This is a genomic window from Rhizobium sp. WSM4643 (assembly GCF_025152745.1).
Lineage (GTDB): Bacteria > Pseudomonadota > Alphaproteobacteria > Rhizobiales > Rhizobiaceae > Rhizobium > Rhizobium leguminosarum_I.
Map to the genome: position 1 here is coordinate 510,512 of NZ_CP104040.1, position 56,209 is coordinate 566,720.

Genomic DNA, 56,209 nt, shown 5'->3' on the forward strand with positions numbered 1-56,209 from the left:
GGCCGCTGGTAGACGACGGGACGAACCGTGCCGCCGCCCAGCTGGTTGATCCAGGGCGCGGTCAGATCGGGGCTGAGCACGACGGGCGGGCGGGTGGCGTAGCGGTCGTCTGCAAGGGCGGCCGTGGAGAAAAGGCCGAAGAGGGCTGCGGCAAGAACAAGCTGTTTCATCATCGGACGAACTCTCTACAAATGACCGAAAATGCGCTGGCGGGACATGTCCGCCCGGGCGGAGATGTTCCGCCCGGGAAAGACGCTGCCATCCAATCCGCCAGCGAATGGTAAAGATCGATTCATGAAAAGCCGACCGATCGGATAAACTTTTCGTCAGGGTTACCGTTCGGTTTGGAAAGACGGTTTGCAAATGGTAAGGCCGGAATCAAGACCGGAGAACGAAGCGGACCCCCGCAGAATGAAGGATCATGAGCGCGACAGGCATCATCATCGGCGAGGACGGCAGGAGCCGCTGCCACTGGCACGCCAATCTGCCCGACTATCTCAGGTATCATGACGAGGAATGGGGCCGCCCCGTCACCGACGACGTCCGCCTCTTCGAGAAGATCTGCCTCGAAGGTTTCCAGTCCGGCCTTTCCTGGCTGACCATCCTGCGCAAGCGCGAGAATTTCCGCGCCGCCTTTTCAGGTTTCGATTTCGAGAAGGTCGCCCTCTTCGGCGAAGGCGATGTCGCGCGCTGCCTTGCCGATGCCGGCATCATCCGTCATCGCGGCAAGATCGTCTCGACCATCAACAATGCCAAGCGTGCAATAGAACTCAGGGACGAATTCGGCTCGCTCGCCCATTATTTCTGGCGCTACGAACCCGACCATAACGAGCGGCCGGCAGTCGTCGATCGTGATCACATCGTCGCCAATCCGACGACGCCGACATCCGTGGTCATTTCTAAGGATCTGAAGAAACGCGGCTGGACCTTTGTCGGCCCGACCACAGTTTATGCTTTCATGCAGGCGATGGGTCTCGTCAACGATCATCTGGAAGGCTGCTTCTGCCGGCCCGAGGTCGAGGCGATGCGCACCGCCCTGGTTCGCCCATGAAAGATTACTCCGTGAGAACATTGATCGCCGCCGCCGCCCTTTTCCTCCTGACGGTCTCCGCCATGGCGCAGACGCCGCAGCTCGATCCCGGAGAGAAGCTGGAGAAGCTGCAGTTTCCGGCCGTCACCATGCAGTTGAAGGGCTGGACGAAGTTCGGCAATGGCCATGTCTATACGCTGCCGGTGCGCGCCGGCCAGCACATGAAGATCAGTTTTTCCAGCAAGAGCAAATTTGCCTTCCTGGCGATCTTCGACCTGTCGAAACCGGATGACGAGGCCTTCTTCGGCACCGACGAGGACGGCATGAGCTTCGAGACGACAGTCAAGGAAAACGCCACCTGGCTGCTGCGTCCCTATTATTCCAAGGTCTCGCCTCGACGCGGCCTCGGCGCTCCCTTCAGCATCCTGATCGAGCCGCTGGCGGCTGCCTCGCAGCAGCCGAAACCGCCGGCCGAGCCGGAGCGCCCGTCGCTATTTCCAAAGGCGCCCGCCAAGCAATGAGATAAGAGCTGCAAGCGCAGCTTATGAAAGGCGGTCGATCAGGTCGCGCAATTCGCCGAGATGGCCGATCTTGCGGAAACGTGGCGCTTCCGTCGGCTCGTCGACATGTTCCAGCACCCAGGTCAGTTCGTGTGGCACGAAGACGCCGTAGCTGCCGGCGGCAAGTGCCGGCACGATGTCGGATTTCAGCGAATTGCCGACCATCATCGCCCGTTCCGGCCCGTCGCCGACCTTGGCGAAGATGCGACGATAGGTGACGGCCGTCTTGTCGGAGACGATCTCAACGGCATCGAAGAAGTCGCCGAGCCCGGATTGAGCGAGCTTGCGCTCCTGATCGAAGAGATCGCCCTTGGTGATCATGACAAGCAGGTACTTGCCGGCAAGCGCCTCCAGCGTATCGCGCACATGCGGCAGGGTCTCGACCGGATGGTTAAGAAGATCCCGGCCGGTATCGAGGATCTTGGCGATCACGCTCGCCGGGACCTTGCCCTCGGTGATTTCGATCGCGGTCTCGATCATCGACAGCGTGAAGCCCTTGATGCCGAAGCCGTAGTGGCGAAGGTTGCGTTTCTCGGCCTCTAGCAGCCGTTCGGAAATCTTCGGTCCTTCGGCGAAATCGGCAAGAAGCCTGGTGAAATGCGCTTCCGTCAGCCGGTAATATTGTTCGTTCTGCCAGAGTGTATCGTCGGCATCGAAACCAATCGTGGTCAGTGGTCGCGTCGTCATATGCGTACCTCTAGAGCATATCGCGCAAAACTGTGCCGCGGTTTTGCGATAACGACATGCGTAAAAACAAGGACCTAAAGCGCGAGAGCGAATCTGAAAGACCGCGCCGCGCTTTAGGGCACGATGCCGAAAAGTGTGAGCGGTTTTCGGGCGACATCATGCTCTCACTTTTTAACTTAGAACAGGATTCAGATTTTAGGCCGACCCGACCTAAATCATCCTGTTCTGGAAATATCGCCGGCAATCTATCGGCCGCCTGGTCGAGACAAGGACGTTCGCCGTTACAGCGCCGCGCGTCTTTTCAGACGCGCAAAGGACGCTGTAACACTTTGAATTGCGACATGCGCGGCGTTGAAAAGCGCCGCCGCCGCACTACATGAAAATCGCCTCACCTTGCAGCCAGCCACGGCTGTGCCTGTCATATGCAGGCCAATAATCAAAAAATGAAGTTCTTGAGTTCGCAAGCCCCTCTTGCGGCAGACACAAAGGAATTTTCCACGATGCGTTACAATCAACTCGGAAATACGGGACTTTTCGTCTCGGAAATCTGCCTGGGCACGATGACCTTCGGCGAAGCCAAACAGGGCAGCACCTGGGGCGCCATCGCCGACGTCGACCAGAACGCCGCCGACCGGATCGTCGGGCGCTCGCTTGCATCAGGCGTCAATTTCATCGACACGGCCGACGTCTATTCATCCGGCGAGTCCGAAAGGCTGCTCGGCCAGGCGCTGAAGAACCTCGATGTGCCGCGCAAGGACGTCGTCATCGCTACCAAGGTCTACGGCGTCATGGGTGACAAGCCGAACGACCGCGGCGCCTCGCGTGGCCACATCATGGATTCGGTCGAGGCGAGCCTCAAGCGGCTGCAGACCGATCATATCGACCTCTATCAGATCCACGCCACTGATACAGTGACGCCGATCGAGGAGACGCTGCGCGCTCTGGACGACCTCGTTTCCCGTGGTCTCGTGCGTTATATCGGCGTCTCCAACTGGCAGGCCTGGCGCATTTCCAAGGCGCTCGGCCTGTCGGAACGCCGCGGCTTTGCCCGCTTCGAGACAGTACAGGCCTATTACTCCATCGCCGGCCGCGATCTCGAGCGCGACATCGTGCCGATGATGCAGGAGGAAAAGCTCGGCCTGATGGTCTGGTCGCCGCTCGCCGGCGGTCTGCTCTCCGGCAAGTATGGTCCCGGCGCGCCCGGCAATGGTGAAGGCCGCCGCGCCAGTTTCGATTTCCCGCCCGTCGACAAGGACAAGGCCTGGGCCTGTGTCGCCGTCATGCGCGAAGTCGCCGAAAAACACGGCGTCAGCGTCGCCACCGTGGCGCTCGCCTATATCCTCGCCAAGCCCTTCGTCACCACAGTCATCATCGGCGCCAAGCGGGTCGATCAGCTCGACCAGAACCTTGCCGCCGTCAAGCTGAAGCTCGATGAAGACGATATGAAGAGGCTCGACGAGGTGAGCGCGCTTGCTCCGGAATATCCGGGCTGGATGCTGGCGCGACAGGGTGCCGGCCGTCGCCCGGCCGATTTCGAGCCGAAGGACTGACGTTACCGGCGTTGTGCCCCTGCTGTCCGGTTTGCGCGAATGGCTGCCCCTCACTCTAACCCCCTCCCCGTAAAAACGGGGCGAGGGGACGTGCCCTGCGAGAGGTGGCGGGGGACGGAGAGGTCGCGGCATATCCCCTTCGCGCCGCGTGCAGGGAGAAGGTGCCGGCAGGCGGAAGGGGCTGGTCGAGCATGACGAAAGAGTCTGGGAACGCCTGACATTTCCGGCGTTCCCCTTTTCCGTCAACGATCGACTACTTGCCCTGGGCCTTGAGCCAGGCATTCATCTCGGCGATCTCGGCTTCCTGCGCCTTGACGACGGCTTCGGCGAGCTTGCGGATATCGGGATCTTTTCCGTATTGCAGCTCGATCTTGGCCATATCGATCGCGCCCTGATGGTGCGGGATCATGCCGCGGACGAAATCCGCATCGGCATCGCCGCTATACTCGATCATCATATCCTTGTGCATCTTGGCATTCGCCTCGCTGAAGGCGTGGCTTGCCGCATCGTGGTTGCCCATCGGCTTGCTCATGTCCATCGGCTTGTCTTCGGCAAGGACGGGAGCGGCGACGATGGTGAGCATTGCGGTGAGGGCGATGATTTTCAAAGACATGAGAGTTCCTTCCTCTGTCTGACAATAGGTCTTCCAGGCGGCCGGGCCGCCCATTCTGCATGGAAAGCGTTGTCTCAGGACAGTCGGGGAGGGGGCGGCTGCGGCACCGGCTTGTCGTCGTCCAGGGCGCGGGCAGGCGCCGGGGCGGGGTAGCCGAAAATGGGCTTTCCGCCATCCATGACCGTCACCGCCGCTGGCAGCAACAGGCAGGCGGCGCAAAGCGGCATATGCGCGGAATTGCCGCTGGCGCAGGGGTCCTTCAAGGGATCGGCCTTATCAGCCATCCAAGGCCTTTCCATGCCTGCCATCTCATGATGCATGCCGGTTTCGATGGCGGCTGCATTCATCGACGCACAGGTTGGACAGCCCGCCCATGCGGACATGGCGCTAAAGATCAGCCAGCTAAGAAACATCGTGATGAGGGCAAGCATGCGCATGCCGTTTTATAGGCGAATGCCTGATACAAGCCAAGGCGACCGGCGGTCACATCCCGGTCACCAAGCGGCCATGACCTTGTGCTCGATCCTATAATCCTTGCTCTCTTCACCCAGTGGCGCGACCGGCCATGTCCATGCGGCTTTTGCCGGCGGCGGCAAGACGCCATGCAGCAGGTCGGCCTCTTCATGCGTCTTGCCGTTGCGGTCGATGACGGCATAGGCGATGTCGGTCACCAGGCAGCTGCGGCAGGGAAGTCCCGCAAGCCCGGTCAGATGTGCCGCGATCAGCCTTTCCACCGTGTCTTCAGGCATTCGCCCGGCCTCGGCCTCATGGCGTCGTTTCACGCCGCGACCGATCTGTGACAAGAGGTTGGCGGAAACCACAAAATCGAGATAGGGCACGCGGCGCAGGAAGCCGAGCGGTTCGGGTTCGCAGCCGGCAACAAGCTCATCATATCCGGAGAGATCGCGCTCGATCAGCCGGACATTGCGATAGAATTTGGCCGACAGCCACAGGCGCACCGAGGCGAGATGAACGAGGTCGACCAGGACGACGGTGTCGAAATCTCGCGCCAACGCTTCGATCGGCACGTCGCGCAACAAGCCGGAGCCGAGGACGACGGCGGTCCGCTTCCGCCTGAGGTTGGACGTTGCCGCAAGGATCGCCTTCCGGCTCATCTCCTCATGTTCGGCCCAATCCGCCGTGCAGCGCCCGGCCCGCGACCAGAGATTGACCGAATGGCGGATGAACTTTCGATGCGGCTTGCCGGTCAGCGGCAAGGTCGCGGCATAGAGAAGCGCCTCGGTGATCATGAGCATATCCGCATTTCTGAGGGAACTCCTTCGTTCAATCGATTCTCGCAGCCACATCAAGACCCTTCGCCCTTGCCGCTCCCCGCCCAATCCGCTAGGAAACCGCCACTGTCACAGTCAGTGGAATCCCCGGAAATGAACGACAAGCAGAAGAAACCGCAAAAGCTCAAGGCCCGCCTGCCGCGCGGCTTCGTCGACCGGACGGCCGGCGATATCCGCGCCGTCAACGAGATGACGGCAAAGATCCGGGAAGTCTATGAGCATTATGGTTTCGATCCGCTCGAAACGCCGCTATTCGAATATACCGATGCGCTCGGCAAGTTCCTGCCCGACAGCGACCGGCCGAACGAGGGCGTGTTCTCGCTGCAGGACGATGACGAGCAATGGATGTCGCTGCGTTACGACCTGACGGCGCCGCTCGCCCGTCATGTCGCCGAGAATTTCAACGAGATCCAGCTGCCCTATCGCACTTATCGCGCCGGCTACGTCTTCCGCAACGAGAAGCCGGGCCCGGGCCGTTTCCGCCAGTTCATGCAGTTCGATGCCGATACCGTCGGCGCGCCTGGTGTTCAGGCCGATGCCGAAATGTGCATGATGATGGCCGATACGCTGGAAGCCCTCGGCATCAAGCGCGGCGATTATGTCATCCGCGTCAATAACCGCAAGGTTCTGGATGGTGTGCTCGAGGCGATCGGTCTCGGCGGCGACGACAAGGCCGGCCAGCGGCTGAACGTGCTGCGGGCTATCGACAAGCTCGACAAGTTCGGCCCGGAAGGCGTGGCATTGCTGCTTGGTCCCGGCCGCAAAGATGAATCCGGCGACTTCACCAAGGGCGCTGGTCTCGATAAGGAGCAGATCGACAAGGTACTGTTCTTTGTCGGCATCACGGACTATGCCGAAAGCGCTCTCCGTCTCACCGAACTGGTTGCCGGAACCGCCAGGGGTGGCGAAGGCGTCGAGGAGCTGAATTTCATCGGTGCGCTGGTGACCAGCGCCGGCTATGGCCCTGACCGCATCAAGATCGACCCCTCCGTCGTGCGCGGCCTCGAATATTATACCGGCCCGGTCTATGAGGCCGAACTGACCTTCGACGTCACCAATGAAAAGGGCGAGAAAGTCGTCTTCGGTTCGGTCGGCGGCGGCGGTCGTTATGACGGCCTCGTCTCCCGCTTCATGGGCCAGCCGGTTCCGGCGACGGGCTTTTCGATCGGCGTCTCCAGGCTGATGACGGCGCTGAAGAACCTCGGCAAGCTCGGCGCCAGCGAGGTCATCGAGCCGGTGCTGGTGACCGTCATGGACGGCGATGTCGAGGCGATGGGCCGCTACCAGAAGATGACGCAGGAACTGCGCGCCGCCGGCATTCGCGCCGAGATGTTCCAGGGCAACTGGAAGAAGTTCGGCAACCAGCTGAAATATGCCGATCGCCGCGGCTGCCCCGTCGCCATCATCCAGGGCGGCGACGAGCGCGAGACAGGCGTCGTGCAGATCAAGGATCTGATCGAAGGCAAGCGGCTCTCCGGCGAGATCGAGGACAATGCCAGCTGGCGCGAAGCGCGGGTGGCACAGGAGACGGCGCCGGAAGCCGACCTCGTCGCCAAGGTCAGGGAGATCCTTGCTGCGCAGGCCGAGGATCGGAAGAGGGCGGGCTCCGGCTTCGAAACTCCATATGATCCCGCTCAAGCCGGTGACACAGATGACGATGTTTGAGAGAAATCTCCCCTTCTCCCCTCGGGGAGAAGGTGGCCCGAAGGGTCGGATGAGGGGGCACCGCGGCAGAAGCTGTCCTTCGCTTGCCGCTCAGGACATTCGTCGTTTACACTCCTCATCCCCCTCATCTGCCCTGTCGGGCATCTTCTCCCCGCTGGGGAGAAGAGGGAAGTTCAGCCAATGCCCCTGATCAATCTCCCCGAATTCGCCAACGACCTCATCGCCGAATTCGATGCGCGCAACGCCGAGCGCATCGATACGCCTGTCATTCAGCCGGCCGAGCCTTTCCTTGATATTGCCGGCGAAGATCTGCGTCGCCGCATCTTCATGACGGAGAGCGAAACCGGCGCCAGCCTCTGCCTGCGTCCCGAATTCACTATTCCCGTCTGTCTGCGTCACATCGAGACGGCGACCGGCACGCCGAAGCGTTATGCCTATCTCGGCGAGGTTTTCCGCCAGCGTCGCGACGGCGCCAATGAATTCTATCAGGCCGGCATCGAGGATCTTGGCGATATCGACCTGTCAAACGCCGACGCCCGCGCCATCGGCGATGCCACCGGCATTCTCGCCCGCTTGCTGCCGGGCCGGCGCTTAGCCGTGACATTGGGCGACCAGGCAGTCTTCGAGGCCGTCGTCCAGGCGCTCGGCCTGCCGCTCGGCTGGCAGAAGCGCCTGATCCACGCCTTCGGCAGTATGACGCAACTGGAAGCACTGCTTGCCAGCCTCGTCAGCCCGCAATTCGTCACCGGGCTGGACGACGATATCGCCAGGCTTGTCGCATCGGGCGACGAGCAGGCGCTGGTCGCCCATCTCGAGCGGGAGATGCAGAAGACCGGCTATTCGACGAATGCCGGCCGCTCGGCTCTGGAGATCGCCCGACGGCTCAAGGAAAAGCTCATCCTGTCCGAAACGCGCCTCGACGATGCAGCCTTCCACGTGCTGGAAGAATTTCTGTCGCTCGACGTGCCGCTGGTCAATGCTTCCGCAGCCCTTTCCGGTTTCGCCGATGCTGCCGGCCTGAAACTCGGCAATGCGCTTTCCCGCTTTAATGGCCGCGTTGCAGCACTTTACAACGCCGGCGTCGATCTTTCCTGCCTCGACTACCGCGCCGCCTTCGGACGGCCGCTCGACTATTACACCGGCCTCGTCTTCGAGGTGACGGTGGAAGGCTCGACCGCGGTGCTCGCCGGCGGCGGCCGTTTCGACCGGCTCCTGACCTTCCTCGGTGCGACGGACCGCATCCCGGCCGTCGGCTTCTCCTTCTGGCTCGACCGCATCGAAACCGAAAGGGCAGCCGCATGACCATCACCATCGCGCTTCCCTCCAAGGGCCGGATGAAGGAAGACGCTTCGGCGATCTTCGAACGTGCCGGCATGACGATTTCTGCGGTCGGCAACGATCGCTCCTATCGCGGCCGCGTCGAAGGCTGGGATGATGTGGAGATCGCCTTCCTCTCGGCTTCCGAAATCTCCCGTGAAATCGGCAATGGCACCGTCGATTTCGGCGTCACCGGCGAGGATCTGATGCGGGAGGGTTTTGCCGAGGTCGACAAACGCGTCGAATTCTGTGCCCGTCTCGGCTTCGGCCATGCCGATGTCGTCGTCGCCGTGCCGGAGATCTGGTTCGATGTCGACACCATGGCCGATCTCGTCGATGTCGCCGCCGATTTCCGCGCCCGCCACGGCCGACGCCTAGCCATCGCCACCAAATACTGGCGGCTGACCCAGCAGTTCTTTTCGAGCCAGCACGGCATCCAGCTTTATCGCATCGTCGAAAGCCTGGGCGCTACCGAGGGCGCTCCCGCCGCAGGCTCGGCCGATATCATCGTCGATATCACCTCCACCGGCTCGACGCTGCGCGCCAATCACCTGAAGGTGCTCCAGGACGGTGTCATCCTGCATTCGCAGGCCTGCCTCGTGCGTGCCCGCAAGGAAAACCACGCCGGTGAACCCGCCGTGCAAGCAATCATTGAGGCAGTGCGCGCGGCCCTCTGATCCCGGCCATTCAGGCACAAGAAAACCCGCCGTCGGATGACGGCGGGTTTCGTATTTGCGGGAGGATGTCTGCTGGTATCAGGCGGCCACGTAGGCGCCGCGGCGGGCATCGAGCGAGTAGGCGCCGGCACCGACGGTGGCGAGCAGTATGTACGCGCCGGCCAGCGTGATATTCTTCATGACCATGATCTGGTTGAGAATGTTCACGAGTTCCGTGCCGCTTGCGTAGGGCAGGTGGAAGGCAATGCCCGTGAAGACACAGAAGGCGGCGAGCAGCCAACCGGCAATGCGGACCTGGAAGCCTGTGAGAACCGCAAGGCCGGCCAGCAGTTCGAAAAGGCCTGCGACATAGGCCAGCAGGGATGCTGCCGGCAGGCCGGCACCGGCGATCATGCCCGCAGTACCGGCAGGATCGGTTAGCTTCATGAAGCCGGAAACGATGAACATGAAGGAAAGCAGGATACGGGCAATCAGGATGATGACGTTGTTCGACATGGACGTTGGCTCCGTTTGAAGGACTTTGGAGATCTCGGTGCCCGGCACCGCTTCGACCTCGGATGCGTCTATGTCGCTCTTTTCTTGCGTTGTGGAAAGATAAACGAAAGGGGACAGTTCGTTCACTAATATGGAACGATCTCGAAAGTGCGTCGTGTTCGACTGAATTCATGCGACGCGTTTAGATCTTTGTTGTCATGCAGTCGTTGTCCCAAAACCGCTGCGCACTTTTGGCGACATGCATTGGCTGCCCCCCGCTTGCCTTTGCCGAGCCGGGTCTTTTATGGTCGACTGATAACATGGAGAATCCGATGGCAGATCTGTCCGCATTTCCGATCACGACGCGCTGGCCGGCGAAAAATCCCGACATCATCCAGCTCTATTCCCTGCAGACCCCGAATGGGGTGAAGGTATCCGTCGCCCTGGAAGAGCTCGGGCTAGCCTATGAGCCGCATTATATTTCCTTCGCCGCCAACGAGCAGAAGTCGCCGGAATTCGAATCTCTCAACCCGAATGGTCGCATCCCGGCAATCATCGATCCGAACGGGCCGGACGGGAAGCCGATCGGCCTTTTCGAATCCGGCGCCATTCTGCTTTATCTCGCGGAAAAAACCGGCAAGCTCATCCCTACCGATGCCGTCGGCCGATATGAAACCATCCAGTGGGTGTTTTTCCAGATGGCGGGCATCGGCCCGATGTTCGGCCAGTTTGGACATTTTTATAAATTCGCCGCCGACAAGGTCGCCAACAATTCCTACCCGGTGGAGCGTTATCGCGATGAATCCAAACGCCTGCTCGGCGTGCTCGAAGACCGCCTGAAAGGTCGCCAGTGGATCATGGGCGACCTCTATACGATCGCCGACATCACCACCTTCACCTGGGTTCGTGGCGCCGACATCTTCTATGGCGGCCGCGAGGTGCTCGAATATGCGAAATTCCCCGCCGTCTCGGATTGGCTGGAGCGCTGCATCGCTCGTCCGGCAAGTGCCAGGGGCCTCAATATACCGGCCAAGCCGGAGTAACGAACGACCCAAGAGATCGCCGATCCCGGCCCCTCATCCGGCTGCTGCCACCGGGGTCGAGCCACGGGTCTCGACCCGTCCTTCGGACCCCGGTAAACGGGGCGAAGGGACCATGCCGCAAGCTGTCCGTGTCCCGTCTACCTATCGCAGGGCACGTCCCCTCGCCCCGCGAGCGGGCTAGGGCATATACATATCTCGCAAAGCCCATCCATCGGCGACGGCTCGAAAGTATTTGAGGCCGTTGAAGAAGGTGATTGGGCCCGGCGGCTTGGCCGAGGCGTAGCCGTTCCAGCCGCCGAGCTTGGCGATGATCCAGGCGGCCCAAGCCAGCGAGGCCTTAGAGTGGGGATTGGACTGCAGCTTGGTTGTGCCCTTGAAACGGCTTTCGAGGGCGGCGAGGGTATCGATCTCGGCTGCCGTGAAGGTCAGGCTTGCCGGCTGGTGATCGCCGCCGCTGCGGGCTTGGACGAGCTGGAGGACGATTGCTGCGGCCTTGGCGGCGATGGCGACGAGCTTTTCCAGCCGTGCCGCCAGATGCAACTGGCTGTCCTCGATCTTGAAGCCTTGGTTCTTCATCACCCGAAAGAACTGCTCGATCATCCAGCGCTGCTTGTACCAGGCGACGATCTGCCAGGCATCGGCCGGGCTGCTGAGCCAATGGGTGGTCAGGAGCAGCCAGTGCAAGGGCTCGACACCGTCGGGGGCGGCCGGTTCAACGATCTCGACCCAGCTCAGCCTGACGCCATCGGGCAGGCTAGGCCTCTCGCAGGTTTTGCGGCCGCCGGATCGTCGCTTCGCCGAAGCGCAGGCACACCGTCGCCTGCCGCGCCGGACGGTCGGCGCGCTCGCGCAGATCAATCGTCTGAGTATCGCAAAACGCCACCGTTTCGACCGCGCGGCGCAGTTTGGAACCGTCGATGAGCGCATGGTCATGCATGACGCGCGACAAAAGATCGAAGCGCCGATCGGGCAGGCGCGCCCACATGATGAAGAAGTCACCCTCCCGGTCGGCGATCGCCGTGACCCGGGCCGCACGCGAAAGCACCAGTTTGGCCGCCTCTGCCGTCTCCACCCAGCGCCGCGATTCCTTTTCGTTCAACGGCCGCTCGGCATGCGGCGTAAGCTCTTCGCTACCCCGCGTCCAGACCCGGCCGCCCACCAGGCCAAGGCAGCTGCCGGTGTCGGCATCGAGCGCCAGCATCGGATGCAGCAAAAGGCCAAAGCAATTGCCTTTTTTGATCTTGCCCAATTCCCGCCGGCTGTCCGGCGTCGTCGCAAACTTGATCTCGCTGGTGTCCTGCAGCGCCAGCACGTGGCGACCCTCAACCGCAGACCGGGTCTCCTGGCTCCAGCCGGCAATGATCTCTTCCACGCTCACCGCACTGTTGTTGAGAAAACGCCCGAACCGGATCTCCTGCGAATGGTTGCCCCCGGCCAACTGGCGAAGGCAAACCGTCTCGCGCAGCACAATGCGACGGAGCAGCACCGCCCCCCTTTATCGAGACGACGATCTCCAAACCGGCCCAACGAAAAATCATGCCCTACATCCATCGGCGACGCTCCCAAATCAAAACATCGCCAAAACAATCATACGGCCCGCAGTAAAGGAATCCGACCCCCGCAAACCGAGTCAATCCGTCGCACCGACTTATGTATATGCCCTAGCGCGAGCGGGGAGAGGGTTAGGGTGAGGGGCAGCCATTCCACCCTTATCGCCGGCTTGAGATCTGCTTTGCGCCTGCCAGCTTGAAGCGCGGAAAGAGGAAGACGCCGACCATGCTGCCGCTGTATTTCTGCTCTAGCCCGTGGGACTCGCCCATGCAGAAGAGCGGCTGGCGAAAGCCGTTCGGCATGTTGATTGTCGTCGAAAAACAGAAGGAGGAGCAGCGGGTTGCCGCCTGCTCGAACAGCTCCAATATGTGGCTGCGGTCCTTGGCATCGTAGCAGCGGATCAGGCTTAGGAGTCCGCATTCCTGTGCGGCAAGGCCGTGCAGCATTGCGCTCCATTCGCCGAGACGAAGCATGCCGCTCGAAAAATCGCCCGTCCAGGCTTCGGAAACGGAAAACTGTGCCAGCATCTCGTGATTTTGATTGGCGTCATCAAACGAGCCGGGCGTTAGCGGTTCGGCTGCATTGGCTCTGGCGATGTTAAACAAGGCGTTCTCCCGTTCGGATGCGGCTCCTCGGCCGCACGCTCGGCAAACACAAAGAAGCAGGATCACGCAGCAGCGGGCATGATGCCCGCGCTTACCTTCGGCGGTTATTGCCACGGCCATCTGGCCTCCGTAACCGGAGCCCTCGAAGCCGAACGTTAACGTATCGCTTTCCGCGCTCCGGCCTCGTCTATCGCCGAGCGCGTTTGAAGTGCAGCGCGGATTTATAGGGGCTTTTGGACAAACGGCAACGGCTTTTTAAGGGGTCTTCGGATCGCCTCATTTCTTAGGATGCCTGCATCTTCGGCCTGTTTCGCGAGAATTGGCACAGGAAGATCATCTTTGAGAGTGTTGCAAACGTTTTCACTCTGCGTCAGGTCGGAAATCGTACCGCAACGCAGTGATCTCTCGCATGTCGCTAGACTGAGAAAGGCGCGGGCAACGCAAGCCTAGCGCAAGTTTCGCCCCCTGGGGTTGCAACAGAGGGCCGGATAAACGTTTCGTCGGCCATGCCAGTCAGTGTGCCGCACGTCGAATCGCTTTGGGCAAAAGAAAAGGGCGACCCGAGAGCCGCCCTTCCTATTCCGGATGCCGGAATGGTAGTCAGTGATGGCTTTCGCCTATCACATCATGTCCATTCCGCCAGTTCAGCGCGCTTGACGCGCTCAACCATCTTTAAATGATGGGCGGATTCATGAACGATGCTGTGAAAGGCCGTTGGCCTATCACATCATGTCCATTCCGCCCATGCCGCCCATGCCGCCCGGCATGCCGCCGCCAGCCGATTCTTTCTTCGGCAGTTCGGCGATCATGGCTTCGGTGGTGATCAGCAGCGATGCAACAGAAGCAGCGTTCTGCAGCGCCGTGCGAACGACCTTGAGCGGGTCGACGATACCCATGGCGATCATGTCGCCATATTCGGATGTCTGGGCGTTGTAGCCAAAGTTGTCTTCGTTCTTGTCGAGGACCTTGCCGACAACGATCGAGGCTTCGTCGCCTGCGTTTTCAGCGATCTGACGAACGAGCGACTGCAGGGCGCGGCGAACGATATTGATGCCGGCTTCCTGGTCGTCGTTTACACCCTTGACGGTGATCTTCGTGGAGGAGCGGAGCAGAGCGATACCGCCGCCGGGGACGATACCTTCCTGAACAGCAGCGCGGGTCGCGTTGAGCGCGTCGTCGATGCGGTCCTTCTTCTCCTTCACTTCGACTTCGGTCGAGCCGCCGACGCGGATGACGGCAACGCCGCCAGCGAGCTTGGCAAGACGTTCCTGCAGCTTCTCGCGATCGTAGTCGGAGGTGGTTTCTTCGATCTGCGCCTTGATCTGGGCAACACGGCCTTCGATGTCGGACTTGGCGCCCGAACCGTCGACGATCGTGGTGTTTTCCTTGGAGATCGAAACCTTCTTGGCACGGCCGAGCATGTCGAGCGTGACGGATTCGAGCTTGATGCCGAGATCTTCGGAAATGACCGTACCGCCCGTCAGGATGGCGATGTCTTCGAGCATGGCCTTGCGGCGGTCGCCGAAGCCAGGCGCCTTGACGGCAGCGATCTTGAGGCCGCCGCGCAGCTTGTTGACGACGAGCGTTGCGAGGGCTTCGCCTTCGACGTCTTCAGCGACGATGAGGAGCGGCTTGCCGGTCTGGACGACGGCTTCGAGAACCGGCAGCATCGACTGCAGGTTCGACAGCTTCTTCTCGTGGAGGAGAATGAAGACGTCTTCGAGGTCGGCGATCATCTTTTCCGGATTGGTGACGAAGTAGGGGCTGAGGTAGCCGCGGTCGAACTGCATGCCTTCGACGACTTCGAGTTCGGTTTCGGCGGTCTTGGCTTCTTCGACGGTGATGACACCTTCGTTGCCGACCTTCTGCATGGCTTCAGCAATGTCGAGACCGACCTGCTTGTCGCCATTTGCCGAAATCGTGCCGACCTGTGCAACTTCTTCCGAGGTGGAGATCTTCTTGGCCTTGGCCTGGAGATCCTTCACGACGTCGGCAACAGCAAGATCGATGCCGCGCTTCAGATCCATCGGGTTCATACCGGCTGCAACGGCCTTGTTGCCTTCGCGAACGATCGCCTGGGCAAGAACGGTAGCCGTCGTGGTGCCGTCGCCGGCGATGTCGTTGGTCTTCGAAGCAACTTCGCGGACCATCTGGGCGCCCATGTTTTCGAACTTGTCTTCGAGTTCGATTTCCTTGGCGACGGAAACGCCGTCCTTGGTGATGCGCGGCGCGCCGAAGGACTTGTCGATGATGACGTTACGACCCTTGGGGCCGAGCGTGACCTTCACTGCATCGGCGAGAATGTCGACGCCGCGCAGCATTTTTTCGCGCGCGGTGCGGCCAAACTTGATTTCTTTAGATGCCATATTAGTAACTCCTGAATTCGAGTTGTTCGGGCAAAACGCCCGTCAGCCATTTCGGGAAAGCAGGTCGGCCGATCAGCCGATGATGCCCATGATGTCGGCTTCCTTCATGATCAGAAGGTCTTCGCCGTCGATCTTGACTTCGGTGCCGGACCACTTGCCGAACAGGATGCGGTCGCCAGCCTTGACGTCGAGTGCGACGACCTTGCCGGACTCATCGCGTGCGCCGGAGCCGACGGCGACGATTTCGCCTTCCTGCGGCTTTTCCTTGGCGGTATCGGGAATGATGATGCCGCCCTTGGTCTTGGCTTCGGACTCAACGCGGCGAACAACGACGCGGTCGTGAAGGGGGCGGAAGTTGGTGCTTGCCATTGTCTAATCCCTCGATCGAATGACATTCGCGGACCGGAGTGGCCCACATGGATAGATGTTAGCACTCCCTTGCGGTGAGTGCTAGCGACGAGCATTTAGGGATGGCTCCGAAAGGAGTCAATGAGAGCAGTCACGAATTTTTGTGCCGGAATTGTGAAGAGGCTTGAGAATAGTCTGAGATTGCGGCCGAAACGCCGGCGCGGTCGAACTTTGCCGAAGTCGTCCGCCGTCGGCGAGCTGCCGCTTCGGGATAATCGTCAAACCCTTGCCGATCCGCACACTCGGATCGCCTTCCCGAGTTCTTCGCAGGAGCCGGGCAGCGAAGAAATTTCCTTGCCATCGCCTTGCGCCTTTGCAATGTCACCGGTGACTGAAGCAAATCGGGAAATCGGAATGGCCAGGCGGATAGAAAACTTCTCGGAGATATCAGGTCACTATGATGTGGTGCTCTGCGATGTCTGGGGCGTCGTTCACAACGGCGTCGATCCGTTCCCGAAGGCGGCCGCAGCCCTTGAAGCGGCGCGCGAGAACGGCGTCGCCGTCGTCCTCATCACCAATTCGCCGCGCCTTTCCTGGCAGGTGGTCGAGCAGCTGCGCCATATCGGCGTTCCCGACAGCGCCTATGACAGGATCGTCACCTCTGGCGACGTCACGCGCGGGCTGATCGCCGAAGGGCCGAAGACCGTCTTTCTGCTCGGCCCCGAGCGCGACAAAGCGCTACTCGAAGGCATTGGCGTCGAACGCCGGCCGGCGGGCGAAGCGCAATCGCTGGTCTGCACCGGCTTTTTCGACGACGAGACGGAGAAGCCGGAAGATTACACCGATATTCTTCTTGATTTCAAAGCCCGCGACGTGCCGATGATCTGCGCCAATCCCGACCTCATTGTCGAGCGCGGCCATCGCATCATCCCCTGCGCCGGCGCTATGGCCGCCTACTACCAGCAGCTCGGCGGCAGTACCCGCATCGCCGGCAAACCGCACCGGCCGATCTACGAGGCAACGCTTGCGGTGGCCCGCGAGCTTCGCGGCGATTTCCCCGTCGAGCGCGTGCTGGCGATCGGCGACGGCATGCCGACCGATGTGCGCGGCGCCTTGAATTACGGCCTCGACCTTCTCTACATCAGCGGCGGTATCCACGCCAAGGAATACACCCTCAACGGCGAAACCGACGAGGCGATCCTCAACGCCTATCTCGAACGGGAAAACGCCGCGCCGAAGTGGTGGATGCCCCGCCTTGCATGAAGACACGCCTTGCATGAAGAGAAGCCAGCCGATGACCGTCTTCCACCGCAATGAAACCCGCGAACCCCTACCCGCCCATCTGAAGGGCGGCGTCATTGCCATCGGCAATTTCGACGGCGTGCACCGCGGCCATCAGTCGGTGCTGAACCGAGCGCTCGAAATCTCCAAGGCGCGCGGCATCCCCGCTTTGGTGCTGACCTTCGAGCCGCATCCGCGCACGGTCTTCCGGCCGCAGACGCCGGTCTTTCGGCTGACGCCGGCGCCCCTGAAGGCCCGCATCCTGGAAACGCTGGGTTTCAGCGCCGTCATCGAGTATCCCTTCGATTACGAATTCTCGCAGCGCTCGGCCGATGATTTCATCCATTCGATCCTGAAGGATTGGCTCGGCGCTTCCGAAGTCGTCACCGGCTTCGATTTCCATTTTGGCCGCGGCCGCGAGGGCGGTCCCGCCTTCCTGATGAATGCCGGCAATACCTACGGCTTCGGCGTCACCCTGATCGATGCCTTCCGCGACGAAAACGCCGATGTCGTCTCTTCGAGCCATATCCGCGCGCTCCTCAATGAGGGCAATGTCAGCGAAGCCGCCGGCATGCTCGGTTACCGCTATACGGTGGAAGCCGAGGTGATCGACGGCGAAAAGCTCGGCCGCCAACTCGGTTTCCCGACGGCCAACATGCGCCTGCCGCCGGAGGTCGATCTTGCCGCCGGCATCTACGCCGTCCGCTTTCGCCGTCAGGACGGCACGCTCCACGACGCCGTCGCAAGCTACGGCCGCCGTCCGACGGTGACGGAAAACGGCGCGCCGCTGCTCGAAACCTATCTTTTCGATTTCAACGGCGATCTCTACGGCCAGCTCTGCTCCGTCTCCTTCTTCGGCTATATCAGACCTGAGCTGAAATTCGACGGCCTCGATCCGCTGGTCGCCCAGATCAAGCGCGACGAGGAAGAGGCGAGGGCACTGCTTGCGGGTGTTAAGCCGCTCGGCGCGCTTGACCGGAAATTGTGCTTTTCCTGAGTGGCCTTGAGCTATCTTCGGCTCAGGGGAAATTGACCGGGATCGTTCGTCCATGGATCGAAGATTGCTGCGCCGGAGAAGCGCGTATCCCTGACGTTTCGCGTTACCAGGTAGAGATTGTGCTCGATTGCCGTAGCGGCGAGCATCGTGTCGACAACCGACGGCGCATGTCCAGTCCTCAGTTTCACGCGCCCTGAAATGACGCCCCGGTGCCTGACGGCTGCGTCGCTCAGCGAAAGAACGCGTTGCGAAAACCTTTCCTCCAGCGCATCGCGGGAGGCCGCATAACGATAGCGGTTTTGATCGTCCTCAGGCAGGTTTTCGATGCCCTTGTCATATTCCGCCAGTGTGAGGATGCTGATGAACATCTTCTTCTCGTCTTGAGCCGCAGCCCAGGATTTGACGGAGGGTGCACCGTTCGGATTGATCAGCGCGGCAATGACGTTGGTATCAAGCAGCCAGCCGATCACAGCTCGGCATCCCGTCCGTAATCTGCCTCTCGCTCAAGGTCGAGCTCTTTGAGATCGAGGCTTTCCATGAAGGCGACGAAAGGCTTTTTCGGTTCGGCTTTGGTCAGTTGGTCGAGCTCTTCGGCGCTGATGACGACAACGCTGTCCCGGCCGCGAACGGTTACGCGCTGTGGTCCTTCGCTGTGTGCGCGGCGGACCACCTCGCTGAACCGCGCTTTCGCGTCTTCGAGCTTCCAGCTTTGCTTCGTGATTTGTTTCATGCCTCTGGCTCTCGATCTTGTCTGGTCAGATAGTCAGATATATAACGCAAGCCGCACAGAGTTTCCAGCCTTAGGCTTTCCGGAACGATGCGGCTACCGGCGATCCCAGCCACTTATGCCGATTGCGGGCCGCGAATTCTTCTCTTCCTTTTCCCGGCAAAAACGCCTATGAACCGGCGCGATGACGAAATATCGGCTGGCAATGATGATGCGAATTATCGGCCCGGCCTTCCGCGCGCGCTAAGCGGCCGGAAGGTCCGGGTTTTTGGCGCTTGGATACGAGCGCTTCCGTCACCAGCTATTTCACGCCCGTTGCGCCCCTTCCTGGGCCGCCAGAAAACGATTGTCAGACATGACCGACACAGCCGAAAAGATCGACTATTCGAAGACCCTCTATTTGCCCGAGACCGATTTCCCCATGCGCGCCGGCCTGCCGCAGAAGGAGCCGGAACTCGTCAAGCGCTGGCAGGAGATGGGTCTCTACAAGAAACTGCGTGCTTCCGCCGCCGGCCGCGAGAAATTCGTCCTTCACGACGGCCCGCCCTATGCCAACGGCAACATCCATATCGGCCACGCGCTGAACAAGATCCTCAAGGACGTCATCAACCGTTCGTTCCAGATGCGCGGCTACGACGCCAATTACGTGCCCGGCTGGGATTGCCACGGCCTGCCGATCGAATGGAAGATCGAGGAGAAGTACCGCGAGAAGGGCAAGAACAAGGACGAGGTCCCGGTCAACGAATTCCGCCGGGAATGCCGTGAATTTGCCGCCGGTTGGATCAAGGTCCAGGCGGAAGAGTTCAAGCGCCTTGGCATCGAGGGCGACTTCGACAATCCCTATACGACGATGAACTTCCACGCGGAATCGCGCATCGCCGGCGAACTCTTGAAGATCGCCGCGAGCGGCCAGCTTTATCGCGGCTCCAAGCCGATCATGTGGTCGGTCGTCGAACGCACGGCGCTGGCCGAGGCCGAGGTCGAATACCAGGATTATGAGAGCGACACGATCTGGGTGAAATTCCCGGTGGTCGAAGGTCCGGCCGCGCTCAAGGATGCGTTCGTGGTCATCTGGACGACCACGCCCTGGACGATCCCCGGCAACCGCGCGGTCTCCTTTTCGCCGCGCATCTCCTACGGCCTCTATCAAGTGACGGTCGCCGAGAACGATTTTGGCCCGCGTCCGGGCGAGAAGCTGATCTTTGCCGATAAATTGGCCGAAGAATCCTTCGCCAAGGCCAAGCTGCAGTACAAGCGCTTGAGCGATGTCTCTGCGGCCGATTTCGCAGCGATGACCTGCGCGCATCCCTTCAAGGGTCTCGACGGCGGCTATGAATTCCCCGTGCCGCTGCTCGACGGCGACCACGTCACCGATGACGCCGGCACCGGCTTCGTCCACACCGCACCCAGCCATGGCCGCGAAGACTTCGATGCCTGGATGTCGGCTGTCCGCACGCTTGAGGCGCGCGGCATCGAGACCAAGATCCCGTTCCCGGTCGACGACGGCGGCTTCTACACATCGGACGCTCCCGGATTCGAGGGCGCCCGCGTCATCGACGACAACGGCAAGAAGGGCGATGCCAACGACCGTGTCATCAGGGAACTGATCGCCCGCGGCGCGCTCTTTGCCCGCGGTCGTCTGAAGCATCAGTATCCGCATTCCTGGCGCTCGAAGAAGCCGGTCATCTTCCGCAACACGCCGCAATGGTTCGTCTATATGGACAAGACCCTTGCCGACGGCACGACGCTGCGTTCGCGCGCGCTCGGTGCGATCGACGATACGCGCTTCGTGCCGGCCGCCGGCCAGAACCGCCTGCGCGCCATGATCGAGGGCCGCCCGGACTGGGTGCTCTCGCGCCAGCGCGCCTGGGGCGTGCCGATCGCCGTCTTTGCCGACGATGAGGGCGAGGTTCTGGTCGATGAAGCCGTCAACGCCCGCATCCTCGAAGCCTTCGAACATGAGGGTGCCGACGCCTGGTTTGCCGAAGGCGCCAAGGAGCGTTTCCTCGGCAATGATCACGACCATTCCCGCTGGACCCAGGTCATGGATATCCTCGACGTCTGGTTCGACTCTGGCTCGACGCACACCTTCACGCTCGAAGACCGCCCGGATCTGAAGTGGCCGGCCGATCTTTATCTCGAAGGTTCCGACCAGCATCGCGGTTGGTTCCATTCGTCGCTGCTGGAATCGGCGGCCACCCGCGGCCGTGCGCCTTACAACGCCGTCCTCACCCATGGTTTCACCATGGACGAGAAGGGCGAGAAGATGTCGAAGTCGAAGGGCAACGTCACAGCACCTCAGGAAGTGATGAAGGATGCCGGCGCCGATATCCTCCGCCTCTGGGTGATGACCTCGGATTATGCCGACGACCTGCGCGTCGGCAAGACGATCATCCAGACCAATGTCGACGCCTATCGCAAACTGCGCAACACCATCCGCTGGATGCTCGGCACGCTCGCCCACGACAAGGGCGAGGAGATCGCGCTTGCCGACCTGCCGGAGCTGGAGCAGCTGATGCTGCACCGGCTGGCCGAACTCGACGAGCTGGTGCGCGAGAACTACGATGCCTTCGACTTCAAGAAGATCGCCCGCGCGCTGATCGATTTCGCCAATGTCGAGCTGTCGGCCTTCTATTTCGATGTCCGCAAGGATGCGCTCTATTGCGACGCGCCGTCGAGCCTGCGCCGGCGCGCCAGCTTGCACGTCATTCGCCAGATCTTCGATTGCATGGTGACATGGCTTGCCCCGATGCTGCCCTTCACCACCGAGGAGGCCTGGCTGTCGCGCAACCCGTCCGCCGTTTCCGTGCATTTGGAGCAGTTTGCCCCGGTTGCGAAGGAATGGCGCAACGATGCCCTGGCCGAGAAGTGGAAGAAGATCCGCGCCGTGCGTTCGGTCGTGACCGGCGCCTTGGAAATCGAGCGCAAGGACAAGCGCATCGGCTCCTCGCTGGAAGCGGCTCCGCTCGTCCATATCGCCGATCCGGAATTGCTGAAGGCGCTGGAAGGCCAGGACTTCACCGAAGTCTGTATCACCTCGGCAATCGAGATCAAGGCCGGCGAAGGGCCAGTGGATGCCTTCCGCCTGGCCGAGGTGCCTCTGGTCAGCGTCGTGCCGAAGCTTGCAGAGGGTGAAAAATGCGCCCGCTCCTGGCGCATCACCAAGGATGTCGGTTCCGATCCGGAATATCCCGATGTTTCGGCCCGCGACGCTGCCGCGCTTCGCGAACTCGCCGCGCTCACGTGAAGAATATTGCCGGGTGAATTGCGCTTTCGCGGTTCATCCGGTAAAAGCTGCCTGAAAATGGCCGGATTTTTGCGTCAGGGGGACGGTTGTCCGGTTGGGCGACGATTGCACCGGCTGGGCTGGAAGGGTTTTCATGTTAGCAACGCATTGGTTCCGTATGGGCGCCTGCCTGTCTGTTGTCGTGGCGGGATGTTCCCTGGTGTCCGGTTGCGCCAGCAGCCCCACCTACGGCACCGACAAGACCGCCATGGAACAGTTGACCGACGATCTCGGCCAGTCCGTCTCGTTGACCGGTCCGGACCCGAAGAACAAGGGCGTCAAGTACACGCCGCGTCCGACGCTGGTGCTGCCGGCGCAGGCGCAGAAGGAGACCCTCGTTGCGCCGCAGCAGACGGTCGCCAACAAGGACAATCCGCAATGGCTGGAATCGCCGGAGGAGACCCGCGCCCGTCTCGTTTCGGAAGCCGACGCGAATTCGGACAATCCGAATTACCGCTCGCCGCTCGCAAGCTCTGCGATCGAAGGCGGCCGGCGCACGACGGAAGAACAGACCAAGGCCTATCGCGAAGCCCGCGCCTTGCAGAAGGGCTCCTATATCGATCAGCGCCGCTATATATCGGATCCGCCGCCCGGCTACCGCACTGTCGACGATCCGGCAAAGCTCGATGATGTCGGCGAGCCCGAACTCAAGAAGCAGAAAAAGCGCAAGAAGGATGCAGCTGTCGCCAACACCGGCAAGCAGTGGTGGAATCTCCTGCAATAAGGGCTCTCGGCGCGTAGGCACGGCTGTTCGGTTGGTTTAAATAGAGCAGCCCTCATCCGGCTGCCGCCACCTTCTCCCCGCTTGCGGGGCGAAGGGACATGCCGCACCGGTTTCCTCAATCTCAACGCCGCGTTTGGCACGTCCCCTCGCCCCGTTATTACGGGGAGAGGGTTAGGGTGAGGGGATTGGCGCGACCCAGACGGTCGTGGCACGAGGCCGAAAATGACGCCGCCGCGCCCAGGTGCCCGGATTACGGCGCCTCTCTCTTTTGCGAAAAGAACCTTCGCAGCATATCGGCCGATTGGACCTCGTTGAAACCGGAATAGACCTCCGGAGCGTGGTGACAGGTCGGTTGCGCATAGAATCGCACGCCATTGTCGACGGCGCCGCCCTTCGGGTCCTCGGCGCCGTAATAGAGCCTGCGGATACGCGCAAACGAGATGGCTGCTGCGCACATGGTGCAAGGCTCCAGCGTCACGTAGAGATCGGCGCCGACAAGACGTTCCTGCCCGAGCGCTTCGCAGGCGAGCCGGATCGCGGCGATTTCGGCATGCGCGGTCACGTCTTTCAGCTCGCGCGTGCGGTTTCCGGAGCGTGAAACGGCAATATCGTCGACAACGACGACGGCGCCGATCGGCACCTCGCCGCGTTCTCCGGCGGCACGCGCCTCTTCGAGGGCCATCTCCATGAAACGATTTGTCTTCACGATCGCAAGAATTTCCACTTAACCGCAGATGCGTGACCTGATAGACAGGCCGAAAAGGCAGGCAAACAACAAATGACACCCAAAGACAAGCCAAAACGCCCGGGCGCAAAGCCCTTTTCACGGGGCACCGGGCCGAAGCCGGGCGATGCGAAGCCGGCAAAGGCTGCAGCCGCACGTCCAATCGCGGCCGAGACCGACGGCGAGGCCAAGGCCGAACGCATTTCCAAGGTGATGGCGCGCGCCGGCGTCGCCTCCCGCCGCGACATCGAACGCATGATCATGGAAGGCCGTGTGACGCTGAACGGCAGGGTTCTCGAAACTCCCGTCGTCAACGTCACGCTCGCCGACCGCATCGAAGTCGACGGCGTGCCGATCCGCGGCATTGAGCGGACCAGGCTGTGGCTTTATCATAAGCCCACCGGGCTGGTGACCACCAATGCCGATCCGGAAGGCCGGCCGACTGTCTTCGACAACCTGCCGGAAGAACTGCCGCGCGTCATGTCGATCGGCCGGCTCGACATCAATACCGAAGGCCTGCTGCTTTTGACCAATGACGGCGGTCTCGCCCGGGCGCTCGAGCTGCCGGCGACCGGCTGGCTGAGACGTTACCGGGTCCGCGCCCATGGCGAGATCGATCAGGACGCGCTCGACAAGCTGAAGGACGGCATCGCCGTCGACGGTGTGCTCTACGGCTCGATCGAGGCGACGCTCGACCGCACGCAAGGCTCGAACGTCTGGATTACCATGGGTCTTCGCGAAGGCAAGAACCGCGAAATCAAGAACGTGCTTGGCGCGCTCGGCCTCGACGTCAATCGCCTGATCCGCATTTCCTATGGCCCGTTCCAGCTCGGCGACCTGCCGGAAGGTCATGTCATCGAGGTGCGCGGCCGCACGCTGCGCGACCAGCTCGGCCCGCGCCTCATCGAGGAAGCCAAGGCGAATTTCGACGCGCCCATCTACAATGCGACGGCGGTCGCCGCCGAGGAAGAGGCAGAGCCGGCAGCACCGGAAAAGCGCGAACGGCCGCGCCGCGACGAGGACAAGCGCGAACGGGCGCTGAGCCGCCTCGATACGAAGCGCGACGACCGCCACGGTGGGGTGCGCAGAGACGACGATCGCCGTGACGGCGGCCGCAGGGACGACGAGAAGCCGAAGCGTCCCCAGCCGCTCGGCCAGCGCCGCAGCGCCAATGTCTGGATGGCGCCGGGCGCCCGGCCGCTCGGCGAAAAGGCCGCGGCGAAAGCTGCCAAGAATGCGCAGACCGCACGCAAGCGCGGCGAGCAGTCGCCGGCAAAAGGCACTGGTTTCGATCGCATCGAAGATCGCCCGCGCACCCAGGTGAACCGTGTGCGCGAAGAGGATGGCGAATGGATCCGCTCGAGCGAAGAGCCCCGCCGCAAGGATGAGGGCGAGGGCTTCGGCCGCAAGCGCGGCTTTGGCGATCGCCCCGCCCGCGAAGACCGCGGTTCTGGCGACCGCCCGGCGCGCGGCGAACGGCCGTTCGGTGATCGTCCCTCGCGTGGGGATCGGCCCTTCGGCGACAAGCCTCGGGGTGATCGCAAGCCGCGTGCGGATGGTGACGAGCGGCCTCGTGCCGCCAGAAGCTCCGCCGGTGAGGGCCGTTCGGAGCGCCCGCGCGGCGACCGGCCGTTCGGTGATCGTCCCCCGCGTGGAGATCGTCCCTTCGGCGACAAGCCGCGCGGTGATCGCAAGCCGCGTGCGGATGGTGACGAGCGGCCTCGGGCGGCGAGAAGCTCCGCCGGTGAGGGCCGTTCGGAGCGTCCGCGCGGCGACCGGCCGTTCGGCGATCGTCCGTCGCGTGGAGACCGGCCCTTCGGCGACAAGCCACGTGGTGATCGCAGGCCGCGCGAGGAAGGCGACGAACGTCCGCGGGCAGCCAGAAGTTTTGCCAGTGAGGGCCGCTCCGAGCGTCCGCGCGGCGAAAGATCGTTCGGCGACAAGCCTGCGGGTGACAAGCCCCGCGGCAAGAGCTTCGCGGGCAAGCCCGGCGGGCCTAAGAATTTTTCCGGCAAGCCGAAAGGCGCCAAGCCGGGCGGTGACAGGCCGGGCGGCGACAGGCCTGCGGGCGGGCCGTCCAGAGGTGGTGCTAAAGGAAAAGGAATGACGCGCGGTGCGGATCGTCGGCGGTGAGTTTCGCGGACGGGCTCTCGCCGTGCCAAAATCCAACGAGATTCGGCCGACTGCCGACCGGACGCGCGAGAGCCTGTTCAATATATTGAGCCATGCCTATCCGGAATGCGTCGATGGCACCCGGATCCTCGACCTTTTTGCCGGAACCGGCGCCGTCGGCCTCGAAGCGGTTTCACGCGGCTGTCGCCATGCGCTCTTCGTCGAAAACAGCGTCGAGGGCAGGGCGCTGCTCTGGGAGAACATCGATGCGCTCGGCCTGCACGGCCGCAGCCGCATCCTGCGCCGGGATGCGACCGATCTCGGCAGCGTTGGCAATCTCGAACCCTTCGACGTGCTCTTTGCCGACCCGCCCTATGGCAAGGGTCTCGGCGAAAAGGCGATGGCGGCGGCGGCCGAAGGCGGCTGGCTGCGGCCAGGCGCCATTGCGGTGCTCGAAGAACGCGCCGATGTTGTCGTTTCCGTGCATCCTTCCTATGTTTTCCTCGAAAGCCGCATCTTTGGCGATACGAGGGTGCATTTCTTCCGATATCAGCCGCAATAAGCGGGGGCGGGCGTGCAGCAGGCAGAGATCATCAGCCCGAAATTGCCTGCGATCAGCGATGTGCCGACGGTCGCAGTCGCTTTTGGCGGCGGCGGTGCGCGTGGGCTTTCCCATATCCATGTCATCGAGACGCTCGATGAACTCGGCATCCGACCGGTGGCGGTATCAGGCTCGTCGATCGGCGCGATCATGGCGGCCGGCATGGCCGCTGGCATGTCCGGCGCCGAAATCCGCGAACATGCGCTGACGACCGTCGGCAACAAGACGGCGGTCGTCGCTCGCATCTGGGGCCTGAGGCCGGCGACGGTGCGCGATGCGGTGGCCAAGGGTATCCGCATCGGCCAGTTCAACCTGGAGCGGATCCTGAAAGCCTTCCTGCCGTCCGAGCTGCCGGCCCGCTTCGAGGATCTGCTGGTCCCGATGAAGGTCATCACCACGGATTATTACGGGCAGTGCGAAGTCATCATCGAACAGGGCGAGCTGTTTCCCGCACTCGCGGCCTCTTCCGCCATCCCCGCCGTCTTCATGCCGGTGCGCCTGCGCGACCGCGTGATGATCGATGGCGGCATCAGCAATCCGGTGCCCTATGAGTGCCTGATGGATCTTGCCGACATCGTCGTCGGCATCGATGTCGTCGGCGCGCCGGAAGGTGACGGCACCCATATTCCGAACCGCATGGAGAGCATCTTCGGTTCCGGCCAGCTGATGATGCAGACGGCGATCTCGCTGAAGCTGAAGCTTCGCCCGCCGCATATCTTCCTGCGCCCGACGGTCGGCCGCACCGGCGTCATGGATTTCCTCAAGGCCCGCGAAGTCCTCGCCATGTCCGTCGGCGTCAAGGACGACCTGAAATTCGCCCTTGACCGGGAAATTGAGGCTCGGCTGAAGAAATAATGCTCCATTCCTTCGTCTAAGCGTCCGCCGCTGCATCCACGGTTCCAGCTAGCGGGTCGTCCTCGAAGGGATCGGCAGCGCGCTTCGGCTTGACCAGCGGTTCGGGGCGGACGGGGTGGGAAAACAGCATGTCGCGCCCGGCCTGCAACCCTTCGGACACCTGCAGCACCAGGCGCGCCTCGTCGCGCTTGCGGATATCCTCGCCGATTTCGTAGGCGTCGACCTCGGAAACGCCGAGCGCCTCCAGTGTTCGCCGTCCGAAGAGCAGGCCCGATTCCAGCGTTTCACGCAGTTCGTAGTCGACGCCCTTGTTGCGCAGTTCGATTGAGTGGATGCGGTCGTAGGAGCGCACGTAGAGCCGCGTGTGCGGATAGTCGGCCTGCACCAGCTCTACTATCTTGTCGGTGAGTTCCTTCTTCTGCGTGCAGACAAGCACGATCTTTGCCCGGTCGATGCCGGCCGAGCGCAGGACGTCCTTGCGGGCGCCGTCACCGAAATAGATGCGGAAGCCGAAAGAGGAGGCCTGGCGGATGCGGTCGGCCGAAAAATCGATGACGGTGACGCTGCGTCCGCCGGCAAGCAGGATCTGCGCGGCGATCTGGCCGAAACGCGAGAAGCCGACCATCAGCACGTCGGCGCCTGCACCCTCGAAATCCTCGTCCAGTTCCTCCTGTTCGTCGCCGTTGAGCAGCCGCTTCGAAAGCGCCGCCCCGATCGGCGTCAGCGCCATGGAGAGCGTGACGATTGCGATCAGCAGCGAGGCCGTGCTCGTCGACATCAGCCCGGTCGTACCTGCTGCGGTGAACAGCACGAAGCCGAATTCGCCGCCCTGCGGCAGCAGGAAGGCGATGCGGATCGCATCGTTGTGCGGGGAGCCCGAGATCCGGCAGAGCCCATAGATGACGATCGCCTTGATGGCCATGATGATCGGCACGGCGACGATGACGAAGAGCGCGTTGTCAGCGAGGACGTCGAGTTCCAGCGACAGGCCGACGGCGATGAAGAAGATGGCGAGCAACACGCCGCGGAACGGCTCGATATCTGCCTCCAACTCGTGCCGGTAGGAGGATTCGGCAAGCATCACGCCGGATAGGAAGGCGCCCATCGCCATCGAAAGCCCGGCAAGCTGCATCAGGCTCGCCGATCCCATGACGACGAAGAGGGCCGCGGCGATCATCGCCTCGCGCGCGCCGGTCCGGGCGATGATCTGGAAAAGCGGCGTCAGCAGGTAGCGCCCCATGACGATCATCGCCGCAACCGCGCCGACGGCGACGGCGAAATCGAAGAGCGGCGCGTTGTTGCCCTTGTCGCCGCCGTCGAGGATGGTGATCAGCGCCAGCAGCGGCACGATCGCCAGGTCCTGGAACAGCAGCATCGAAAAGGAGCGCTGCCCGTATCTCGTATTGACGTCGCCGTCGCCCTCGAGGATCTGCATGGCAAAGGCCGTCGAAGACAGCGCCAGGCCGAAGCCGGCAATGATGCTGCCGCGCCAGTCGAGAACCTGGGAAAACCAGGCAAGTGCGGTCAGCGCCAGCCCCGTCACCACCACCTGCGCCGTGCCGAGACCGAAGATGTCGCGCCGCATCTGCCAGAGGCGGGTGGGTTTCAACTCCAGCCCGATGATGAAGAGCAGGAAGACGACGCCAAGTTCGGCGACGGCGAGGATCTGTTCGCCATCGGTAATGCCGTGGAAGACCGGGCCGATGACGATGCCGGCGGCGAGGTAGCCGAGCACCGTGCCGAGCCCGAGCTTCTTGAAGATCGGCGCGGCGACCACCGCGCCGCCGAGCAGCAGGATCGTTTCGGAAAAAAGGGCATTGGGCGCTGACATGCTGGCAATTTCTTTCAACGGCGGGGAGCAAGCAAGCAGCCCCGACAAAGAATCGGCGACGGCGGCCTTGATGCTTTGGAGAGTGCACAATAAATGGAAGCCGAAGGAAAGGCCAAATCATGTCCTCTGAAATTGATTCCTCGACACTTCTTTCCCGCGCAAGTCAATTGATCGATCTGGCAAGGAAGGCAGGGGCCGATGCCGCCGACGCTGTCGTCGTCCGGTCGCGCTCACAGTCGGTCAGCGTCCGCCTCGGCAAGGTCGAGGGCACGGAATCCTCCGAAAGCGACGATTTTTCCCTGCGCGTCTTCATCGGCAAGCGTGTCGCCAGTGTTTCGGCCAATCCGGGCTTCGATCTCCAGGCGCTGGCCGAACGCGCCGTCGCCATGGCCAAAGTCTCCCCGGAAGACCCCTTCGCCTGCCTGGCGGATGAGGCGAGCCTTGCGAAATCCTATCCCGACCTGCAATTGCTCGACACCACCGAGGTCTCCTCCGAGATGTTGCGCGAGGCGAGCCTTGCCGCAGAAGCAGCCGCCCTTGCGGTCAAGGGCGTCACCAATTCCTCCGGCGCCGGTGCGTCGGCCGGCATGGGTGGCCTCGTTCTTGTCACCTCGCACGGTTTCGAGGGCAGTTACATGGCCTCGCGTTTCGGCCATTCCGTCAGCGTCATCGCTGGCGAAGGCACCGGCATGGAACGCGACTATGATTTCGACAGCCGCCTCTATTATGCCGAGCTCGACGACCCCGCTGAAATCGGCCGTCGCGCCGGCGAACGGGTGATCAAGCGCATCAATCCGCGCCAGGTGCCGACCGGCAAGGACGTCACTGTGATCTTCGACCCACGTGTCGCCCGCGGCTTCATCGGCCATATCGCCGGAGCGATCAATGGTGCTGCCGTCGCCCGCAAGTCCAGCTTCCTGCGCGACAAGATGGGTCAACAGGTGCTGAAATCCGGCCTGTCGATCACCGACGATCCGCTGATCGTGCGGGGACCCTCCTCGCGGCCCTTCGATGGCGAGGGCGTGTCCGGCGAGCGGCTGGTGATGATCGAGGACGGCGTCTTGAAGCACTGGTTCCTCTCGACCTCGACCGCGCGCGAGTTGGGTCTGGAGACCAACGGCCGCGGCGTGCGCGGCGGCACTGCCGTCTCGCCCTCATCCACCAACCTTGCCCTGGAGCCGGGCGACATCTCGCCGGAGGAACTGATCCGCAGCATCGGTGACGGTTTCTACGTCACCGAATTGATCGGCCACGGCGTCAACATGATCACCGGCGAATACAGCCGCGGTGCCACCGGCTTCTGGATCGAGAACGGCGAACTCACCTTCCCGGTCTCCGAGGTGACGATCGCCTCGAACCTCAAGGAGATGTTCATGCGCCTGACGCCGGCAAACGACATCGACCGCAAATTCGGCGTCGCGGCCCCCACCTTCGCCATCGAAGGCATGACGCTCGCAGGGCGCTAGAGCATGATGCCGAAAAGTGTGAGCGGTTTTCGGGCGACATCATGCTCTCACTATTGAATTGAGAAATGGATTGATCTGATGAGCGACGTGGAAAAGGCCCGCTGGCAAAGCGATCTCGCGCTGATCGCCGATGCTGCGAAAGAGGCGGGCGCCGTCGCTTTCAGCTTCTTCAACCAGTCGCCTGAAGTCTGGTGGAAGAATAAGGATCGCTCTCCCGTCAGCGCCGCCGATTTCGCCGCAAACAAGACTCTCGAGACCATCCTGCGCAAAGCCCGGCCGGATTATGGCTGGCTGTCGGAAGAAACCGAGGACGATGCCGACCGTCTCTCACGCGAGACGCTGTTCATCATCGATCCGATCGACGGCACGCGCGCCTTCCTTGGCGGCCAGAAGGTCTGGTGCGTCAGCGTCGCGGTGGTTCATCGCGGCCGGCCGGTCGCCGGTGTGCTCTATGCCCCGGCGCTCGAGGAGTTTTATGAGGCGGTCGAGGGCGGCGTGGCGCTGAAGAACGGCGTCCCCTTCACCGTCTCGGCCGCCGGACCGGAAGAGATGAGCCGCCTTGCGATCGGCGAAGACCTGCTGAAGGCCTTCCCGTCGGAGTTTCGCGACCGGGTCACGCGCGAGAAATACATTCCTTCGCTCGCCTATCGCATCGCCATGGTGGCGGACGGTCGTCTGGAAGGCACCTTCGTCAAGGGCAATTCACATGATTGGGACCTTGCTGCCGCCGATCTGATCCTCGTTTGCGCTGGCGGCGGTCTCGTCGACCTCGACGGCAGGCCGATCGTCTACAACCGCGCCGATGTCACCCATAAAGTCCTCTGCGCAGCCCCAACGCCCCGCCTTGGCGAATTCCTCGCGGCCTTTGCGGGACGACGAGACAGTTGACGTTTTCGTCAAAATCCCGCAGATGGGGTGGCGGAGGAGAATAGGCAGAAAGAGAAGAAAAAATGACTGAATCCGGTGACAAGAAGCAGCTTTTGCATCTCGTTTTTGGCGGCGAACTGGAAAGCCTCGATGACGTCCAGTTCCGTGATCTGCAGGGTCTCGATATCGTCGGCATTTTCCCGGATTATGCCACGGCGCTGACAGCCTGGAAGGCGAAGGCGCAGCAGACGGTCGACAATGCGCATATGCGCTACTTCATCGTCCACATGCATCGTCTCCTTGATCCGCAGGAAAAGGCCAAGGGCAACTGACCTCGACAAATGCTGGCGGCCGACCGCTCGGCGAGCGGGGTTTTCGTGCATCGACGCCCGTCGATCCGGATTGTCTGACGCATTCTGAACAAATTGATCGGTCATTGCGGCCGCAACGATAATGAGGGAATGGGTTTGATGTCGATCGGTTTGGATCGGAGGCTGGCGCAATGAGTTCTCGGATGGCGCGCTTCGGTTTGAGCGCATACCGTCTGGCGGGAACCGTGGCCTCTCCTGTCGTCGGTCTCTATATCACCTACCGCACGGCCAAGGGCAAGGAAGACCGGGCGCGCCGCCTGGAGCGCTTCGGCTATCCGAGCGCCAACCGGCCACAGGGCCCGCTCATCTGGTTTCACGCGGCAAGCGTCGGTGAAACCAATGCCGTCATCCCGCTGATCCGCGAAATCCGTCGCCGCGAAATCCATGTCGTCCTGACAACCGGCACCATCACATCCGCCAAGCTCGCCGCCGAGCGCCTCGGCCAGGAAGCGATCCATCAATATGTGCCGCTCGACCTGAAGCCCTCCGTCAGCCGATTCCTCGACTATTGGCAGCCCGATTGCGCCATCATCGCCGAATCCGAGATCTGGCCGGCAACGGTGCTGGAGCTTGGCCGCCGCCGCATTCCGCAGATACTGATCAATGCCCGCATGTCGGACCGCTCCTTCGCCCGCTGGCGCCGCCGCCCGGCGATCGCCGAAGCCTTGTTCGAGAATCTTGCCCTCGTCATCGCCCAGTCGGATGTCGATGCCGAACGTTTCCGCGATCTCGGCGCCGTCCCCGTCATCACCTCGGGCAATCTGAAGGTCGATACCGACGCGCCGCCTTATGACAGCGCTGTCTTCGCCCGCTATAAGAAGCAGATCGGCGACCGCAAGACCTGGGCGGCGATCTCGACCTTCGACGGCGAGGAGAACGCTGCCGCCATCGTTCACCGGGCGTTGAGGGAGCGCGACCGTCAGTTGACGATCATCGTGCCGCGCCATCCCGAGCGTAGCGACGAGATCGAGGCGGCCCTGGTCAAGCAGGGGCTGAAGGTCGCCCGCCGCACCCGCGACGATGTCTTGTCCGCCGATGTCGATATCTTTCTCGGCGATACGATCGGCGAAATGGGCCTCTATTTGAGACTGACGGAAATCGCCTTCGTCGGCCGCTCGCTCTTTGCCGAAGGTGGCCAGAACCCGCTGGAGCCCGCCATGCTCGGCTGCGCCATTCTCTCCGGCGGCCATGTGCAGAATTTCCGCGATGCCTATCAGAAGCTTGCCCGCAGCGGCAGCGCCCGCATGGTGCGCGATACCGAAATGCTGGCCAAGGGCGTGCATTACCTGCTGACCAATGACGAAGCCCGCCGCAATATGATCGAAGCCGGCATCACCGCCGTGCACGAGATGCGCGGCGCGCTGACTGCGACAGTCAAGGGGCTGGAACCCTATATCAATCCGCTGACGGTGAAGGCGCGGCTGCTGCCCAAGGCCGTGGCCCAGGTCTGAGGAGATATGATGTCGGCAGCGTCCCCTATCAAAGGCATTCTCTTCGACAAGGACGGTACGCTGCTCGACTATGACGAGAGCTGGTTGCCGGTCAACCGCGAGCTTGCTCGCATGGCAGCTCAGGGGGATGAGCTTCTCGCCAACCGGCTGCTTTCCGCCTGCGGCATGGATCCGGTGACCGGCCATATCATTCCCGACAGCCTGCTTGCCGCCGGCAATACCCGCCAGATCGCTTCGGGCCTCGTTGCGGCGGGCTCGATGGTCGATGTCGACGAGTTGACGGTCCGCCTCGACGAGCTCTTTTCCAGCGCCGCCGAATTTTCTGTGCCGGTGACCGACCTCGCCGGTTTTTTCGCCCGGCTGCATCGGCGCGGCTTCAAGCTCGGTGTCGCCTCCAGCGACAATGAACGGTCGATCCGCCAGACGGCCGAACGCTTCGGTTTCGCCCGTTATGTCGATTATATCGCCGGCTACGACAGCGGCTTCGGCGTCAAGCCGGAGCCGGGCATGGTGCTCGGCTTCTGCGCTGCGACCGGTCTTTCGCCTGAAGAGGTCGCCATTGTCGGCGACAACAATCACGATCTGCACATGGGTCTGAATGCCGGCACCGGCCTGAGGATCGCGGTGCTGACCGGCACCGGTTCGCGGGAGACGCTGGCCGCCGCGGCCGATCATGTACTCGACGATATCACCGCCATCGAGACCCTGCTGCCGGACCTGCAGCCGGCCTGACGGGTAAGGGCTTGCATTTTTTCAGGTTTTGGCTTCTCAATCCCGCCGTCGAGAAGCAGGGGACTGGCCGTAACAGAGGCGGACAGGGAGCGGGACGGCAAGATGATATCCGAAGCGCCGCCGTTCTGGTGGAGGAAAGCCGATTGGCGGGCCTGGCTGCTGCTGCCGCTTTCTTTTCTCTATGGCCGTATCGCCGGCCACCGCATGGCCCATGCGCGCCGCGCCTCCGTGCCCGTTCCGGTCATCTGCATCGGCAATTTCACCGTCGGCGGCGCCGGCAAGACGCCGACGGCGCTGACGATCGCCCGCGCAGCCAAGGCGAAGGGCCTGAAGCCCGGCTTTCTCAGCAGGGGTTACGGCGGCTCGCTCGATGTGACGACCGTGGTCGATCCCGGTCATCACCGCGCGGTCGCCGTCGGCGATGAGCCGTTGCTGCTTGCCCAGGAGGCGCTGACGGTGATTTCGCGCCGGCGCGTCGAAGGGGCTCAGCGCCTGGTGGCGGAGGGCGCCGATCTCATCATCATGGATGACGGGTTCCAGAGCGCCCGGCTGGCGATCGACTATGCCCTGCTGGTCATCGACGCGACCCGCGGCCTCGGCAACGGCCATATCGTGCCGGGCGGTCCGGTCCGCGCGCCGATCCGCCAGCAGCTGCGGTCTGCGACGGCGCTGCTGAAGGTCGGCGGCGGCAATGCCGCCGACAGGATTGTCCGCATAGCGGCGCGCGCGGCAAAGCCCTATTTCACCGCATCGCTGAAAGTGCGCGGCGACAATACGCTGGCCGGCACGAAGGTGCTTGCCTTCGCCGGCATCGCCGATCCCGCCAAATTCTTCCGCACGGTCGAATCCCGCGGCGCCGAGATCGTCGTCGCCAAGTCCTTCGGAGATCACGAGCACCTGACCGAGGAGGAGATCGACGACATCCTGACGACCGCCGAACGGCAAGGCCTTCTGATCGTCACCACCTCCAAGGATTTCGTCCGCCTCTCCGGCCATCACGGCAAGGCGGCGCAGCTCGCCGACAGGAGCCTGGTGATCGAGGTCGATATGGTTTTCGAGGATCACCTCGCCCCCAGCCTCATCATCGACCGGGCGATCGCCGCCTGCCGCGAGCGACGGCTGCGAGAGATGAAGGCCGGGATTAAATCGATTCCGGGAAAGACTGAGCCGCTCTAACGAGCTGCTGCAAAACGTCTCGTCCTGCGCACATCCATATATGCAATGCGATCACGCGATCGAGTGAAGCAAAGTTTCGCGGGCGGAAGTCAGATGCAACCGGCATGCGCGATCGATCAACGGGATATTGCGGCTTTCGAGGGCTTCGATCAGCGCGAGATGTTCGCCAATGGCCACCTCATTCCGCGCTCGTTCATCACGCTTGTTCCACTGATAGTGATAGTGAAACACCATGGCTATCACGTCTTGGAAACTTTCGATAAAGCGGTTTGGCACGACTGCCGTAATCAGCCGGTGGAAGCGGCTGTCCAGCTCCGAGAAATCCTGAAACCGTGCGTCGATATCCGCGAGTAGTTCTAAATGTGCCGCCCGCATGGATTGGATCTGTTTCCAGAGGGGCGACCCGTCGGGCAGGGCAGCGAAAAGCCGTGCGGAGCGCATTTCGAACATCTCTCTGATCTCGAACAATTCGAGTGCGAAACTGGCTGTGAACCCTTTAAAAACCCAGCCCGCATTCTGACGCTTCTCGATCAGCCCATATTTCTGAAATCGATTGAGAAACTCACGGACAATCGTTGTCGCGACGCCGAATTTCCGAGCCAATTCCGTCTCATTGATTTCTGTACCCGGACAGGCATCGCCGCGCAGCATCCATTCCATGAAGCTCGTCTCGACCTGTTCGGAAATGGCTAAGGTCTCTTCCTTCGGATAGCGCGCTATCTGCTGCGGTTGTTCACCTATAATCCGCCTGTGCGCTTCAGATATGATGATCCCACGTGCGGACATCCCGGCCAGCACCTTCCGCACCGTTGTTCTGCTCACGCCAAGCTGGGCGCGCAGTGCATTTTCGGACGGCAATTCCTCCCCAAGATCGAGCGTCCGAATGATATCGATCATATCATTGAATGCCCGCTTGAAGGTCGTATCCGTTCGCATGGCACAACTCCTGGCATGGTTACTTATCCATAAAAAACAAGTTGACGCACGTGTATCATATGTTTCTTATGTATAAAAAACGGGGGAGGCTAGGGGAATTTGGAAGACTCCGGGATTCTGCCTCAGAATTCGTCGCGGCCTGGTGGTTCGCAGGATGCAGCCTTCCATCCGAGACAATCCGGCATCACTTTGGGGCTGAGGCTATTGAGCCTGGGCCCTCTATTGATCCTGATTATGCTCATCGCCGTCGTCAGTTTGATCACGCCGGCGTTTCTAAAGCCCGTTAATCTCGGGAACATCCTGGCCCAGACAGCAGTGATTGCTGTTGTGGCAATGGGGCAGCAGCTCGTTATCCTGACGCGCGGCATCGACCTGTCCGTAGGCTCGAATCTTGCGCTCGCGACGGTCATCGGCGGATTGGTGTACCAGCAGGTCGATTCCTCGATCGTCGTCATTTTGGCCATGCTGATTGCCGGTGCTGCTATCGGTGCGGTCAACGGCCTGGTCTTTGTCTATGGCCGGCTGCCACACCCCTTTATCATTACACTTGCGACTTTGAGTATCTGCCGCGGCCTCGCACTTGCATTGGCGCCCGGCCACACCACCATGCGCGGGATGCCCGATGCGGTGACAGCAATCGGCGGCGGCACGACGTTTGGTGTGCCCAATTCCTTCTTTGCCGTTGCGATGTTCGGGCTTCTTTTTCTGATCCTGACGAAGTCGATGGTCTTTGGCCGATGGGTCTATGCGGTCGGCGGCGCGCCGAATGCCGCCAGAAGCATGGGTATACCGGCAAAGGGTGTTCTGCTCGCAACCTACGTTATTTGCGGCTTTTGTGCAGGTGTCGGCGCGGTGCTGCTCGCAGGACGGACCGCCGCCGCCTCGCCAATTTACGGCAACCTTTTGGAACTCGACACGATTGCTGCAGTGATTATCGGCGGCGCCAGCTTCCTTGGCGGACGAGGCCATCTCGGCCACGCCCTGATCGGCGCCGTGCTGATCGGCGTTATCCGCAACGCCCTTAACCTTCTCGGGGTCGACGTGTTCTTTCAAATGATCGCGATTGGGCTCGTCATCGTCATCGCCGTAGAGGCCGACGTGCTTCGTAACCATCTCGAGGCGCGCGCGCGTGTGCTTCAATCGGCGAGAGTGCAATGAACCCTGCATCGACCACACCGGCACTTTCGGTTCGAAACGCCCAGAAGCGCTTCGGCGCCATCCATGCCCTGAAAAATGTAAGCTTTGATGCCTATGCAGGTGAGGTAACCGCTCTCTTGGGTGACAATGGCGCAGGCAAGTCAACGCTCGTCAAGTGCATCAGTGGGCTTCATAGTCTCGACGAGGGAGAGATTCTCGTGGATGGTGCGCCCGTATCGCTCCATTCAACGGCGGCCGCCCGCCGCGCCGGTATTGAAACCGTCTATCAGGATCTGGCGCTTTTCGACAACCTGACCCCGGTGCAGAATTTCTATTGCGGACGAGAAATCTCTTTCCCCTCCTGGCTGCCGCGTCCGCTCCGCTTCCTCAACACCGGCGCGATGAAGCGGGAGGCAGCAAGTGTCATCGATCGCCTGAAGGTTAAACTGCCGAGATTCGACGCGCCGGTTGCGCTGATGTCTGGGGGGCAGCGGCAGGCGATCGCGGTCGCGCGCGCCATTGTTTTTGCGCGCAAGCTGGTGGTCCTTGACGAACCAACGGCCGCCCTCGGGCTTCGCGAGTCTCGCCAGGTTCTTGACCTTATCCATCAGCTCAAGGCCGACGGCAATGCCGTGATCATCATCACGCACAATATGGAGCATGTCGTCGAAATCGCCGATCGGGCGGTTGTGCTGCGGCAGGGTCGCAAGGTGGGTGAACTGAAGCCGACCGAAGCGAACAAGCAGGACCTTGTCGCGATGATTGTCGGCGCCGAGGCTTAAGGGAGATCGCTGCTTCATTGGGGCAGTGGGCAACGAGATCGCTCTAGAGGAGGGCGGTCGAAACATGGGAGGTCTATCATGAAACCGCAATCCCTGCTGGGAGCTCTTGCGCTTCTGGCCGTCGCTGCAGTGCCGGCCTTGGCGCAGGAGCCGGTCAAGCTCGGCTTTATAACCAAATTCCCTGTACCATTCTTCGCAACAATGGAGAACGCCGCCAAAGATTATGCGAAGAGAAATCCCGGCGTCGAGATCATCTACGGGCAGGGCACATCAGCAACCGACATCGAGGGCCAGATTGCACAGATCGAATCCATGGTGACACGAGGCGTGCAGGGCATTGCCCTCACGCCAGTCGATCCTACCGTGTCGACTGCGCTGGACAAGGCGGTGGCGGCCGGCGTCAAGGTCGTGCTGATGGATAACAACATTCCGGATTGGAAAGGCAGGACGGCGCTTGCCACGACCAATAATTTCGCTGCGGGCAAAATCGCCGGCGAATATCTCAAGACTGTTCTTAAAGCCGGCGATACGCTCGGGATTCTCGAGGGCGTGCCCGGTGTGCCGGCGCTTGATGACCGCGTAAACGGTATGCTTGAAGGGCTGAACGGCCTTGATGTCAAGATCGTCGGGAAAGGCGCAACAAACTGCACCGAGGAGCTTGGGATCAGTGTCGCCGAGGATCTGCTGACGAAAAACCCGGATCTCAAGGCCATTTATGCCGCTTGCGGCCCGCCCGCTGCTGGCGCGGCGCGCGCAATCAAGAACGCTGGCACTGCCAATGACAAGATTGTGCTGGTCGGTTTCGATTTCTGCTGCGGCGAAGAGGAAGCGCTGAAGAGTGGAGTCGAGGATGCGTCGGTGGCGCAGTTCCCCACCAAGATGGCCGAACTCGGTGTGGATGCGCTGGTAAAATCGATTCGCGGAGAGAAGGTTGAGTCTTTGATCGATTCCGGCGCTGCGCTCGTGACGCCTGAGAATATGGCGAAGTTCAAGTGAACCGTTGCCCCATGTCGATCGCGTAGGCGGGGAGTCAAAGCTCCCCGCTGTCGGGAATGATATCGTCGAGCCCTGCGGCCCGGAGCCACGTTGGCCAGCCGATACGGGCGTTGTCGTGGATGAGCCTATGATATTTCAAGTCGCCGGGTAACCGGAGCGGATATTCTCCCTGGAGCAACTCCGGGCTGCAGACCGGAGAACCATCACAGCCAGAACCTCCGACGCAGATGGCAGCAGCTAGAGCCTTTCCGGGCTAGATTGCAGTATTCTGTTGGCTCAAACGGAGTCGGATGGTCGACCGGCCGGCGCGCGTCGTAGCCAAGCTCTACGGCCAAGCCGGCCGGTCGATCAGCCGGCCCGTTTCAGCCAACCTTCCCGCAGATTTGCCTGGCAAATCTGCAAGACTCAGAATCGCCGGGCGCACGTATCGCTTCGCCATGGCGAAGCGGTGCGGCCGGTGGGCCGGGCATCTTTCCGCCAGGATCAAAGGCGATCGGCTCGGACGTACCAAGGGGTATGCCCTTCGCCAATCGCCTCTGCCCTGACGAAAACCTGCTCCGGCAGAATGCTTCAATCTAACCCGGAAAGGCTCTAGCGCCGCTGGTTCGGCAGCACACCGGCGCGTTTGTCGGCATCGATTGCCGAGATCACGTCGGCATAGGGCTCCTGCCGGGCGACGCTCCAATAGCGTAATTCGTCGAGCGGGATCTGTTTTCCCGTCATCGCGCAGACGACATAGGAGCCGGGCGAGAGAATCTGGAAATCGCCATCGAGATACCGGATCTTCGCCTCGCGGTTTCCGTGTCCTTCGAACAAATTCATGCGCTCCGTTCCCTGCAGTCTGTCATCCGTCTGCCATACTCCCGCAAGGGCTGCTTTTCCAGCTTTTTTAGCTTCTGCCGAAAAGTCGTTCGATATCGCTGAGCTTCAATTCGATATAGGTCGGCCGGCCGTGATTGCACTGGCCGGAGCCGGGCGTCACTTCCATCTCCCGCAGCAGCGCGTTCATTTCCTCCGGCCGCAATCGCCGTCCGGAGCGCACCGACCCGTGGCAGGCCATGGTCGCTGCCACATATTCGAGCTTGGCCGATAGGCCGGACGCCGTGTCCCATTCGGCAATCTCGTCGGCGAGCTGGCGAATCAGGCCATGCGCATCGACCTCGCCGAGCATGGCAGGCGTCTCGCGCACGGCGATCGCGCCGGGGCCGAAACGCTCGATCGCCAGGCCGAGTTCGGAAAGCTCGGCCGCATGCAGCATCAGCCGGTCGCAATCCTCTTCCGGAATGTCGATGATCTCGGGGATGAGCAGCACCTGCGAGGCCAGCCGCTTCGAATGCAGCGCCTTGCGCATCGCTTCGAAGACCAGCCGCTCATGCGCGGCATGTTGATCGACGATGACGAGCCCGTCCTCGGTCTGGGCGACAATGTAGTTTGCGTGGATCTGCGCCCGTGCCGCGCCGAGCGGATACCGTGCATTTGGTTCGGGCACTGCCGGCTGCGGCGAAAACTGCGGCTCGGCTCGCGCCGTCGGCATCGAAAGTCCGTCGAAGGACGCCTGGGGCCGCTCGCCGAAACCCGTTGTCGGCTGATAGGGCCGGGAGGGCGACGTTTCGGCCGACCATGGCGTTTGCGGCCGGTGGCTATTCGGCTGGAAGCCGGGGCGGAAGGAACGCAGCAGGTCGCTCGCCCCGGTCGTCGCTGCCCGGCTGCCGTCGCGCGCCAACGCCTCGCGGATGGCGCCGACGATCAGGCCGCGCACCAGGCCAGGGTCGCGAAACCGCACGTCGGATTTTGCCGGATGCACGTTGACGTCGACCAGAGCGGGATCAAGCGTGATCGATAGCACCGCCACCGGATGGCGTCCGGATGGGATCGTCTCGGCATAGGCGCCGCGGATCGCCGAGAGGATCAGCTTGTCCTGCACCGGCCGGCCGTTGACGAAGGCGTATTGATGGGCGGAGTTGCCGCGATTGAAGGTCGGCACGCCGGCAAACCCGGTGAGCGAGATCTCTTCGCGCACGGCGTCGAGCGCAATGGCGTTGTCGCGGAATTCCTTGCCGAGTACCTGCGCCATGCGCGCCAGATGATCATCGCCGGTCGCCGGGAATTCCAGCGTCGTGCGGTCCGAGCCCGACAGCACGAAGCGCACGGCCGGAAAGGCGATCGCCATACGCTTGACGATCTCGGTGATGGCGCCAGCCTCGGCTTTCTCCGTCTTCAGGAATTTGAGGCGGGCGGGTGTGGCAAAAAACAGGTCGCGCACTTCGACGATCGTCCCGGGATTGGCGGCAGCCGGCCTGATATGCGCGATCTTGCCGCCGGCAACGGCGATCTCGTGGCCGCCAGCGCTGTCGCGCCTGCGGCTTGCGATGCTGAGCCTTGCAACCGAGCCGATCGAGGGCAGCGCCTCGCCGCGGAAGCCGAGCGTGCGGATATCCTCTAGCGTCTCGGAGATCTTCGAAGTGCAGTGGCGCCTGACCGCCAGTTCCAGATCGGCCGCGTCCATGCCCGAGCCATTGTCGCTGACGCGCAGCAGCGCCTTGCCGCCGCCTGATGTGGCGATCTCGATGCGTGTCGCCCCCGCGTCGAGCGCGTTTTCGATCAGTTCCTTGGCAGCGCTCGCCGGCCGTTCGATGACTTCGCCGGCGGCGATCTGGTTGATGAGCGTTTCGGAGAGCTGTCTGATGGCCATGGGCTATTTTCGGAGATTCGCGGGCCGGAGGGAAGGGCTTTGCAAGCGCTTTCCCGAACCGTGACCCGGGGGCTTCCCCAAATGTGGGGGTAGGTAATGTTAAGCCGGTTTTAACATAAAAATGGCATTTCTATTCATATGCCTCCGGAAGCTGCGAAATCGAACAGATGTGGGACGGAATAGAATGAGTGCCGGCTTCGAAAAGGCGGACACATCATCAGGAATCGATGGGGCTCCCGCCGAGGCCGATCTGCAGACGGCGCTTTTCGATGTCGTGTGCGACAGCCTTTCCGCAGCTTTCATCATCTACGACAAGAACGATCATCTCATCTTCGCAAGCCGCCAGACCCTCGAATTCTTTCCGCTGCCCGCCGAAATGCTGAAGCCGGGCACGCGGCTTCGCGATTTCCTCGGCGCAATGTACGACACCGGCATTCGCCAGCAGTATGATGTCAGGCGAGGTGGCTCGCTCAGCCGCGAAGACTGGCTGTCGGAGAAAATCGCCTCGCATTGGCGCGAGCGTTTCGACGCCGTCGAGCGCCATGGCACCGACAGCTGGGTCCGCTTCGTCAAGCGCAGGCTGCCGGGCGGCTACGGCGTCACCATCATCTCCGACATTTCCGAGAACAAGAAGCGCGAAGAGCAATGGCGCTCCGATCTGGAGCGCGTGCAGCTCACCGAGGACATTCTCGACAATCTGCCGTTTCCGCTTTTCGTCAAGGATCGCAACCTCACCTATGTCGCGGTAAATCTCGCCTTCTGCGAGAAATATCAGACGAGCGCCGACGAGGTGCTCGGCCGTAAGAGCGGTGATCTGTTTTCAGAGGAGATCGCCAAGCGCTTCGAGGAGAGCGATCGCCACGTGCTGGAGACCGGCGAGATGTCCGTCTCCCGCCAGCGTCAGATCTCCCGCGACGGTATCGAGCGCGACATCGTCAGCCGCAAACACCGCATCGGCAAACCCGGCCGCTATTTCCTGGTGTCGACCACGCAGGACCTGCCGCGCGACGGCGCCGATCTCGACGAGTTCGGCCAAGCGTCCGCGATCACCGCCTCCAGCAATCAAAGCTATCGCCGGGCCTATGTGCCGGTACCAACGAGCGTCGAGCGGCGCGAACCAGCGGCGATGGAAGCGATTGTTCCGGAGAATTTCTCCGGCCGCAAGGTCCTCGTCGTCACTGCCGACCTCGCAGCCGAAACCGCCGCGCTGCGGACACTGACGAAATACGGCTTCGAATCCTGCTCGGTCCGCGGCGAGGACGAAGAGGAGCGGTTCCTGGAAATCGCCACCTCCTCCGGCATCTCGCTCGATCTTTTGATCATCGACAACCAGATGGGCATGCGCTGCCTCGAGCTTGCCGAGCAATACGGCATCCCGGCGCTCGTCATGGACGGCTTCCAGATCGCCAACGAGCTCACATTCCAGATCGCCCGCCATTTCAACCGCAACAGCCGCAGCGCCGCCGGTTCGGATGCGGATTGGGAAATCAGCACGTCCGACGATGTGGTCGGCCTGCAGATTCTTGTCGCCGAAGACAACGATATCAACCAGATCGTCTTCTCGCAGATCCTTGAAGGCCTCGGCTACCGCCATATGCTTGCGGCGACCGGCGACGAGGCCGTGCGCCTCTGGGCCGAGCACCGGCCGCAGATCGTACTGATGGATATTTCCCTGCCGGGTTTCAACGGTTTCGAGGCCGCCCGCCTCATCCGGCAGATGGAGGAAACCGGCGGCGGAACCCGCACCCCGATCATCGGCGTGCTCACCCAGGCCTTCGAGCGCGACCGCGCCGAATGCGTCAAATCAGGCATGGACGACGTCATCATGAAACCCGTCAGCCCGGACATGCTCGAAATGGTATTTCAGAAGTACCTGATGGGCGAGGCTTTGCGGGCGCGAAACTAAAGCATGTCGCGCAAAAGTGTGCAGCGGTTTTGCGCTAACGACATGCGTAAAAACAAAGACCTAAAGCGCGAGGAGCGAATCTGAAAGATCGCGACGCGCTTTAGAGCAATTTCAGGAAAAGTGTGAAGCGGTTTTCCGTCCGGAATTGCGTAAAACAAATGTTAGAGCGGTTCGGCGCTTCCATGAGAAGCTGAACCGCTCTAACAGAAATACCCGTCAACTCCCTAGATTTTGGGCGTTCCAGGCGGCACAGGTCGCTGATTTCCTATCGAATTGTTAAGACATGCCGGTCATTCTTTTGCATAGCTGCGGGGGAAAGCTCGGGTTTGCATGATAAAATCGGCGGAAATAGCTTTCTTGACCGTGGGTCAGAATGAGCTCCAGGCGATGGCCTACACCGATCCGCTGACCGGATTGGGAAACCGCAATCGCATGCGGGACAAGGTCTTGCAGATCTCTTCCGAGCGCGCCAGCGATCCGGCCCCCTTCACCATCGGCATCGTCAACCTCGACAGCTTCAAGCCGATCAACGACCTGTTCGGCTCGACAGCCGGCGACGAAATCCTCTGCCAGGTCGCTCATCGTCTCAGGGCCTGTATTCCGGATGGCGCGCTGGTCACCCGCCACGATGGTGACGAATTCGCCTTCGTGCTGCCATTGATCTTCGAGCGGGCGAGTGCCGAGAAGTTCGGCCAGATGATCCGCGAGGTGCTATCGGCCCCCTATGACCTCGGTGACCGCAACGTCCGTCTCTCCGCTTCCCTCGGCTTCTCTATCTATCCGTTCGCCGGAGAGGATTGCGAGGAACTGCTGAAGAGCGCCGAAACCGCCCTCTACCGCTCCAAGCGCCGCGGTCGCGGCCAGATCACCGTTTATTCGCGCGAGATCGCGCAGGAAATGAAACGCGCGACGCAACTGGAGCAGGCGCTCAGAAACGCCATCATTTCGGATGCGATCGACGTGCATTTCCAGCCGATCGTCTCGTTGTCCAACAATCAGGTCGTCGGCTTCGAGGCGCTCGCCCGCTGGAACGACCCCGATCTCGGCTTCGTGTCGCCCGGCGTCTTCGTGCCGCTCGCCGAAGAGCGCGGCTTCATCGATGCGCTGTCGGAGGCGTTGCTGCGTAAAGCCGCCGAAGCAGCACTGTCCTGGCCGCGCGAACTCTTTCTGTCGTTCAATCTATCCTCGGCCCAGCTGATGGATCCGGGAACGAGCAGCAGCGTCCTGTCGATCCTCGGGCGCGTCGGCTTCGATCCGCATCGGCTGGAACTGGAGATCACTGAGACCGCCGTGATGAGTTCGGCCGATACCGCTCATCGGATCATCGCCGATCTGCGCGCCGCGGGTGTGCGCATCTCGCTCGACGATTTCGGCACCGGCCAGTCGAGCCTCGGGCGCCTGCGCGACTTCATCTTCGACAAGATCAAGATCGACCGTGCCTTCGTCTCGCGCATCAATTCCGATCGCGCCTCCGAACACATCATCAAGGCGATCCTCACTATGTGCGAGGGCCTGGAACTGGAAGTCGTAGCGGAAGGCATCGAGGATTATGCGGAGGCAGTGAAGTTGCGTATGCTCGGCTGCGGCATGGGCCAGGGCTATCACTTCGGCCGTCCGGCCGATGGTATCGCCACGCTACGCTTCCTGCATGAGAACTACTACGATCCGACCATGATGGAGCGCGTCAGCGCATAAAACGATGGCGCCCCTTAGAGCGCCATCGCCTACATTATAATACCGGGCACGGATTATTTAGGCGTGGTCGAGCCGGTCGCCGTGGTGTCGGTACCGGTCGCAGCCGGAGCCGGAGCCTTTTCGGCCGCCAGCATTGCCAGCGTCTTGAACTCAGGTGCGGCCTTCAGCGATTCGGACGTTTCGCTGGTCGTCAGCTTGACGCTGCCGTCCTGGGTGTTCTGCGCGACGGTGATTTTTTCCATCGGCACCGCGACGTCCTTTTTGCCGATACCGAGGAAGCCGCCGACGCCGACGATCGCAGCAACAATGCCGCCGTCCTTCTTCATGATCAGGTCGTCGATGCTGCCGATGCTTTCATTCTTGGCGTTATAGACCGACTGGCCGATATAGGTATTGGCACTGATCTGATCCGGAGCCTGCTCCGTCAGATAGCCGGCCTGAGCTGTGTCTGCGGTCGGTGCTGCGGCCGGAGCCTGTGCGGCATCGCCTGCGGGCTTGGTGACATCGGGCGTCATCGGCTTAGGTGCTGCCGGGTTGGCCGGAGCTGCCTGGGTCGGAGCGGCGGGATCCGCTGGCTGCGGCGCCGCCTGCGAAAATGCCGCCGGTGCGAAAGCCGTGGCAAACAGTGCGCCAGCGGCAACGGTCGTCAAGAGTTTGCGTGTCATTTCGAACCTACTTTCATTTCCCTGGAGTAATCGCTGACCCGGCAACGCCTGTTTGATTGCCGCGCCGGTTCGAAAGGAAAATGAGTGGTGGGCCGATTGGTTCCGGTTGAAAACACGGAAAATTTCTCGATTCTCACGGAACATTTATCGAGGAGCTGCCACCAAACCCAGAAAAGGCGCCCCGGTCGGGGAGCGCCTCAGATGGCCTCAGCCCCCCGTGTTCAGAGCACATAGACGGGATCGAACACGCCCTTGACCTCGATGCCGAGCTCCAGAAGCGCGCCAGCGCTTGGCTGGGCCGAACGGGCATCCTCGTCGAGCCCTTCCCAGGCGGTCGTTACCGCAAGCCGGTCGGCATTGACGCCGATAAAGGCAGGGCAGGAAGGCTGGACGGCGGGGACCTTGTAGCGCGAGATGCGCAGGCCATCGGGATTGTAGCGGTCGACGACACCCGCACCCCAGCGCGCATTCCAGATATAACCGTCGGCATCCACCACCGAGCCGTCGATGTCGCCGGGCTCGTTCATGCTGTCGACCAGCACGATCGGCTCGCCCGAGGGCAGCCCGGTCAGCGGATCGACCATGACGCGCATCAGCCGGTTGATGCGAGAATCCGTATAATAGCCGATCGTGCCGTCAGGCGAGAAGCAGATCGAATTCGGGATGCTGATGCCGTTGAAAATCTTCGTCACCTTGCCGCTAGCGACATGATAGATGGCGCCGGCCTGGCTTTCCGCCCGCTTGCTCATCGTGCCGATCCAGAGCGCACCGGAAGGATGCGTGCGGCCGTCGTTCGAACGGTTTTCCGGCTTGTCGTTTTCGAGCGCGGCGTAGAAGGTGAGGTTGCCGCTTGCCACGTCGCGCACGAAAAGCCCTTCTTCCGTCGCGATCAGCTGCCGCCCGTCGTCTATGCGGGCAAGCACGCTCGCCATGACAGGCAGCGGATGCACCTTTTTCGCGCCCGTCGAAAGATTGAGCTCGTGCAGTTCCTTGCCGAGGATGTTGAACCACCAGACTGTATTGCTGTCCGGATCATAGGTCGGGCCTTCACCGAGAACGGAATTGGTATTGCAAAGTGTTTTGCCCTCGAACTCATAAATATCGGTCATACGTTCACGCTCCCAATGGCTGCATCATAGGCGTAAATGGTCGCCTTGGCGCGCTCGGCAACCTCTGATGCGGTCATTCCTGGCTTGTAGATGCTGGTGCCGAGGCCGAAGGAGAAGATGCCGGCCTTGGTATAATCGCCGAAATTCTTGTCCGACACACCACCGACGGCGGCAATCATCAGCTCAGGCGGCAGGATTGCCCGGATCGCCGTGATACCGGAAGGGCCGAGCACGCTGGCCGGAAAGAATTTGAGACCAGTGGCCCCAGCGCGCGCTGCCGCCAGCGCCTCGGTCGGCGTAAAGACACCCGGCATCGTCACCATGCCGTATTCGCGCGCCCGGATGATCACCTCAGGCTCGACATTCGGGGTGACGAGCAGCTTGCCGCCGGCCGCATGCAGGCTGTCGACCGCCTCGACGGTCAACACTGTGCCGGCGCCGATCAACACCTCGGCCGGCGCTATCTTTGCGGCGATCTCGATGGACTTGAACGGTTCCGGCGAGTTGAGCGGAATCTCGATCGCCGTCAGGCCATTTTCGATCAGAGCACCGACGACGCTTTCGGTCTCGTCAGGCCGGATGCCGCGAAGGATGGCAATTAGCGGGCGCTTCATGTCGGGGAAGGGGATGCGGTTCATCGTGTCAGCTTTCTCAATTCGGCCAGATGGCTTCGGCGGCAGCCGAAAGCCCGCGGCGCACGGCGGCGTCGGCGTCGATGGCGGTGAAGGCAAGGGAGAGGGTTCTGAAGGCCTGTTCGTAAAGTGCCTGCAGCCGCCCGGAGGCGACGAGGGTGATGTCGGTGCCGTTTGCCGCATCCTGCAGCGCCCCGGCGATCTCGAGGCCGATCAGCGTGCCGGAAAGCCGCGCTTGCGCGGCAGCCGCTGATATGCCGTGAAGGAGCTGGCCCGAGCGGGCGGTGAACAGCAGGTTGGAGGCAAGGGCCGGGCGCGTAAAAGCGGCCGAGACCGCCGCCTCGAAGGCTGCCGCATCCGCCGGCTGCTCTCCCGCGCCGGCAACGGCGTGCGAAAGGATCGTGTGTTTGCTGACGACGTCGAAAAGCTCGCCGGTCATGAAGGTCGAGAAGCCGGTGACCTTGGCGTCCGTCAAATGCACCCATTTCGAATGCGTGCCGGGCATGCAGACCGCCTGCGCCCCCAAGCTTGCGCGGCCGAGCGCGCCGAGAAGCTGGGTTTCCTCACCGCGCATGACGTCGGGCCTCGCCTTGTCGCGCTGGGCAAGGCCCGGCAGGATGCGGATGTCGCGGCTTTCGCCTGGCACGGAGACCGCCCCGGTCAGGATCGAGACGAGCGGCGCCGGCACGTCGATATAACCGGCCTCAACCCAGCCCTGCCTGGCGCCGGCCATGCCGCAGACGATCACCGGCAGGTTTTCCGGTGCCTCGATGGCGGTGAGATGGCCGGCAAGCACCGCGGAAAAGCCGGTCTTTGCCGCGCTCGTCATGCCTTCGCCGCTGCGACGTTCGGCAAGGACGGTGCCGTCTCTGTCGATCAGCCAGAGCCGAAAGCTGCTGGTGCCCCAGTCCACCGCGACATAAGCGGGATTTGCCATTACAGAACGCCTCCATCGACAATCAGGGACTGGGCGGTCATCGCCGCCGCACAGTCGGATGCAAGAAACAGGCAGGGACCGACGATCGCATCGGGTTTGAGCGCGACTTTCAGGCACTGGTCCTCGACTGAACGCGCAATGCTCTCTTCGGTGAGCCAGTGCTGCATCTGCCGCTCGGTGACGACCATGCCGGGCAGGATGCAGTTGACCCGGATATTCTCCGGCCCAAGCCTGCCCGCCAGGCTCTTCGTCAGTCCGACGACCGCCGCCTTGGCTGCTGCATAGGCGGGAAATCCGCCCATGTTCAGCTTGAAGGCGATTGACGACATATTGATGATCGCCCCGCCGCCTGCCGTCCGCATCGACGGCACGACTGCCTGCGAGGTGAAGAACACATGCTTGAGGTTGACCGCCTGGTTATTGTCCCAATAGGCCTCGGTCACCGCGTCAAATTCATGGCGGTCGTCCCAGGCGGCATTGTTGACCAGCACGCGGATCGGCCCTGAGCTGGCAATAACGGTATCGACCGTGCGCCGGATCGCCTCGATGTCGCGCAGGTCGGCATGGTAAAAGGAGACCGGATGCGTGGTCTCCCGCGACAGCCTTTCGGCGAGCTCGCGGCCGGCGGCCTCGGCAATATCGATGAATGAGACCTTGGCGCCTTGGCGCGCGAAACCTTCGACGATCGCAGCGCCGATGCCCGATCCGCCGCCAGTGACCAGCACGGATCGGTCTTTGAACTCGGGAAATTGTGCTGCTGGCATCATGGTCACCGTCGCCTCCCGACCTTATCGTTTTTCCATTATTTGGAACTTAATTTGACTATATGGAATTATCGAATTATGCTGGCCTTTCTGTCAAGGGTGGATGAAGCAATGAATTCAAACGGCGACGGCGCTGGACGCGCACGCGAGACCGGCACGCTCGGCAAACTGATGGTTCTGCTCGATCTTGTCACCCATGCAGATGCGCCGCTGCGTTTCACCGATATCCTGGCTCTCGCCGGCCAGCCGCGCGGCACGCTGCATCGCCAGCTGAGCCATCTAGTGGAGGAAGGGCTGATCGAGCTCGATGGTGACGGCCGCTATGCGCCAGGCCTGCGCCTGCTCGATTTCGCCGCGCGCAGCTGGGCGCGCAACGAATTCCGCTCGATCGCCGAGCCGCACCTCGCCGATCTGCAGCGGGCGACCGGCGAGACGGTGCATCTCGGCGTTCTCCGCGGACAGTCGATCATCTATCTCGATAAGGTCGAAGGCCGTCAGCCTGTGCGCATGTATTCGCAGATCGGCAATGCCTCGCCCTGTTATTGCACCGGCGTCGGCAAGGCCGCCTTGTCGCTGCTGCCGGCCGAAGGCCTTGCCAATCTCGTCGCCGGCTTGAGCTTCACCAGCTTTACCGCCTCGACCCATGTCTCAGCCGAAACGCTGCTTGCCGAAATCCGCGAGATTGCCGATCAGGGCTATGCCTTCGACCGTGAGGAGCATGAGGCCGGCATCCGCTGCGTTGCCGCACCCGTCTGGTCGGAGGATCGGACCTTTATGGGTGGCATTTCGATTACCGGCCCGGCCTATCGGTTGTCGATGGAACTTCTGCACCAGTGGGCCGTTCCGGTTCGACTGGCGGCCGGGAGGATCATGGAAGGCATGCGCGTCCGTCTCGGTCCGCGCCGCTGAGGGCACAAATCACAATCGGCCCGCTGCCGGACGCGAGCAGAGCATGCTTATGATGAGCGCGATATTGAGATCTGCCGACGAATCACCACAACTAGAACGGTCCGCGAAATCTACAACCAGTCACCGGCCGAACGCTCAACGCTGAAGCCGATTCCACCAGCGATCGTCGTTTCCCGATGCAATCGAAACATTCATAGCGGGCAGGTTTCGCAAACGGTTTGACGGCCGCTGTGCCGAAGATGAAGAAATGTGATGGCACCCTTGTCGCAAACATCCACGGAAGAAGACGATTATGTTCAGGAAATAGCGGGCCTGAAGACCCAGTTCGATATTTTCCGCTTCATGAAACGGGTGACGGAAGCCTATCGCAGCCGTGCCTTCATGGTCCTCAACCTGCCGCCGGTCACCTCCTTCGATCTTCAGGGCAGCACCGTCATCACCAGCTGGCCGGCCGAGCTTCTGGCTCTCTACGACCAGGAAGGCCTGATGGTGAACAGTCCGGTTCTGAGGCGCCTCAGAACATCCGCGCGACCCTTCTTCTACGACATGTCGCGCCAGAACTGGTCGCGGGACGACGGCAAGTCCATTCTCGTTGCCTCGCTGTTCGAACGTTTCAAGATGATGCGCTGCGCCTATTTCCCGACGCATGATCCTTCCGGCCTGCGCGGCGCCGTCTCTTTCGCCGGCGACCGCGAGCCCTTCAATCCGGCGGAGATGCGCGAGCTGTGCTACATCGCCATCCACGTCTTCGACAGGCTTGCGGAGATCCGCAACCTCGATACGCGCATGACGGACACGCTGACCGACCGCGAGATCGATTGCCTCAACTGGACGGCGGCCGGCAAGACCAGTGCTGAAATCGCCGAAATCCTCACCCTCTCCGAGCACACGGTCAATCACTACCTCAACCGCGCCACCAAGAAGCTCGACACGGTCAACCGCACCCAGGCCGTCGCCAAGGCGCTGCGCATCGGCCTGATCAAATAAGTTGCAAAAAACAACCGACTGCTTTCCAAGCCGCCCAGCGCGTAGGCATACCTTTCCCGCTGAGGGGGCGGCCGCAAGCGCTTTTGCGCTCTTTTCCTGATTTTTCATCTGGCACGCTTTCTGCATCTCTTCGGCGAGAGGTCCAGAGGGGACTTTGAGACCAGCGCCAGGAAATGGCGCGGCCGACACACCGCTGCCCGACGCCGATGCCGCTTTTCTCCCGGCCCTTCGGTGTCGGCGGCGGTTGTTGCGTTTTGGCACCGCTTCTTTCGCAGCTGTTGGCGATTTCATCTTCCTTGTTCACTTTTCGCTGGTCTTTTTTTCGGCTTGCGCTAGTTCGCCCCGGATTGCGCCGGTTCTCGGGGAGACCGTTGCGGCCATCAGGGCGAAAGCCCGGCGGACTTGATGGCCGCAACGGACTGCCAATTCTCCCCGGCGCTCTTTTTGGCCCGCCGGATTTTCCTCCCGATGATTTTGTTTGGCGAAGGCTTCGGTCTCCACTATTTCTACTGCATGATTTAGCCCAAACGGAATCGATTGGGCTAAATCTGCAGCAATTCAAGTGCTACAGCGTCCTTTGCGCGTCTTGAGAGACGCGCGGCGCTGTAGTCTGCAAGAAGCATTGAGGGTGAAATGGCCGACGTCACCAAGGAACAGGTTCTCGAAACGCTGAAGACCGTGCGTGGACCGGATCTCGAGCACGATATCGTCGAGCTCGGTATGGTCTCCGACGTCTTCATCTCCGATGGCAAGGTTTATTTCTCCATCACCGTCCCGGCCGATCGCGCCAAGGAGCTGGAGCCGATGCGGCTCGCCGCCGAGCGCGTCATCAAGGAAATGCCGGGCGTCAAGGGCGCCCTCGTCACACTGACGGCGGACAAGAAAGCGGCCGCCGCCGCTCCGGCTGCCCGCCCTGCGCCGAACCCGCCGCACGGCCATGCCGGCCACGATCACCAACATGATCATGCAGGCCACGCTCACGCTCCTCAACAGCCGCCGCGCGCCGGCAAGATCGGTGTGCCCGGCATCGGCGCCATCATCGCGGTCGCCTCGGGCAAGGGTGGGGTCGGTAAGTCGACCACCGCCGTCAATCTCGCACTCGGCCTGCTCGCCAACGGTCTTCGCGTCGGCATTCTCGATGCAGACATCTACGGTCCCTCGATGCCGCGCCTGCTGAAGATATCGGGCCGCCCGACGCAGATCGACGGCCGCATCATCAATCCGATGGAGAATTATGGCCTCAAGGTCATGTCGATGGGCTTCCTTGTCGACGAGGAGACGGCGATGATCTGGCGCGGGCCGATGGTCCAGTCGGCGTTGTTGCAGATGCTGCGCGAAGTCGCCTGGGGCGAGCTCGACGTCCTCGTCGTCGACATGCCGCCCGGCACCGGCGACGCGCAGCTGACCATGGCCCAGCAGGTGCCGCTTGCCGGTGCCGTCATCGTCTCCACACCGCAGGATCTCGCTCTGATCGATGCCCGCAAGGGCCTCAACATGTTCCGCAAGGTCGAGGTGCCCGTGCTCGGCATCGTCGAGAATATGAGCTACTTCATCGCCCCTGATACCGGCACCCGCTACGACATCTTCGGCCATGGCGGCGCCCGCAGGGAGGCCGAGCGCATCGGCGTGCCCTTCCTCGGCGAAGTGCCGCTGACGATGAACATCCGCGAAACCTCCGACGCCGGCACGCCGCTCGTCGCCTCCGAGCCGAACGGCATCGTTGCCGGCATCTATCGCGGCATCGCCGCCAAAGTCTGGGAGCATCTCGCCGGCCAGTCCCAGCGCCCGGCGCCGGCGATCGTCTTCGAATAATGCATGCCGCCCGGAAGTGTGCAGCGGTTTCCGGGATGACGGCATGCATAAGACAAAATGCATGCCGCCCGGAAGTGTGCAGCGGTTTCCGGGATGACGGCATGCATAAGACAAAATGCATGCCGCCCGGAAGTGTGCAGCGGTTTCCGGGATGACGGCATGCATAAGACAAAATGCATGCCGCCCGGAAGTGTGCAGCGGTTCCGGGATAACGGCATGCATAAGACAAAGAACTGGCGCGCGTAGCATGAATCGGGTTCGAGGCGAGGTGCTTTAGCGAGCCGAATCACCGCAGCGGATACCCCAAATTGTGGGGGAAACGTGGTGAAAAGCCGCGCTTCACGGAAGATGTCTTGATTATTTCACGGCTTTGCTTCATATGCCGCGGCGCCATGATGGCGTTTTGCTGCAGATGCTCAATGAGGCCGTCCCCGTTTCGAAGGGTCCGGCCCGCCTGCAAGTTCGGAGTTGTCTTGTCGATCGAAGGATTGGGAACTGCGATGCAGTTGAGCACAATGCGCATGCCGGCCTTTGAGGTTGGATGCAGCCGGAGAGACTACCGGTGATTACCGCTTACTGTTCCAATTGCAAGTCGGTCGAGATCCGCGATCTGTCGCATGCCGCCTCCTTTCCCGAGGATGTCGTATGGATCGACATGATCGAGCCGACCCGCGACGAGGAACTCTATGTCGAGAAGGTTCTCGGCATCGAGGTCCCGACTCGCGACGATCTCAAGGATATCGAGCCTTCCGCCCGTCTTTATGTCGAAAACGACGCCGTCTTCATGACCGCTTCGCTGCTCTGGAAGGCTGACACCGACGTGCCGACGCTGACCGATGTCGCCTTCATCCTGGCTGGAAATCGCCTGGTCACCATTCGCTACGCCCATCCCAAATCCTTTGCGCTGTTCATCGCTGCCCTCCACCGGCTGCCGGAAAACTGGCGCAGCGGCGCTGCCCTTCTTGCCAAGCTCTTGGAGACGATCGTCGACCGCACCGCCGAAATCCTCGAAATCTCCATCTCCCGTATCGACATCCTCTCGACGCATGTCTTCGGCGATCGGGCAAGGAAGGTGCGCAAGCCCTCGAACTACCTCGAGGAGAAGTTGCGCGATATTGCCGGCCATCACCGGATGATCAGCAAGGTGCGCGACAGTCTCGGGTCGCTTACTCGCCTGCTGACGTTCTTTCACACGATCCCGGCGATCCAGCAGGACCGCGAGGCGAAGGAGCTCTGCCGCACCGTCTCGCGCGATGTCCAGTCGCTGTCGGAGCATGCTTCCTTCGTCGCAGGCAATATCACCTTCCTGCTCGATGCTTCGCTCGGGCTGATCAACATCGAGCAGAACTCGATCATCAAGATTTTCTCGATTGCCTCGGTGGTGTTCTTGCCGCCGACATTGGTCGCCTCCATCTATGGTATGAACTTTCAGGTCATGCCGGAGTTGACCTGGGCCGCGGGTTATCCCTATTCGCTGGCCCTGATGGTGATTTCAGCCGTCATCCCCTTTTTCTTTTTCCGCTGGAAAGGCTGGCTCTGAGGAGCCTGATGCAACTTCATGTCCGAAGAGAGCCATCCGAACGAAAGCCATATGACGCCGCGAAAGCTGTTCTATCTCGCGTTGGGTTCCGTCGGTGTCGTCTACGGCGATATCGGCACCAGCCCGCTCTATGCCTTTCGCGAGGCGCTGAAGCCGGTGGCCCATGACGGCGTCACCCGTTTTGAAGTCATCAGCCTGATCTCGCTGATGATCTGGGCGCTGACGATCATCGTCACCATCAAATATGTGCTCTTCCTGCTGCGCGCGGACAACGACGGCGAGGGCGGCACGCTGTCGCTGCTTGCCCTGCTGATGAAGACCGCCAACGGCCATACCGCCGTCCTGATGCTGCTCGGGCTGATGGGTGCGGCCCTCTTCCTCGGCGACGCGATGATCACGCCGGCTCTATCGGTGCTGTCAGCCGTCGAGGGCCTGAAGCTCGTCACGCCCAGCCTCGCGGAATATATCGTGCCGATCTCGGTGGTGATCCTGGCGCTGCTTTTCATCGTGCAATCGCGCGGCACCGGTGCCGTTGCAAGGTTCTTCGGCCCGATCACCGCCGTCTGGTTCCTCGTCATGGCCGCCGCCGGCATTTCTCATATCTCGGACGATTACGGAATCCTTGCCGCCTTCAATCCCTATTATGCCGTCAGCTTCCTGCTGCATGAGGGCTTCTACGGCGTCGTCGTACTTGGCGCCGTCTTCCTGACGGTGACGGGCGCCGAGGCGCTCTACGCCGATCTCGGCCATTTCGGCCGTCGTCCGATCCAGTGGGCCTGGTTCCTGCTGGTATTCCCGTCGCTGACGCTGAACTATCTCGGGCAGGGGGCGCTGGTTCTCGGCAATCCGGCGACGATGTCCGATCCCTTCTATCTGATGTATCCGAAATGGGCGCTGCTGCCGGTCGTCATCCTGGCGACCGCCGCGACCATCATCGCCAGCCAGGCTGTCATCACCGGCGCCTTCTCGATGGTGCGCCAAGGCATCAACCTCGGCTTCCTGCCGCGCATGGAAATCCTCTTCACCTCGGAAACCAATACCGGGCAGATCTTCGTGCCTTCGGTCAACGCCGTGCTGTTCATCGGCGTCATCTTCCTGGTGCTGAGTTTCAAAACATCGGACGCGCTGGCGACCGCCTACGGTATCTCCGTCACCGGCGCCATGGTCGTCACCTCGATCATGGCCTTCGAATTCGTCCGCGCCCGCTGGAACTGGTCGCTTCCGGTTGCGGTGATCGCGCTCGCGCCGCTGGTGGTGCTCGAAATGATCTTCCTCGGCGCCAACCTTTTGAAGATCCACGACGGCGGCTATATCCCGATCATGATCGCCACGGCCTTTACCGTCGTCATGTGGACCTGGCGTCGCGGCACGGCGATCCTGATGGAAAAGACCCGCCACACCGATATTCCGCTCGCCTCCTTCGTCAGCTCGATCGAGCGCAAGAGCGAACATTCGCCGGCCCAGGTCCCGGGCACGGCGATCTTCCTGACCAGCGATCCGGAATCGGCCCCGGCCGCCTTGCTGCACAATCTCAAGCACAACCATGTGCTTCACGACCGCAACGTCATCCTGACGATCCGCACGGTCAACAAACCGCGCGTCCCGAGCCAGGACCGCTACCGGGTCGAGCAGATTTCCGAGCGCTTCTCCCGCGTCGAACTGCTCTTCGGCTTCATGGAATCTCAGAATGTCTCGCAGGCCCTGGCGACGCTGCGCAAGACGGGACTGAAA

At 61.8% G+C, this 56,209-nt stretch carries 55 protein-coding genes (2 of these 55 cut by a window edge); 31 read left to right on the forward strand and 24 right to left on the reverse strand.

Annotated elements, in window-relative coordinates; all coding sequences use genetic code 11:
- Positions 1-173, reverse strand: partial view of a L,D-transpeptidase gene (locus N1937_RS02500; RefSeq protein ID WP_260057376.1) — the start only. Its footprint begins 577 nt before the window's first position; only the first 173 of its 750 coding nucleotides appear in the window; the start codon lies at positions 171-173; its stop codon lies off the left edge, out of view.
- A gap of 248 nt (positions 174-421) precedes the next feature.
- Here N1937_RS02500 and N1937_RS02505 point away from each other — a divergent pair, with 248 nt between their 5' ends.
- Positions 422-1,051, forward strand: a complete 630-nt coding sequence (locus N1937_RS02505) for a DNA-3-methyladenine glycosylase I (protein WP_260057377.1) — start codon at positions 422-424, stop codon at positions 1,049-1,051.
- Positions 1,048-1,551 (forward strand): hypothetical protein, encoded by a 504-nt coding sequence (locus tag N1937_RS02510; protein WP_260057378.1) that lies wholly within the window; start codon positions 1,048-1,050, stop codon positions 1,549-1,551. The genes N1937_RS02505 and N1937_RS02510 overlap by 4 nt, the downstream gene beginning before the upstream one ends.
- A gap of 21 nt (positions 1,552-1,572) precedes the next feature.
- On the opposite strand, the gene N1937_RS02515 is transcribed toward N1937_RS02510, so the two are convergent.
- Positions 1,573-2,277: an HAD family hydrolase gene (locus N1937_RS02515; protein ID WP_017967168.1), complete on the reverse strand. Its 705-nt coding sequence runs from the start codon at positions 2,275-2,277 to the stop codon at positions 1,573-1,575.
- Positions 2,278-2,333: 56 nt separating this feature from the next.
- On the opposite strand from N1937_RS02515, the gene N1937_RS02520 reads away from it, so the two are divergent.
- Both N1937_RS02520 and N1937_RS02525 read left to right on the forward strand, forming a co-directional pair.
- The gene (locus N1937_RS02520) at positions 2,334-2,657 is read left to right on the forward strand and encodes a hypothetical protein (RefSeq protein WP_260057379.1); all 324 of its coding nucleotides are present in this window, start codon (positions 2,334-2,336) and stop codon (positions 2,655-2,657) included.
- Between the two features lie 120 nt (positions 2,658-2,777).
- The gene (locus N1937_RS02525) at positions 2,778-3,827 is read left to right on the forward strand and encodes an aldo/keto reductase (RefSeq protein ID WP_260057380.1); all 1,050 of its coding nucleotides are present in this window, start codon (positions 2,778-2,780) and stop codon (positions 3,825-3,827) included.
- A gap of 253 nt (positions 3,828-4,080) precedes the next feature.
- Here the strand turns inward: N1937_RS02525 and copM are convergent, their stop codons facing one another.
- The 3 genes from copM to N1937_RS02540 form a co-directional block, all read right to left on the reverse strand.
- Positions 4,081-4,440 (reverse strand): CopM family metallochaperone, encoded by a 360-nt coding sequence (gene copM / locus N1937_RS02530; protein WP_026154449.1) that lies wholly within the window; start codon positions 4,438-4,440, stop codon positions 4,081-4,083.
- 74 nt (positions 4,441-4,514) lie between these two features.
- A complete protein-coding gene (locus tag N1937_RS02535; RefSeq protein ID WP_222294575.1) occupies positions 4,515-4,877 on the reverse strand; it encodes a hypothetical protein in 363 nt (120 codons plus the stop codon).
- A 57-nt stretch (positions 4,878-4,934) separates the two neighbouring features.
- Positions 4,935-5,696 (reverse strand): hypothetical protein, encoded by a 762-nt coding sequence (locus N1937_RS02540; RefSeq protein ID WP_260057381.1) that lies wholly within the window; start codon positions 5,694-5,696, stop codon positions 4,935-4,937.
- Between the two features lie 129 nt (positions 5,697-5,825).
- On the opposite strand from N1937_RS02540, the gene hisS reads away from it, so the two are divergent.
- From hisS to hisG, 3 genes are all read left to right on the forward strand, one after another.
- The gene (gene hisS / locus N1937_RS02545; RefSeq protein ID WP_260057382.1) at positions 5,826-7,397 is read left to right on the forward strand and encodes a histidine--tRNA ligase; all 1,572 of its coding nucleotides are present in this window, start codon (positions 5,826-5,828) and stop codon (positions 7,395-7,397) included.
- Between the two features lie 180 nt (positions 7,398-7,577).
- The gene (locus N1937_RS02550; protein WP_170282680.1) at positions 7,578-8,699 is read left to right on the forward strand and encodes an ATP phosphoribosyltransferase regulatory subunit; all 1,122 of its coding nucleotides are present in this window, start codon (positions 7,578-7,580) and stop codon (positions 8,697-8,699) included.
- The gene (gene hisG / locus N1937_RS02555) at positions 8,696-9,391 is read left to right on the forward strand and encodes an ATP phosphoribosyltransferase (RefSeq protein ID WP_162118875.1); all 696 of its coding nucleotides are present in this window, start codon (positions 8,696-8,698) and stop codon (positions 9,389-9,391) included. The genes N1937_RS02550 and hisG overlap by 4 nt, the downstream gene beginning before the upstream one ends.
- Before the next feature lie 78 nt (positions 9,392-9,469).
- Here the strand turns inward: hisG and N1937_RS02560 are convergent, their stop codons facing one another.
- Positions 9,470-9,886, reverse strand: coding sequence for a DoxX family protein (locus N1937_RS02560; RefSeq protein ID WP_260057383.1), 417 nt, complete (start codon positions 9,884-9,886; stop codon positions 9,470-9,472).
- A gap of 311 nt (positions 9,887-10,197) precedes the next feature.
- Between N1937_RS02560 and N1937_RS02565 the strand changes: the two genes are divergently transcribed.
- On the forward strand, positions 10,198-10,908 hold the full coding sequence (locus N1937_RS02565) for a glutathione binding-like protein (protein ID WP_170276697.1): 711 nt from the start codon (positions 10,198-10,200) through the stop codon (positions 10,906-10,908).
- A 177-nt stretch (positions 10,909-11,085) separates the two neighbouring features.
- Here N1937_RS02565 and N1937_RS02570 read toward each other — a convergent pair whose 3' ends face one another.
- From N1937_RS02570 to groES, 5 genes are all read right to left on the reverse strand, one after another.
- Entirely contained in the window at positions 11,086-11,592 is a 507-nt protein-coding gene (locus tag N1937_RS02570; RefSeq protein ID WP_341850325.1) for a transposase, read from the reverse strand.
- A 70-nt stretch (positions 11,593-11,662) separates the two neighbouring features.
- The gene (locus N1937_RS02575; protein ID WP_260059103.1) at positions 11,663-12,394 is read right to left on the reverse strand and encodes a hypothetical protein; all 732 of its coding nucleotides are present in this window, start codon (positions 12,392-12,394) and stop codon (positions 11,663-11,665) included.
- Between the two features lie 223 nt (positions 12,395-12,617).
- Positions 12,618-13,064 (reverse strand): hypothetical protein, encoded by a 447-nt coding sequence (locus N1937_RS02580; RefSeq protein WP_260057385.1) that lies wholly within the window; start codon positions 13,062-13,064, stop codon positions 12,618-12,620.
- A gap of 722 nt (positions 13,065-13,786) precedes the next feature.
- Positions 13,787-15,430, reverse strand: coding sequence for a chaperonin GroEL (gene groL / locus N1937_RS02585; RefSeq protein WP_017967179.1), 1,644 nt, complete (start codon positions 15,428-15,430; stop codon positions 13,787-13,789).
- A 72-nt stretch (positions 15,431-15,502) separates the two neighbouring features.
- On the reverse strand, positions 15,503-15,799 hold the full coding sequence (gene groES, locus N1937_RS02590) for a co-chaperone GroES (protein WP_003545797.1): 297 nt from the start codon (positions 15,797-15,799) through the stop codon (positions 15,503-15,505).
- A gap of 393 nt (positions 15,800-16,192) precedes the next feature.
- On the opposite strand from groES, the gene N1937_RS02595 reads away from it, so the two are divergent.
- Both N1937_RS02595 and N1937_RS02600 read left to right on the forward strand, forming a co-directional pair.
- Entirely contained in the window at positions 16,193-17,041 is an 849-nt protein-coding gene (locus tag N1937_RS02595) for a TIGR01459 family HAD-type hydrolase (RefSeq protein WP_260057386.1), read from the forward strand.
- Positions 17,042-17,072: 31 nt separating this feature from the next.
- Positions 17,073-18,056: a bifunctional riboflavin kinase/FAD synthetase gene (locus N1937_RS02600; protein WP_260059045.1), complete on the forward strand. Its 984-nt coding sequence runs from the start codon at positions 17,073-17,075 to the stop codon at positions 18,054-18,056.
- 11 nt (positions 18,057-18,067) lie between these two features.
- On the opposite strand, the gene N1937_RS02605 is transcribed toward N1937_RS02600, so the two are convergent.
- Complete coding sequence (locus N1937_RS02605) at positions 18,068-18,526, reverse strand: type II toxin-antitoxin system VapC family toxin (RefSeq protein WP_260057387.1); 459 nt, start codon at positions 18,524-18,526, stop codon at positions 18,068-18,070.
- Positions 18,523-18,786: a type II toxin-antitoxin system Phd/YefM family antitoxin gene (locus N1937_RS02610; RefSeq protein WP_170262446.1), complete on the reverse strand. Its 264-nt coding sequence runs from the start codon at positions 18,784-18,786 to the stop codon at positions 18,523-18,525. Before N1937_RS02610 ends, N1937_RS02605 begins: the two co-directional genes overlap by 4 nt.
- A 352-nt stretch (positions 18,787-19,138) precedes the next feature.
- Here N1937_RS02610 and ileS point away from each other — a divergent pair, with 352 nt between their 5' ends.
- Positions 19,139-22,030, forward strand: a complete 2,892-nt coding sequence (gene ileS, locus N1937_RS02615) for an isoleucine--tRNA ligase (RefSeq protein WP_260057388.1) — start codon at positions 19,139-19,141, stop codon at positions 22,028-22,030.
- 133 nt (positions 22,031-22,163) lie between these two features.
- A complete protein-coding gene (locus N1937_RS02620; protein WP_017962987.1) occupies positions 22,164-22,793 on the forward strand; it encodes a hypothetical protein in 630 nt (209 codons plus the stop codon).
- A gap of 250 nt (positions 22,794-23,043) precedes the next feature.
- Here N1937_RS02620 and N1937_RS02625 read toward each other — a convergent pair whose 3' ends face one another.
- Positions 23,044-23,481 carry a nucleoside deaminase gene (locus N1937_RS02625; protein WP_032985246.1) on the reverse strand — a complete coding sequence of 146 codons (438 nt, stop codon included), beginning with the start codon at positions 23,479-23,481 and terminating at the stop codon, positions 23,044-23,046.
- Positions 23,482-23,571: 90 nt separating this feature from the next.
- On the opposite strand from N1937_RS02625, the gene N1937_RS02630 reads away from it, so the two are divergent.
- The 3 genes from N1937_RS02630 to N1937_RS02640 are packed head-to-tail and all read left to right on the forward strand — an operon-like array spanning position 23,572 to position 27,085.
- Complete coding sequence (locus N1937_RS02630; RefSeq protein ID WP_260057389.1) at positions 23,572-25,650, forward strand: pseudouridine synthase; 2,079 nt, start codon at positions 23,572-23,574, stop codon at positions 25,648-25,650.
- Complete coding sequence (gene rsmD / locus N1937_RS02635) at positions 25,631-26,191, forward strand: 16S rRNA (guanine(966)-N(2))-methyltransferase RsmD (protein WP_222281660.1); 561 nt, start codon at positions 25,631-25,633, stop codon at positions 26,189-26,191. The genes N1937_RS02630 and rsmD overlap by 20 nt, the downstream gene beginning before the upstream one ends.
- A gap of 12 nt (positions 26,192-26,203) precedes the next feature.
- Positions 26,204-27,085 carry a patatin-like phospholipase family protein gene (locus N1937_RS02640; protein ID WP_017962991.1) on the forward strand — a complete coding sequence of 294 codons (882 nt, stop codon included), beginning with the start codon at positions 26,204-26,206 and terminating at the stop codon, positions 27,083-27,085.
- A 16-nt stretch (positions 27,086-27,101) separates the two neighbouring features.
- On the opposite strand, the gene N1937_RS02645 is transcribed toward N1937_RS02640, so the two are convergent.
- A complete protein-coding gene (locus N1937_RS02645; RefSeq protein WP_222294556.1) occupies positions 27,102-28,916 on the reverse strand; it encodes a monovalent cation:proton antiporter-2 (CPA2) family protein in 1,815 nt (604 codons plus the stop codon).
- Positions 28,917-29,035: 119 nt separating this feature from the next.
- Between N1937_RS02645 and N1937_RS02650 the strand changes: the two genes are divergently transcribed.
- The 6 genes from N1937_RS02650 to lpxK all read left to right on the forward strand — a co-directional run bounded on the left by N1937_RS02650 (position 29,036) and on the right by lpxK (position 34,979).
- Positions 29,036-30,382: a TldD/PmbA family protein gene (locus tag N1937_RS02650; RefSeq protein ID WP_170262441.1), complete on the forward strand. Its 1,347-nt coding sequence runs from the start codon at positions 29,036-29,038 to the stop codon at positions 30,380-30,382.
- A gap of 78 nt (positions 30,383-30,460) precedes the next feature.
- Entirely contained in the window at positions 30,461-31,270 is an 810-nt protein-coding gene (locus tag N1937_RS02655; protein WP_170262440.1) for a 3'(2'),5'-bisphosphate nucleotidase CysQ, read from the forward strand.
- Positions 31,271-31,332: 62 nt separating this feature from the next.
- Entirely contained in the window at positions 31,333-31,581 is a 249-nt protein-coding gene (locus N1937_RS02660; protein WP_017962996.1) for a DUF4170 domain-containing protein, read from the forward strand.
- Between the two features lie 170 nt (positions 31,582-31,751).
- On the forward strand, positions 31,752-33,071 hold the full coding sequence (gene waaA / locus N1937_RS02665) for a lipid IV(A) 3-deoxy-D-manno-octulosonic acid transferase (protein WP_260057390.1): 1,320 nt from the start codon (positions 31,752-31,754) through the stop codon (positions 33,069-33,071).
- Between the two features lie 9 nt (positions 33,072-33,080).
- Positions 33,081-33,803: an HAD family hydrolase gene (locus N1937_RS02670; RefSeq protein WP_170256197.1), complete on the forward strand. Its 723-nt coding sequence runs from the start codon at positions 33,081-33,083 to the stop codon at positions 33,801-33,803.
- A gap of 102 nt (positions 33,804-33,905) precedes the next feature.
- Positions 33,906-34,979 (forward strand): tetraacyldisaccharide 4'-kinase, encoded by a 1,074-nt coding sequence (lpxK, locus tag N1937_RS02675; RefSeq protein WP_260057391.1) that lies wholly within the window; start codon positions 33,906-33,908, stop codon positions 34,977-34,979.
- A 51-nt stretch (positions 34,980-35,030) separates the two neighbouring features.
- On the opposite strand, the gene N1937_RS02680 is transcribed toward lpxK, so the two are convergent.
- Positions 35,031-35,915 (reverse strand): GntR family transcriptional regulator, encoded by an 885-nt coding sequence (locus N1937_RS02680; protein WP_260057392.1) that lies wholly within the window; start codon positions 35,913-35,915, stop codon positions 35,031-35,033.
- Between the two features lie 99 nt (positions 35,916-36,014).
- On the opposite strand from N1937_RS02680, the gene N1937_RS02685 reads away from it, so the two are divergent.
- The 3 genes from N1937_RS02685 to N1937_RS02695 all read left to right on the forward strand — a co-directional run bounded on the left by N1937_RS02685 (position 36,015) and on the right by N1937_RS02695 (position 38,830).
- Positions 36,015-37,073: an ABC transporter permease gene (locus N1937_RS02685; protein WP_260057393.1), complete on the forward strand. Its 1,059-nt coding sequence runs from the start codon at positions 36,015-36,017 to the stop codon at positions 37,071-37,073.
- Positions 37,070-37,834: an ATP-binding cassette domain-containing protein gene (locus N1937_RS02690; protein ID WP_162118892.1), complete on the forward strand. Its 765-nt coding sequence runs from the start codon at positions 37,070-37,072 to the stop codon at positions 37,832-37,834. Before N1937_RS02685 ends, N1937_RS02690 begins: the two co-directional genes overlap by 4 nt.
- A 78-nt stretch (positions 37,835-37,912) precedes the next feature.
- The gene (locus tag N1937_RS02695; RefSeq protein WP_017963003.1) at positions 37,913-38,830 is read left to right on the forward strand and encodes a sugar ABC transporter substrate-binding protein; all 918 of its coding nucleotides are present in this window, start codon (positions 37,913-37,915) and stop codon (positions 38,828-38,830) included.
- 591 nt (positions 38,831-39,421) lie between these two features.
- Here N1937_RS02695 and N1937_RS02700 read toward each other — a convergent pair.
- Both N1937_RS02700 and mutL read right to left on the reverse strand, forming a co-directional pair.
- Positions 39,422-39,652, reverse strand: a complete 231-nt coding sequence (locus N1937_RS02700; protein ID WP_003545832.1) for a DUF2093 domain-containing protein — start codon at positions 39,650-39,652, stop codon at positions 39,422-39,424.
- A 67-nt stretch (positions 39,653-39,719) separates the two neighbouring features.
- A complete protein-coding gene (gene mutL / locus N1937_RS02705) occupies positions 39,720-41,522 on the reverse strand; it encodes a DNA mismatch repair endonuclease MutL (RefSeq protein WP_260057394.1) in 1,803 nt (600 codons plus the stop codon).
- 184 nt (positions 41,523-41,706) lie between these two features.
- Here mutL and N1937_RS02710 point away from each other — a divergent pair, with 184 nt between their 5' ends.
- Both N1937_RS02710 and N1937_RS02715 read left to right on the forward strand, forming a co-directional pair.
- Positions 41,707-43,428, forward strand: a complete 1,722-nt coding sequence (locus N1937_RS02710) for a response regulator (protein ID WP_162118893.1) — start codon at positions 41,707-41,709, stop codon at positions 43,426-43,428.
- A gap of 330 nt (positions 43,429-43,758) precedes the next feature.
- Positions 43,759-45,123, forward strand: a complete 1,365-nt coding sequence (locus N1937_RS02715; protein WP_170256192.1) for a putative bifunctional diguanylate cyclase/phosphodiesterase — start codon at positions 43,759-43,761, stop codon at positions 45,121-45,123.
- A 53-nt stretch (positions 45,124-45,176) separates the two neighbouring features.
- Here N1937_RS02715 and N1937_RS02720 read toward each other — a convergent pair whose 3' ends face one another.
- The 5 genes from N1937_RS02720 to N1937_RS02740 all read right to left on the reverse strand — a co-directional run bounded on the left by N1937_RS02720 (position 45,177) and on the right by N1937_RS02740 (position 49,233).
- Positions 45,177-45,788 carry a PRC-barrel domain-containing protein gene (locus N1937_RS02720; RefSeq protein ID WP_170256191.1) on the reverse strand — a complete coding sequence of 204 codons (612 nt, stop codon included), beginning with the start codon at positions 45,786-45,788 and terminating at the stop codon, positions 45,177-45,179.
- 221 nt (positions 45,789-46,009) lie between these two features.
- Positions 46,010-46,897 (reverse strand): SMP-30/gluconolactonase/LRE family protein, encoded by an 888-nt coding sequence (locus tag N1937_RS02725; protein WP_260057395.1) that lies wholly within the window; start codon positions 46,895-46,897, stop codon positions 46,010-46,012.
- The gene (locus tag N1937_RS02730) at positions 46,894-47,535 is read right to left on the reverse strand and encodes a 2-dehydro-3-deoxy-6-phosphogalactonate aldolase (protein ID WP_260057396.1); all 642 of its coding nucleotides are present in this window, start codon (positions 47,533-47,535) and stop codon (positions 46,894-46,896) included. Before N1937_RS02730 ends, N1937_RS02725 begins: the two co-directional genes overlap by 4 nt.
- Positions 47,536-47,548: 13 nt before the next feature.
- Entirely contained in the window at positions 47,549-48,466 is a 918-nt protein-coding gene (locus N1937_RS02735) for a 2-dehydro-3-deoxygalactonokinase (protein WP_260057397.1), read from the reverse strand.
- The gene (locus N1937_RS02740; protein ID WP_222294590.1) at positions 48,466-49,233 is read right to left on the reverse strand and encodes an SDR family NAD(P)-dependent oxidoreductase; all 768 of its coding nucleotides are present in this window, start codon (positions 49,231-49,233) and stop codon (positions 48,466-48,468) included. The genes N1937_RS02735 and N1937_RS02740 overlap by 1 nt, the downstream gene beginning before the upstream one ends.
- 108 nt (positions 49,234-49,341) lie before the next feature.
- Between N1937_RS02740 and N1937_RS02745 the strand changes: the two genes are divergently transcribed.
- The 3 genes from N1937_RS02745 to N1937_RS02755 all read left to right on the forward strand — a co-directional run bounded on the left by N1937_RS02745 (position 49,342) and on the right by N1937_RS02755 (position 52,938).
- Positions 49,342-50,139, forward strand: a complete 798-nt coding sequence (locus N1937_RS02745; protein ID WP_026154016.1) for an IclR family transcriptional regulator — start codon at positions 49,342-49,344, stop codon at positions 50,137-50,139.
- A 252-nt stretch (positions 50,140-50,391) separates the two neighbouring features.
- Positions 50,392-51,126, forward strand: a complete 735-nt coding sequence (locus tag N1937_RS02750) for a LuxR family transcriptional regulator (RefSeq protein WP_032985019.1) — start codon at positions 50,392-50,394, stop codon at positions 51,124-51,126.
- A 633-nt stretch (positions 51,127-51,759) separates the two neighbouring features.
- Complete coding sequence (locus N1937_RS02755; RefSeq protein WP_260057398.1) at positions 51,760-52,938, forward strand: Mrp/NBP35 family ATP-binding protein; 1,179 nt, start codon at positions 51,760-51,762, stop codon at positions 52,936-52,938.
- Between the two features lie 286 nt (positions 52,939-53,224).
- Here the strand turns inward: N1937_RS02755 and N1937_RS02760 are convergent, their stop codons facing one another.
- Positions 53,225-53,461 carry a hypothetical protein gene (locus tag N1937_RS02760; RefSeq protein WP_017963016.1) on the reverse strand — a complete coding sequence of 79 codons (237 nt, stop codon included), beginning with the start codon at positions 53,459-53,461 and terminating at the stop codon, positions 53,225-53,227.
- A gap of 39 nt (positions 53,462-53,500) precedes the next feature.
- On the opposite strand from N1937_RS02760, the gene N1937_RS02765 reads away from it, so the two are divergent.
- Together N1937_RS02765 and N1937_RS02770 are read left to right on the forward strand one after the other, a co-directional pair.
- Positions 53,501-54,478, forward strand: coding sequence for a magnesium transporter CorA family protein (locus N1937_RS02765; RefSeq protein WP_311202829.1), 978 nt, complete (start codon positions 53,501-53,503; stop codon positions 54,476-54,478).
- Positions 54,479-54,496: 18 nt separating this feature from the next.
- A protein-coding gene (locus N1937_RS02770) for a potassium transporter Kup (RefSeq protein ID WP_260057399.1) crosses the window boundary here: on the forward strand, positions 54,497-56,209 show its 5' portion. It continues 186 nt past the right edge of the window; 1,713 of the gene's 1,899 nt are visible here — the first part of the coding sequence; its start codon is at positions 54,497-54,499; the stop codon falls past the right edge of the window.

Coding starts and splice junctions, on each gene's coding strand:
- N1937_RS02505 (WP_260057377.1), top strand. CDS start 422: ATGAGCGCGACAGGCATCATCATCGGCGAGGACGGCAGGAGCCGCTGC.
- N1937_RS02510 (WP_260057378.1), top strand. CDS start 1,048: ATGAAAGATTACTCCGTGAGAACATTGATCGCCGCCGCCGCCCTTTTC.
- N1937_RS02515 (WP_017967168.1), bottom strand. CDS start 2,277: ATGACGACGCGACCACTGACCACGATTGGTTTCGATGCCGACGATACA.
- N1937_RS02520 (WP_260057379.1), top strand. CDS start 2,334: ATGCGTAAAAACAAGGACCTAAAGCGCGAGAGCGAATCTGAAAGACCG.
- N1937_RS02525 (WP_260057380.1), top strand. CDS start 2,778: ATGCGTTACAATCAACTCGGAAATACGGGACTTTTCGTCTCGGAAATC.
- copM (WP_026154449.1), bottom strand. CDS start 4,440: ATGTCTTTGAAAATCATCGCCCTCACCGCAATGCTCACCATCGTCGCC.
- N1937_RS02535 (WP_222294575.1), bottom strand. CDS start 4,877: ATGCGCATGCTTGCCCTCATCACGATGTTTCTTAGCTGGCTGATCTTT.
- N1937_RS02540 (WP_260057381.1), bottom strand. CDS start 5,696: ATGCTCATGATCACCGAGGCGCTTCTCTATGCCGCGACCTTGCCGCTG.
- hisS (WP_260057382.1), top strand. CDS start 5,826: ATGAACGACAAGCAGAAGAAACCGCAAAAGCTCAAGGCCCGCCTGCCG.
- N1937_RS02550 (WP_170282680.1), top strand. CDS start 7,578: ATGCCCCTGATCAATCTCCCCGAATTCGCCAACGACCTCATCGCCGAA.
- hisG (WP_162118875.1), top strand. CDS start 8,696: ATGACCATCACCATCGCGCTTCCCTCCAAGGGCCGGATGAAGGAAGAC.
- N1937_RS02560 (WP_260057383.1), bottom strand. CDS start 9,886: ATGTCGAACAACGTCATCATCCTGATTGCCCGTATCCTGCTTTCCTTC.
- N1937_RS02565 (WP_170276697.1), top strand. CDS start 10,198: ATGGCAGATCTGTCCGCATTTCCGATCACGACGCGCTGGCCGGCGAAA.
- groL (WP_017967179.1), bottom strand. CDS start 15,430: ATGGCATCTAAAGAAATCAAGTTTGGCCGCACCGCGCGCGAAAAAATG.
- groES (WP_003545797.1), bottom strand. CDS start 15,799: ATGGCAAGCACCAACTTCCGCCCCCTTCACGACCGCGTCGTTGTTCGC.
- N1937_RS02595 (WP_260057386.1), top strand. CDS start 16,193: ATGGCCAGGCGGATAGAAAACTTCTCGGAGATATCAGGTCACTATGAT.
- N1937_RS02600 (WP_260059045.1), top strand. CDS start 17,073: ATGACCGTCTTCCACCGCAATGAAACCCGCGAACCCCTACCCGCCCAT.
- N1937_RS02610 (WP_170262446.1), bottom strand. CDS start 18,786: ATGAAACAAATCACGAAGCAAAGCTGGAAGCTCGAAGACGCGAAAGCG.
- ileS (WP_260057388.1), top strand. CDS start 19,139: ATGACCGACACAGCCGAAAAGATCGACTATTCGAAGACCCTCTATTTG.
- N1937_RS02620 (WP_017962987.1), top strand. CDS start 22,164: ATGTTAGCAACGCATTGGTTCCGTATGGGCGCCTGCCTGTCTGTTGTC.
- N1937_RS02625 (WP_032985246.1), bottom strand. CDS start 23,481: ATGGAGATGGCCCTCGAAGAGGCGCGTGCCGCCGGAGAACGCGGCGAG.
- N1937_RS02630 (WP_260057389.1), top strand. CDS start 23,572: ATGACACCCAAAGACAAGCCAAAACGCCCGGGCGCAAAGCCCTTTTCA.
- N1937_RS02645 (WP_222294556.1), bottom strand. CDS start 28,916: ATGTCAGCGCCCAATGCCCTTTTTTCCGAAACGATCCTGCTGCTCGGC.
- N1937_RS02650 (WP_170262441.1), top strand. CDS start 29,036: ATGTCCTCTGAAATTGATTCCTCGACACTTCTTTCCCGCGCAAGTCAA.
- N1937_RS02655 (WP_170262440.1), top strand. CDS start 30,461: ATGAGCGACGTGGAAAAGGCCCGCTGGCAAAGCGATCTCGCGCTGATC.
- N1937_RS02660 (WP_017962996.1), top strand. CDS start 31,333: ATGACTGAATCCGGTGACAAGAAGCAGCTTTTGCATCTCGTTTTTGGC.
- waaA (WP_260057390.1), top strand. CDS start 31,752: ATGAGTTCTCGGATGGCGCGCTTCGGTTTGAGCGCATACCGTCTGGCG.
- N1937_RS02670 (WP_170256197.1), top strand. CDS start 33,081: ATGTCGGCAGCGTCCCCTATCAAAGGCATTCTCTTCGACAAGGACGGT.
- lpxK (WP_260057391.1), top strand. CDS start 33,906: ATGATATCCGAAGCGCCGCCGTTCTGGTGGAGGAAAGCCGATTGGCGG.
- N1937_RS02680 (WP_260057392.1), bottom strand. CDS start 35,915: ATGCGAACGGATACGACCTTCAAGCGGGCATTCAATGATATGATCGAT.
- N1937_RS02690 (WP_162118892.1), top strand. CDS start 37,070: ATGAACCCTGCATCGACCACACCGGCACTTTCGGTTCGAAACGCCCAG.
- N1937_RS02695 (WP_017963003.1), top strand. CDS start 37,913: ATGAAACCGCAATCCCTGCTGGGAGCTCTTGCGCTTCTGGCCGTCGCT.
- N1937_RS02700 (WP_003545832.1), bottom strand. CDS start 39,652: ATGAATTTGTTCGAAGGACACGGAAACCGCGAGGCGAAGATCCGGTAT.
- mutL (WP_260057394.1), bottom strand. CDS start 41,522: ATGGCCATCAGACAGCTCTCCGAAACGCTCATCAACCAGATCGCCGCC.
- N1937_RS02710 (WP_162118893.1), top strand. CDS start 41,707: ATGAGTGCCGGCTTCGAAAAGGCGGACACATCATCAGGAATCGATGGG.
- N1937_RS02715 (WP_170256192.1), top strand. CDS start 43,759: ATGATAAAATCGGCGGAAATAGCTTTCTTGACCGTGGGTCAGAATGAG.
- N1937_RS02720 (WP_170256191.1), bottom strand. CDS start 45,788: ATGACACGCAAACTCTTGACGACCGTTGCCGCTGGCGCACTGTTTGCC.
- N1937_RS02725 (WP_260057395.1), bottom strand. CDS start 46,897: ATGACCGATATTTATGAGTTCGAGGGCAAAACACTTTGCAATACCAAT.
- N1937_RS02730 (WP_260057396.1), bottom strand. CDS start 47,535: ATGAACCGCATCCCCTTCCCCGACATGAAGCGCCCGCTAATTGCCATC.
- N1937_RS02735 (WP_260057397.1), bottom strand. CDS start 48,466: ATGGCAAATCCCGCTTATGTCGCGGTGGACTGGGGCACCAGCAGCTTT.
- N1937_RS02740 (WP_222294590.1), bottom strand. CDS start 49,233: ATGATGCCAGCAGCACAATTTCCCGAGTTCAAAGACCGATCCGTGCTG.
- N1937_RS02745 (WP_026154016.1), top strand. CDS start 49,342: ATGAATTCAAACGGCGACGGCGCTGGACGCGCACGCGAGACCGGCACG.
- N1937_RS02750 (WP_032985019.1), top strand. CDS start 50,392: ATGGCACCCTTGTCGCAAACATCCACGGAAGAAGACGATTATGTTCAG.
- N1937_RS02755 (WP_260057398.1), top strand. CDS start 51,760: ATGGCCGACGTCACCAAGGAACAGGTTCTCGAAACGCTGAAGACCGTG.
- N1937_RS02760 (WP_017963016.1), bottom strand. CDS start 53,461: ATGCGCATTGTGCTCAACTGCATCGCAGTTCCCAATCCTTCGATCGAC.